Genomic DNA, 54076 nt, shown 5'->3' with positions numbered 1-54076 from the left:
GCTGGGAACGGGTCTTGCGGTATTGATTGGCTGCCTTTTTCGCAGCGGCGGCAGGGATATGCTCCGCACCGTCCCAGCCCCGGAAGGGATTGTCCAGGTTTTGCGCCAGCCACTCCGGTTTCCGGGCCTTAGTGATCCACAGATCCATTCCCGGCTTGCTTTTCCAGAGCTGCTTTGCCGCTTTTGCCGCCGTTTCCGGCAGGCTGGTCATCCAGAACCAGCGAAGTTCCGGCATCTGTTCCGGGGTGGGGATGTCGTCCGCCCCGAAACCGAACAGGTCGAAGGTGGAGAGGTTCGTCAGTTCCCGGAACCCTCGCACAGCGGAGAAGTTCCCCAGGTTTCCCGGCGCACCCCAGAGCCTCAGTTCCTTCAGGTGGGGATGGACAGCAGCCAGCCCGGTGAGATCAAAGTCCTTCAGCTCGATGCCATGCAGCCCCCGTAGGTTCGGCAGTTCCGTGTGCGGGCGGTATTCCCCGATAAATTGGAGGGTCAAACCGCCGCCATCTTCGGGGGCATGGATTGCACAGGCGTCCGGCCCCTTGTTCTGGAACAGGAGCTGCTCCGTTCCCTCACACAGCCACAGCTCCTTTAGCCCGGTCATGTCCAGCATCAGCTTTCTGATGCTGGTGCCCCGCAGATCAAGTGTCCTCTGACCGTGGTTCAGCAAAGTCACTTCATCAACAAAGGGGGTTTCCCGCAAAAACTCCAGCAGATCCGGGTGCCACCGCTCGCAGATGAGTTCGGAGAGGCAGGGCAGAGCCTTTAGTTCCAGCGCCGAATCGAATGGTGCGTACTGGTCCATCACCCGATGGCTGCTGACCTTCACCGGGATACCGCCGATCTCCGTTTGCTCGTCACTGTCCATGGCCACCTTGAAGGCCCGCCGCCGTTCCTCCGGAATGGCCTGCCACCGGATCTGGAGGTACACATCATAGCCGTCACTCCAGCCTCCATAGGAGCGGCAGGGCTGGTCGGTGAAGGGCGGAAGTGTACCCACCAGTTTATACTGGGGCGGGACCTCCAACGGCACCCGCAGCAGGTGGAGGTCGCGGGACCAGTACATGAAGTCCTTGTAGAGCGGGCGGAGATTGGGCAGTTCCTCCGCAGTCAGAGGGGCGTCGCCCACCCAATCCAGAGAGAGGACCACCGCCCAAGATTCTTCGCTCACCGTGTCCGGCGGCGCAATATAGGCCACCTGGCAGGCGGTGTAGCGTTTCAGATATTGGTTATAGACTGTATAGACCTCTCCGGCGTTGGCTTTCATGGCGCCACGCTCCTCTCATCCGTTCTTTTCCAGATAGAATCCCCATACACAGTTGGAGAACTCCCCGGCGGCAAAGCGGTGGATCTGCCCGTCAATCTCCACCTGCCAGACCTCGAAGGTATGGTCTTGGTGATAGATCGGGTCTTTGACTTTTACTCGCTTGCCGGTGGTTTGCCAGTCGTAGTCAAAGATGTTCACACCAAACAATTTGCATTGACCGTCTGGGCCAAAAGTTTCATATTCCCAAGCCATGTGATGCCTCACAAACCCGTGCGCTGCCAGCCGTCCAGCCGCTCCTGAACCCCGTCGATCATCCAGTCCTCGCCCACACGCCTCATGAGGAAGCGGCGGTCAAAGCCGGTGTTTTTCTCCCTGGTGTAGATGTAGAGTTTGTTCTTGGTGATCTGCTCCGCGTCAAGGAATTCTTCCCCGTTGTAGGTACCCTGGGCACTGTATGAGAGGCCCAGAGGCCGGTAGCCCGGACGGGGCTTTTCGCTCACATACTTTTCCCAGATCGCCAGCAGGCGGGGCACAGCCTCGGCATCTTCAAACCCGGCCTGCTCCATGTACTGCTCCCATTCTGTCATTTCCGCAAAGAAAGCGGACAGCACCCTGCGGCATTCCGCCGCTGCCTGCTCATCCAGCTGGACGGGCTTTTTGGCCTTTTCCCGCTGGAGCTGGGAGAAGTGTTCCATCTGCTCCTTGGTGAATTGCACATGGGCCACCGGCTCGATGCGGCTGTTGCCGGCGATGGCCAGCAGGCCCTCGTATGTAACAGCGGTATGGTCGATCTGAATGTGGGAGAGCTTGGGAATGGAGGCCGACTGGAGTAGACCGGCATCATCCAGCCCGGTGCGGTTGAGAGTGATAAGGTCCAGCTTGCAGCCTTGCAGGGCGGACAGGCCGCTGCCGTGGATGGCGGCGTTGCCATCCAACAACAGATAGCGCAGCTTGGGCATAGCGGAAAAGACGGGGAAGCAGGCATCGGTGAGCACACCGTCCTCCACGCCGAAGTTGGCCATGCTTTTATGCCCAGCAAAAGGGGAGAGTAGGTCGTCGGTCACCGGATAGCCTTTTACATGAAAGCCCACCAGAGTGTAACCGGCCAGCTGCTCCATGATCTCTGCGGTCAGCTCCGGGATCTCAAATTTCTTTTCTCCATCCAGAGTCAGGATACCGTTTTCCCAATCCGCTGTCCGCGCCCGTTTTGGCCATTCCATCGCTGTTTACCTCCTTACGCCTGTTCCTGGTAGCTGGCTTCAATGTCGATGAAGCGCACATACACGGCGCAGACTTCGCCCTTTGCGTCATACCCGAAGTAGACGGGATAGTAGCCGTCACCCCAGCCGGAGGCGAAAATGGGCAGATTGCAGTCCGTGTCCGGCACTGTCCAGTTGAGCCAGTCGCCGTGGCTCAGCTGATATTTGGGGTGGGCTTGGGCGTTTTCCTCCAGCAAGTCGCAGAACAGGTCGTTATAGGGGTCGATGTCCGGGTCTTCCTCCAGCCGCTTGGCCCAGTAGGTCTTGAAGGCCGCCTGGGTCTGGATGTCCGCAACGCAGCCCATTCCAGCATCTACGCCAAAGCCAAAATAATCGTCCTCGCCCAGTTCCTCGTCCAGATCCTCTTTGCCGGTCATGCCCAGCTCATAGCGGACAGGCTTTTCCCGGCTGACCTCAACCTTGACGCAGGCGTAGCGGTCGCCGTATTTTTCACTGGGTACCACGCAGATCTTCACGGGATAAGTCCCAGCGGGAATTGTTTGAAGAAAGGGCGGCGTATCCTCCAGCTCCACCAGCGGATCGCAGGCGAAAATTGTTCCGGTAGGGAAGTGGACGGCACCAATGTCCAGCACATCCACGCCCATATTCCCAATCACTCTCTCTGTGAAATGAGCGTCCAGGTCTGTTTTGCAGGCCAGTTTGTCTTTGATGGATTCGTATTTGTTCAGCCACTCGGCAGTCGGCATGGTGATTTCCTCCTGTTGATTCGATTTGAGCATCGGTCAGCTCTCTACAATGCGGACCTGTTTTCCTCCAATTTCAATTTCCAGCTTTACGCCATAGTCCGCCGCCCACGCAGGGCACTTGCTGAGCAGGGCCAGGATGCGCTCATCCGGCTCCCGGTCAAGGGTCACACGCAAAATCACGGACCAGTCCCCATATTCCTTTTGGAATTCCTCGCTCTGGGTGTGGTTCAGATAGCCCTCCATCTTGTCCAACAGAGCCGTCTGTGTTTCCGGGGAGCCGTCAATGAATCCGTTGCAGACGAGGGCCATCAAAACTTCCTTTGTCTCAGGTTTTTCCGCCAGAATGTCGATCTTATCCAGGTCGCCAAACATATTTTCAATGGACATCGTTTTCACCAGTCCCTTTCCCGGATGGCCTCCTCCATATCAATGGGAATGCCAAACCACTTCAAAATGTAGTCTACAGTGACGCCGATGCAGTCCCGGGCCACCGTTTCGATCTCACTGTCGTTCTCGTCAAACTCCTCCTGGAGATCATTGATGCCGCAGACCGCCTCATCCAGCTTTTCCTGCACCACTTCGGTGTCGGTTTCGCCGCTCTCCAGCAGGTCGATGACTTTTTGGAGTTCGTCCTTTACCTTGTCTACCAGAAAAGCAGGATAGTAATCGTCCTGATACATCTCGTCCAGCAGTTTGTAATTGGGGTCAAATGCTTTCATAGGGATTGCTCCTTTCTCATTCAAACATCAAGCCATCTGATTCGGTCAAACTTCCATCGTCCTCATGGAATATACACTGGTACAGAGGCTCACGCTGTGTTGCTTTGCGGAATCGCTCCAGAACCGGAGCCAGTGGCTCACCGGTAGGGATACCAAGAGCATCGGATAGCCGCCGCCAACTGTCCGCGTCAACATCTTCCAAGATGATGCCGCGCTGCCGTTGCCCATATTCCTCCAATGTTTTGAAATCCACATACTCCTTTGCGTTACAATAGTCATGCCAGCAAATACTGTTTACCAGCAGAGAAAAGAGAGCATCCATGTTCTCAGCCAGACGCCCCGCTTGACCTTCGCTGCCGTTATAGCCGATGGAGCCATCCTCCAGCAAATGGTATTCACCGCCTGAGCCATCTCTGGCAAAGGCCATACCGGGCAGTGAGAAGGTGTATCGGCCTTCCGCATCATCCCTTGGGGACAACTCATCCAGCAGGAAGAAGTCAAAAAGGGAATCAAACTTCTCTGCCAAATCGGGGTTTTCATGCAGTGCCTTCAAATAATCCATAGCCGTTTTCCTCCGTCTACTGTTCTGCTTCTAACTCATGTAGCCTTTCCAGCCACAGTGGTTCTTCAATCATCTCATCGTTTTGGTAAAAATGTTCCTTGTCACGGGCCAGATGATCGGCAAGCGGAGGTGCGTCTGGCGGGGTGCATACCATAAAACTGTCCCGATCCGCCCCCTTAATCTCCCGGTTGAGGTAGTACACCCGCTTGGCATCGCGGGAATACCAGTGACCGAGCAATTCCCATGAGGGCAGATCCGCCTTGGGAAGCTGCTTACCGTAAGCATAGATCCGTTTCTCATCCCTGGCAAAATAGGTGTCGCCCAACGAGCGGAAAGAGGAAACTCCCGCGCCTTTGATGATCTTAACCTTGGCGTCTCCGTTGTGGAAGTAGACCTGCCGGCTGTCCTTTGCATATCCCTGTGGCGCACCCGAATCGTTCTGACCGTTGTCTAATACCTGGAAGGCTGCCAGTTCTACATCTGGGATTCTCCCGCTGGTGGTGTAGACGGCTGTTTTGTCCATCGCGTAGGCATAGTTTAACACCCGAAACGATGCCGGGTCTGCTCCACGCAGGCGAATCCCACCGAGGAAGCAGGCCGTAGAGGATTTGCCCCAGTAATGCCAGCAGCAGAAGTCTTTGGGCGCAACACCCTTCAACAAGCCGTTTTCATATAGACCGGAGAAATATACGGCTCCATCCTGAAGGAAAAACTCATTGTCCACCGGCTCTATGTTTATGATCGGCTGCAGCAGTTCTTCGTGATGATCTGTTATGCTCAGCTCAATTTCGTCGTCGCTATAAACTAAGTAAAGCCCATGGGGGGCCTTTCTATCGAAATGCAGTTCAATGTCACGATATTTGAGGATCAAAGGTTTCCCGTCGCTTATCATGGTGGAAACGGTATCGGGATTCCCGAAGATTTCTATGACCTCATCCTGCGATATTCCGAATTTCAGCGGTGAAATGTCCCGCGGATTCTGCAATATTTGATTGCGCCAAATAGTAAAGTCCTGTTTCATAGTTTTCCATCCAGTGCCTCAACCGTTTTCATGGCAGCGGAATCAAATCTGCACTGCCGCAGGTCCCGCTCAATCAGGGCAAACACATCTGGAAAGCACTCAATCTCATCCTGGTACTCATATTTCGCATACAGTTTCCCGTACTCGGAGATCCAAACCTCCGCCGGGTAGTAGTAGCCGATATGACCGATGGGCTGGCATTTTTCACCGGCAGCCTGTTCTACCTCTGCCAGTTCACAGCCGGACATATCCCGAAAATAGGCTTCTTCCAAATGGTTTTTGATCCCGTTGACCAGGTAAGGGAACAAAGCAAATTGGAAGTCAGCCGCCCAGCTCATTTTTTTCTGCTCCAGATACCACTCACAGCACAGGCCGAAATACTTGCGGTAAAACCGCTGGGTGGACTTCATCATCGGGGCACCATGCTCGGCGTAATACTTTTCCGCAATGGAGATGTCCACTTTTCGCCCCTCGTACCATCCGGCGTACTCCATCAGCTGCTTGACCCTGCTTTTGAGATTGCCGGAGATGGGGATGCGCTCTTTCACCATGGTGAATGCCCTCCCTTATTGCTCCAGCGGATAATACCAGTCATCCGGGCAGTTGTAGCTGACCTCAAATGCATCTGCATCAACCTTCAGCTCTGACTTGGCCGTTTGATAAGCTGCAGCGGCAGCTTGCTTCAGAATCGGGGCAGCCTCCTCCCAGAAGGCAGATGCTTCCTCCTCTTCTTCCTCGGAATCTTCGTCCTCCGGCTCCTCCTCAAACTCCACAAGAAAAGACTTATTTTGAATCTCTGCGTAGAAGGGAAGTTCAAAGTCCGCAGGATTGGTGATCCGGCTCTCTCCAGTGGGGGCATACATCTCGGCCATGCTCAGATTGCCGGCCTGTAGATATTTCTGGTACTGTTCCGCCTCCTTCTGGAAGTACCGCTCCGAGGAGACCCGGCTGTCAAAGTGAACGGCGCTTACCCCGGAGGCAAAATCCGTCGTCAGGCTCATGGTGAATACCTCATAATCCGGATGCTCCGCTTTCAGCTTTTTGATGGCGGCGTTCACAAGGGACAGCATTTCTTCCCGGTAAAGGGCCGCGTTGAAATTTGTATCCATAGTTGCACTCTCCAATCATCCATTACCCCTCAATGTTGGCAGTTTTGAGGCCCTTTTTCAAGGAGCCGTAGACCGTCACCGCATGGTCGGTGAACATCTCGTCGCAGTCAAACCAGGCGGTGAAGCTGCCGCCGGAGGTGACGGACAGGCTCGTCATGCTGATCCGACGGGCCAGTTCTTCCTCTGTGATAGGGTCTGTTTCCGGGTCACGGGGGTTTTCCTCATCCTGGGAAAGCCAGTTGTTAGCCAGTTCGGTCAGGTTCTTTGCCGCAAGCTCCCGCATGGCTTTGTCCCAGGTTTCACAGTCGGCCAGCAGCTTCTTGGCGGCGCTGCGGGCACGGGTCCAGGAGGGCTTGCTCTCGGCATTGACCTCCAAAGAAAGGCTCACATCCTTTCCGCACCACTGGATCTCGCCCTCGAAGGTATCATAGTCCTTGTCCAGTGTCAGTTCTCCCAGCACCTGGTCCTGGATCACCACCGGCTTGTGGTACTCCTCCAGAATAGCCTGAAGTTCCGAGCAGTCTTCATGGGCATTGACTATCTCGGAGATACACCAGGGGCGCACCACCAGATCCTTTGCCAATTCTTCTTTCATCCGGCGGATCTTCAGGCGGCAGATCTGTTCCTTTCCAAAGCGGCACCAGCCCTTTTCGCTGTTGCGTTCCTCCTCGGTGACCGGCCATTCCAGCCGCTCCTCCTTGGTGGTGACCTCGCCGGTGTCACAGAACACCATGCCCAGGGTCACAACAGTCATTTCCCAAAAGCTGCCTTTCCAGTTATATCCGCCACCGATGCAGCGATTGATCAGAGCCACCACTTCCTGCTCCTCGGGCTCGTACATCTCATAGAATTCTTCAAACATCGGTGTAGCCTCCTTTACAGCAGTTCCAGCACCTCGGCAGCGGGCTTGGCAAACTCTGCCGGGACTTGCTCCAATACATCCTGGTAGGCTTTCACCGCTTGCCAGGAGTAGTAATAGAAACTGTAGAACAGGTCATCGGGGAAGACCTCGTCCTCCTCGTAGCGCATCTCATCTTCTTCCTCGTCGTATTCCTCCGACCACAGGTATTCTTCCTTCAGCAGATCGGAGAACAGCGGCAGCGCCTCGGCGTGTTCCATCTTATCTCCATCATGGAAGCACTGGAGGATGCAGGCAAAGAAGTCCAGCAGTTCCCCAGCCAGGAAATCGGCTGCGGGGTTCTGCCCGCTCTCTGCGAGGGCTTTCTCCAGAATTCGGTTCAGGAACACCATGCCGAAGGGGGTAGCGTGCCACAGGGTACTCTGGTGCTCCATGTTGGTGGTGAGCTCGTAGAGGGACTTTTTGACGGATGCCAAATCACGCATCTGCTCCAGCACTGTCAGGTGTGCGGGAAAATCCGTCCCCCGGCCATAGGCGGTGGTGAGCCGGTGCCACGGGACATCCGTGACCTTGAGATGGGTGATGTAGATTCTGTTTTCCTCTGTCATGTTGCCGCCTCCTTATCCCGTTATCTGGCTGCGGTACTCCTTCTCCAGAGCGGTGTACCACCGTTTCAGCATGGTTTCCAGACTGGTTTTTCCTTTGCGATCTGTAAAAACGAGGAACTTGTCCAGCAACTCAGGAAACAAATTCTTACCGATATTTGTCAGGTCCTGATTGAGATAGACCATCCGCAGGATACGGCCATGCCGGTCCAGAGGGTTCTTTTTCAGCAGTTCCTTTTCAAAGCAGAAGCGCAGGAAGACTACATTCTCATCGTAAAAGTCCTCCACCACAGCCGCGCCAATGCTGGTGTAGGTGATGTCGTACACCAAACGGCTCCAGTCAAATTTCTCGGCATAGAGCAGTTTCAGCGCTTTTGCCCAGTGTTCCTCCGGGATCACCAGCATCCTGTGCTGGGCGGTGCTGGAGTATCCGCGATAGACGGGGTCCGGCTGCCCCAGCAGCTCGCTCACACTGTCGGTATAAACGAAGCACAACTCCTCATCGAACAGGCCGCCGATAAAGTTGCCGTTGCAGTACAACATATAATTCTTGGACTTGGCCGGAGAATAAGAGAGGTTATATTCCTGCGAGTCCAGGCTTTTATGTACCTTGTTCAGAAAGTCTATTGATGTCATGGCTTTACTCCTCAAACTCGCCTTCAATCATCCCGTTCAGATACCGGCCGGGATCTGCGATGAAGTCATCCCATTTGGCCAGAGGGTGGAATTCCTCATGCTCGATGTCCAGATACCACAGCTTTTTGTCCCTGGGGCTCCACAGCAGCAGGTAGTCGCTGTAGTTGTCCATCTGCACCATGAGGGAGAGCAGCTTCTTCCGTTTCCAGGTCATCTCCTGCACATCCATGAAGGAGTAGAGCTCCGCCCACTTCACCCATTCCTGATCCGGAAACTCCAGCCGCAGGGGGCCGGTCTTCAAGTATTCCACCAGCTTGGCGGGTAGCTTGTAGGGCATGAGCTGCCGGATCTTTTCCTGCTCGTTGTGCCATTCCTCTGGCTCCAGGGCCTTCAGGTAGTCGGCCATCTCTTGATTCTTGTTTTGAACTGCCACACTGTAGGGACGGTCACCGTATTTGTCAACAAGGGTGATATCCGCTCCCTGTTCCACCAGCCAGCGCACCATGGAGAAATTGTTGGAGCGGGCGGCCTCGGTGACAGGGGTGGAGGCGTAAGGGAACACCATGTCCGGCTTGTGGTAATTGATATCCGCCCCTTTTTCCAGCAGCAGTTTGGCAAGCTCGGCCTGTCCATCGGACACCGCCGCCCGGAATGCCTCGCTGCCAAACTTGTCCACAGTGATCCCGGCTTGCTCCAGCACCTGGATATTCTCCGGGCGCTTGCCCCAGCGCACCTCCTGGAAGGCCCGCTCTTTCTGCTTCAGGCTGAGTTTTGCGGCCTGTCCAGCAAAGAGCGCCACCACCTCCGGCCCGCAGCAGCGGGCGGCGGTGAGCAGCAGGGGCTGTTCCTCTGCCAGACTGGGATCAGCTCCATGCTCCAGCAGGAAGTGGATCATGGGCACATCATTCCGAAAAACCACGATCTCCAATGGCATCAGCTTGATGTATTCGCTGAGCTGAATGGGGGCGTTGAGGTCCAGACCGCCCTGGAGCATTGCTTCCAGCCTGGGAGTATCATGTTCATAAATGGCGGCAGCCGTTTCCGGGAGGGTCTCCCAGCGGCCAATATATGCAATTTGGTACATCATGCACCTACTTTCTTTATCCCACAATAGTAGTTTCCTTGACGGCCAGATTGTCAAAGTCCATGGCAATCAGATTTTCAGCGGCCTCCGGGGTGCACATGAACCAGGTACTTGTGCCCCAGGCGTCCAGCCTTGTGACGGTGAAGAAGTCGGTCTCGGCGGGAGTGGGATTTCTGGCGTCAAGATAGTGGTCGGCGTAGAGGTACACCAGATCCACCTCCCGCTCCGGCAGCCACTTGGCCCGGCGCACACGGGGCTTGCCGTTTTTCAGCGTCTTTTCTCTGGGGTTCTCGAACCACGCCAGCTCCTTGACCTTCAAGCCGGTGAAGGTGTCTATGAGCCGCTGGGCAATCTCCCGGTGGGTGAATACCCCGCAGTTCCAGGGGCCCATGAGCCAAGTCTGGATAAAATCGCCCACCTTGCTTCCGGGAGCTGGCGGCCCGTAGACACTCTCGTCCGCCCACATGACCTCCAGCTTTTCGCACTGATCCGGCCGGGGGCAGGACTGCTTGCCGCAGTAGCGGTACATGATATTCACATAGCCGAAGTCCCGGCCGGTCCGGTCATGGCCAACAGCCTCCACTTTATAGGCGGTTATGGACATTGCAGTTCCACCTCCTGGGCCAGCGTAAAGTCATTAGGGGCACTCCTCGTCCTCAAGTCGCTCCTGTACCTCTTTGGGCAAATCGTTCCATAAAATGTCGTATGTAAAATCTCGAATCTCCGGATAGCACTCCCGCGCGGTCTGTTCCGCCGTCTCCCGGTCCAGGTAGTGCATCTCCTGGTGGAAAAACCAGTTGAGCTTTTCCATGAGCCGCCATAGGCGGATCTGTTCCTCTTGGGTCATAGGATATTTCCTCCTACTTGATTGCCAGCACAAGGCTCCAGACGCTCACTATAATCAGCACAATCCCCAGCAGAAAGAAGATCACCCGCCGGGAGCCACGGCCATAGCGGTGAGAGTCCGGCTTGCCGGTGGGGTCGCACATCCAGTTCCAATTCCGAATTGAGCCAACCACGGACACAATGCCCATGATTAAAGTCACCCACTCCCAGTGTTCCTGCAGAAAAGCTGTGATCTGCTCGCTGTTCATTTAGGTTTCCTCCTCACCTTATCCCTGTATATCAGCGTCAACGGGGCCTTTTTTCAGCGTTCCATCCACAGTGATCACATGGCCCCAGAACATATCATCGTCCTCATACCAGGCGGTAAAACGGCCGCCGGGAGATACTGTAAACTCGGTGAGCAGAATACGCCGGGCGAACTCATCCTCGGTGATGGGATCTTTCTCCGCTTCCCGGTCGGTCTGGTCATTGTCCGCCAGCCACTCGTTGGCCTGAGCAGTGAGCTTTTGGGCAGCCATCGCCCGCAGGGACTTATCCCAGACTTCCTGGTCTGCCACCAGTTTCTTCATCACATTGGTGACACGGTTCCAGGACGCTTTCTTTTCAATCTCCACATCCAACGAGATCCGGACTTCTTTTCCCATCCACTTACAGGTCCCCTCGAATATGCTCATCTCACGATCCAGCGTGAGGGTCCCCAGCACTTCGTCCTCCAGAAGAATCGGCTTTGTGTACTCCGTCCAGATATCCTCCAGTGCTGGACAGGGTACGCCTTCCTCCAGTACCTCCGTGACATACCACTGAGGTTCGTAGAGGGCATCACCTTTCCAGCCGCGGGCTTTGATCCGGTAGATCTGGCCCTTGGTAAACCGCTTGGAATAGTCGCCGGCATCCCGTTCCTTGTCCGTCAGCGGCCAGCTCAGATAGCATCGGCCGGAGATCACCTGTCCCGTCTGGACATCCGCCATGGCGAGGGCATGGGTATGCGCCGCCCAAAAGGTATCCAGAAAGGTTTTGTCCGCGCTGATACCGTCCTGAATCAGTACCAGCTTTTCCTCATCTTCCGGGGCGTACAGGGCAACAAAGTCCTTGACCGTTCTCTTTTTCATGGCGTTCTCCTTACGCGAATACCTGCTGGTATTTCTCTTTCAGTTCCTTCGGTGCGGCCTTGAGGACCTTGCCGCCGCCGTTTTCGGAGGCTTGCCCCCAGATGGCCCAGAGCACCTCCCGCCACAGGTAGTCCCGGGCCCGCAGGTCATGCGCTCCTTCTTCGGGCAGATAGTCCTCCAGATGCCCCTTGATCTCCAGCAGGGCGTCCAGGCTCTCCTCATTGGCAATCAGGGTGCGGAACTCCTTTGCGGGCTTCAGATTCTGCATGGACTGGACTCCGTGGACCAGCACCGGCAGGGACTGGGCGGTAAAGCCATATTTTTTGAAAAATGCGTGGATGAACTTTTCTTGGAGCGAAGAGTGCTCGTCGTCACAGCGGTCCAGGTAGTCGCACACCAGCCCCCACCACTGTGGCCCCTCCAGTCCCAGGGCAAACACCGCAAAGGTGCCGGGCAGGGCGCAATGCTCATCGCAGAGGTTTTGATACCACTCGTCCTCCTGCATGGCAAGCCGGGCATAATTCTCCATCCGGACATGGAGGCGGGGGTACCGCACCGCGCAGGCAAAGAGCTGGTTGACGCCCTTCTTGGGCAGGCCGGGGATGGGCAGGTAGAGCTTCTCCGGCCCGCGGAACTCGATGGAGTAGCTGCGGGGGAACTCCGGCTGCTCCAGCACCTCCACCAGATAACTCAGCGCCTCGTTGCAGCATCCCTCGGTGCAGTCCCTGGCGGTGATGCGGATGGTGGCAAAGGCGTCGTTGGCCGAGGCGGTCAGGTGCTTTGTTTTCCGCTTTTGGATGTTGGGCGGCAGTTTGCCGCTGCCATTGGTTTTCAGCTCCTTCACCATATTGGGGCGGAGCTGGGAAACCAGGCCGAGGATATGCTCAGTGGTGAGGTACTCAAAGCTCAGGCCGTACACGGTATAGCAGACCGCCACATAGCAGGCGAAGCGCAGCAGCCCTTCATCCACATCCTCCGGGTGCAGCTCCGGCCACACGGTGCAAGGTGGGAAAACCGTAAAACCATCCTCCCGCTCTCCGACCTCAAAGTACCGATCCTGCACCTGCTTTTCGATGTACTGCCGTAGTGTGTAATCGATCTCCTTCCAGCCCGCCAGCCGCCGCAGGGCGTCGCAGAAGGCAACCGCGTCCTCATAGGGAAAGCCCTTCAAAGGCAGCTTGGACAGGTACCGCTCCAGCAGCTGACTGGGAAGAAAGGGCGTTCCGCTTTGGTTCCGCACCACGGTCGGATAGGCGGCGTGGTTCTCCCGTGCGGTCCCGTCCAGAATGTCCTGAATACAGGCGTCCGCCTCCGCCAGCACCTCCGGGGCGGTGTCCGGCTTGTGGATCAAGTAGTAGCGGTCATGCACACCGTCACGCTTTGGTAAGCTCATATCGGTTCTCCTCTCAGGTCTGCTGGTGCTGCATGGATACGATCTGGCAGTCCGGGCAGAGTTCAATGTAAAGCGTGCCCTCCGCGCAGTCAAACACCGTATCCCACTGGATCTGCGCCAGGTATTTCATGGGCTTTCCGCAGTGGGGGCAGGTGGTGTACTCCGCGTCCTGCACCCAGTTGCCAAAGCCGCCGACGGTGTTCACATCTTCGCTGGCGCACCCGTAAAACAGGGGCACAGGCGCTTTCCCCAGCACAAAGGGGTTTTCGGTGAGGGTCTTGTAGTCCTCTGGCCGGACATAGCAATCCGCCCGCTCCGAGCCGTCAAAGAGCTCCGAGGGGAAGACCTCCACACCGCCGTCCAGGGTGAAACGGTTGAAGGCAGGGCCTTTCAGAAATCCCACACAGCTGGGGCAGCAGGCGGCGGTCAGGATGCCGTCCAGCCCCAGGAACCGGAGCCGCTCGTCCCGGCCGTCCAGCACCAGCATATCCACCATCCGCCCGCCGCAGTGGGGGCAGGTGTCCTCCCGAGGACGGCCAATACGGACGGGGGATACCTCGCCGGAGATTCCCTTGACCATAGGATAGCAGGTGTCGAAGTTGAGTTGGATTTTCTGGCCCTCCCTGTCGAAGGTCCAGCCGCCGATCTGCGCATAGCTGGATGGGTCCACATAGAGGCCCTTGCGCCAAGGACGGGGGTTCCGCTCCAGCTCCAGCAGGGTCTCCAGCGCCCTGTCATCCCCCTGGAAGGCAAGGCAAGACATCAGGTTCCCCGCCTCATGGGAGTCCTCCGTTTTCAGCAGAGCGGCGATCAGGCCATCCCGCACATCGGCGGGAGCGTGATAATAGATTTCACAGGGCCAGAACACCTCTGCCGCCAGTGCCGAGCGCTGAATCTCCGGGGTGATGGCGTCCCGGTAACTGAGGAGCTGCCAAAAGTCGGCGTGCTCGGGGTCCTTAAAATCAGATAACCGCCGGATATTCTGAACCAGGTTTTCCTGTTTCTCCGCGACTTGCTCCGGTGTCCAGGCCAGGGCAGCATTCCGCTCCTGTTCGCACTTGCATTTCCAGCACAATCCCTCATAGCCCAAGGGCGTCCCACATCTGGGGCAGGTATAATTCAGGCTCATATTCTCTGGCTCCTTTCAGAAGATCAAAAAGCGCCCCGCGCCCATTGTCCTACAGACGAATGGGCGTGGGGCACGAAAAAGCCGCAAGGAACTGCCGCACCCTTGGCGGATGCAGAACACACACTTAATTTTATTCTCAAAGAAATCTAAGATAAGCAGGTACCCAATATCATTTATTTGTCTCATATAGCCTCTCAGGAAACGAGCTACGACAAACCAATATAACTTGATCGCCTCTTATGTTTCCTGCAAAAATAGATATAATATGAGGATAGCATGTTTTGACCAATATGACAAGGTACTCTGCTATTGAAATAGCAGAAACCGTACCAATCTAAACCTCGCACCAAATTGTATCAAACTTTGTTGTTTCCTATCTTTTCTGAACGTAACTCTGTATGTCAAATTAAACGAAGGTTTATCTTAATACCGAGGAGGCAGTCTATGAAATATGGGTATTGCCGGATCTCCCGGCCGAAGCAGAGTATTGAGCGCCAAATCCGAAACATCAAGGCCCAGTACCAGGATTCCGTCATCGTACAAGAGGTCTTCACCAGGACGAGGATGGATCGGAGGCAATGGCAGTTGCTTATGAAACGCGTGAAGGCCGGCGACACGATCATCTTTGACAGTGTCTCCAGAATGAGCGGGAATGCTGAAGAAGGCTTTGCCGCTTATGAGGAACTCTTCAATAGAGGCGTCAATCTGGTCTTTCTGAAGGAGCCTCACATCAATACGGACACCTATAAGAAAGCCCTGGAGAATAATGTGCAACTCACTGGCAGCAATGTGGACTACATTCTTGAAGGGGTCAATCGCTATCTCATGGAGCTGGCCAAGGAACAGATCCGGCTTGCTTTCGAGCAGTCTGAAAAAGAGGTCGAGGATCTTCATCAACGTACCAGGGAAGGGATCGAGACGGCCAGACTCAATGGAAAGCAGATTGGGCGGAAAAAGGATGCCAAGATCACCACGAAGAAGAGCCTCGCAGCCAAAGAGATCATCAGGAAGCACTCCAGGGACTTCAACGGTACCCTAAGCGATGTTGAGGTGATGCAGCTAACTGGCCTATCACGCAACACCTATTATAAGTATAAGCGAGAATTGAAAGCATAGAGGTATCAATATACCTCACCCAAAAACTCTGAATTTTTTTGACGATGTTTCCGAAAATCTACATCGCAATCGACATTGTTCTCTTGAAATAAGCTTCTTCATTTGCTACAATAACAGCGGACTGAATATTTTTGCCGATTTCGGTAAAGATATAAAGAGGGGTGCGCTATGCAAATCGAACGAAATGTATATCTGAATAAATTGATTGCTCGCAAGCACAACGGATTTGTGAAGGTCATCACTGGTATTCGCCGCTGTGGTAAATCCTATCTTTTGAATACACTGTTTTATCAGCATTTACTTAATAGTGGTGTAGAGGACAGTCATATCATCCGCTTCGCATTTGACTCAGCACAAAACCTCATGCTGATCGGTGAGGATCTAATGGAGATAGAAGAGGGAAAACGGAAAGTTGACCCGGAAAAATTCATGACCTACATTAACGATAAAATTGTTGATGATGGTATGTACTATCTCCTTTTAGATGAGGTACAAAATCTGGGATATTTTGAAGCCGTTTTGAACGGGTACCTTCGTAAGGACAATGTGGATGTCTATGTGACGGGGAGTAATTCCAAATTCCTCTCCAGCGATATCATCACGGAATTTGCTGGTCGCGGCGACGAAGTCCATGTTTTGCCACTGTCCTTCTCCGAATTCTTCAGCGTATACGATGGCTCCAAAGAAGAGGCATTTGATGACTACATGGTATATGGAGGACTCCCCTCTGTCGCTCTTATGCAGACCGAGGAACAGAAAGTTGCTTATTTGAACACCCAGATCACGAATGTCTACCTAAGGGATATCGTGAAACGGTATAACTTGCAGTCGGATGAAGACATCGGGGAATTGCTGGATATCCTCGCTTCCGGTATCTCAACACTTGTGAACCCGAGGAAATTGGCGGGCACCTTCAAAAGTATAAAGGGTTCTACAATCAGCGAAGTGACGGTCGCCAAATACATTGGCCATATGGCGGAATCCTTCCTGATCAGCAAGGCGAAACGCTATGATGTGAAAGGTAAGCACTATATTGACACGCCTTTCAAAGTGTACTTTGAAGACATTGGACTCCGAAATGCACGATTGAACTTCCGGCAAATCGAGCCATCGCACATTATGGAAAATATCATCTACAACGAACTTCGGTATCGGGGTTACAATGTGGATGTGGGCGTTGTTGAAGTTAGAGAGAAAAACTCTGAGGGGAGAGAGCAACGCAAGCAGCTGGAAATCGACTTTATTGCGAACCAGGGTAGCAGACGCTATTATATCCAGTCTGCCTATGAGATCCCAAGCAAAGAAAAGTTGGATCAGGAGACAAAATCTTTTGATAGGGCAAATGACTCATTTAAGAAAATTATTGTTGTTGAGAGGACAATGAAACCTCGCCGGGATGACAAAGGATACGTTACAATGGGCGTCAAGGAATTTTTGTTGAATGAAAATAGCTTAGAGTTGTAATGCCAGTGATCGACGCTCAGAGTATTGCTTTTTATTAGTTCGAAGAGACTAATTATACCGCTGATTAAACTACCGGGAGGCCGCATTCTGCGGCCTCCCATCAAATTATTGTGCTAATGCAGCTCGAATAAGAGTATTTTCTCGTGTGAAACTCGAAGAAGTTTTTAGAGTACTGGACTTTTTCTTGTCAGACTAATTCCTATATATAGGAATCGTTCATGTTCCTCTATTTTGGCTCTGACTTCTGGTAGGAGTAGTCTTGCCATATGTTTGTATCGCCGCTATAATTCAAAGTGAGAGAATTGCTCAAAATCCGCTCCAATGTCTACTGTTCTCTGGAGGCAAGGCCATGATAAAAGACGGACAATTCTACATCGACTTCCCGGAGCCTTATAAACGACGGGAATTGAATTCCAAGTACCGGGAGATCCCACTGAAAGATACGACTTCCCGGCAGTTGCGGAAGTACTTCAATGCGATGGCTAACCTATATGGGATCATTCCACTTCGGAAAGCATACGAGATCATATCTTCTCAAAGCCCCAAGCTGGTGACGCGGGACGAGTTCCTTGCCTTTGCGGAAATCGCCCGGCACGAGTGCGAGGACTACTATATCCTGGGTCTTGACGAACTCTATGTGGATGGGAAACTCAAAGATGTCCTGGACCGAGAGATCATAGATGTCTCGCTCATTGGAGATGGGTTGGACAGATACCATGCGCTCCTGAAAAGCCAGCAGGGAAAGCCCTACTATGTTCCATCGAAGGCAGAACTGCTGGCCTACGATGATGCCTTCTATTGTGAGCCGACAGAGGAAACAAATCAGATGCGGGAGTTCATAGAGACTCGGCTACAGTTGCCAGAGTGGAAAAAGTCTGAGGTTTTCGATGAACTCGTCTTCGGTATCCGCTGCGCTGATGCCGATTTCCCGCAGGTCCAGGAACGGCTCACAGCAATGGGTGTCCACTTTCCTCGTCGGAAGGACTTCCAAACCTTCATCGAACGATATCAGGCTTTCCACAACACCACCAGGATGCAGAGCAACCGTGGCTATACCCCCAATGAGCTTTTCGACCTCTTGCCGCGTGAGGAACAGATGCCCCAGACGCTGTCCTTCGGCCCGAATATCAAGAAGGCGCTTGCGGAAGGAAGTATGAATGCGGAGGAGCTGCGGCGAGGGATCATGGAGGCTGACCTACCCAATGAACAGCTGCGTCTGAGCCTTTTGCAGGAGCTGGCCAAGGCAGCTCCTGCAAAGCCGGTGGGAGAGAAGAAGCCGAAAATCGGCAGGAATGATCCGTGCCCTTGCGGGAGCGGCAAAAAATACAAGAAGTGCTGCGGTAGATAGATAATAGGTTTTTTCAAGGCCGGAGCGGTTTTACGTTGGATCTGGAGACATGAGGAAAAGCCCAGTACCTTGGAGGTGCTGGGCTTTTGCCATACCATGATGAGGAGAGGATTTGAATTGAAGATTGTCTCATGGAACTTGAATGGTCTTAGCTCTTGCAGTCAGAACAACTCCTTTGCCCCAATCGCGGATATTGGGCCGGATATACTCTGCCTGCAGGAGATCCGGACCCAGCAAGAGCCGCAGATCCTGCCGGGGTACCAGCACTGCTGGAATCACGGACAGCGAAATGGCTACGCGGGTACCGCTGTGCTCTACAAGAAAGAGCCGCTTTCTGTATCTTTCGGATTGGGCGATGATGATGCAGATGAAGAAGGCCGCACCATCATTTTAGAGTAAGCGAATCGAAGTGAAACTACTTTGACCTATACTGGAGACTCAACGCGCAAAAGAGTATGAAAACAGCACGGATTTGACTTCGCAATGAAGCCATATCCGTGCTGTTTTGCGTCATAGAATCATTTTAACCTGTAATAGCAAATGTTCTTCCCGGCGCCTTCCCGTTTCAGCTCCCCGGCAGCCACCAATTTCCGCAGCGCCCCCTCGATGGAGCTGATGCTGAGCGAAGGGCAGAGTTCCCGGATGTCCTGCTTCGTAAACCGCCCGATCTTTTCCATGGTAGCCCGGCGCACGGTCTCCAGGGCCGGAAGCTTTGTCTCTACCAGAGCAAAACGGTCCTCAAAGTCCTTGTAGGCGGAGAGGATGGTCCCCAGCAGATACTTGATGAAGGGCACCGTATCTTCAGTACCTTCATGCCATCCGATCTGCGCCTGACCCAGGACTTCATAATAGAGATCCTTATTTTTCGCGATCTTGGCCTCCAGTGAGATATATTTGCCCACATAGAACCCGCTGCGATAGAGCAGCAGCGTAGTCAGCAGACGGCTCATTCTTCCGTTTCCATCGTTGAATGGGTGGATGCAGAGGAAGTCGTGGATGAATACGGGAATAACGATCAGCGGCTCTACTTCCATGTTCCCGATGACCCGATTGTACTCCTCGCAGATCCTGTCCAGAGCCTCCGGTGTTTCATAGGGGGCCAAGGGGGTGAACAAGGTCTCCACATGGCCGTCGGGATAGGTGGCACTGATGTAATTCTGAACGTTTTTCGTCCTACCCGCCATGGGATTGTTCATGTGACTATAGAGGATCTTGTGGAGCTGCAGGATGTAATTCTGGGTGATGGGGATGGCATCGAAGTTCTCGTGGATGAGGTTCAGCACATCCCGGTAGCCGGCGATCTCCTGCTCGTCCCGGTTTCTCGGCATCGTTTTCTCCTCCACAAGCTGCCGGATGCGGGTGTTTGTGGTCACGATGCCCTCAATGGCATTGGATGCCTCGGTGCTCTGTACCTTTGCGATCTCCACCAGTTTCTCTAATTCCTCCGGCCGCTGTTTCAGACACAGCTCCTGTTTCCCAGCCTCCTTATAGATTGCCGCGACCAGCCCCAGGATATCCGAATCCCACTTCTGCTCCCGGATCGCGGAGTAATTGAATGTGCGCATAACCTTACGCCCCCTTTGTTCCCTTAAATTATAGCATATAATAAGGGGAAATACAACTCCTAAAGAAGATATTCCCTTAATAGTATTCCAAATTAAAGGGATACTATACGCCGGCAAGGGTAATTGATCGTGCTTCACTATACAGCCTCTCCGAATTTTCTCGACTTTCTCAATAATTCGTCCGAGAGCGCAAATGAATTGGGAAGACGCCGCCATGACGCGGCATCCTCCCAATTTCGTTTGAGGTGTATGCTCGGACTCAAATGCGCACCAGCAGGCCGATCAGACTCTCTGTCTTGATCCCGACCAGATACCAGTCCTTGCCCTTCTCAATTCTGGTAGGGAGCCACCGGCCATTGACCAGCACCTCCAACTGCTCACCGCAATGCAAGCCGCCATGAAAGCGATTCAGTCCGTAGCGGATGTCCATGCGGTCGATCGCGGCATCGTACACCAGCGCGCCCATCTTCTTATTCAAGTTCAGATCCTCCTTCATTTGATTTGACCTTTTGGAAGTAGCCCTGATAGAACAGGTCATAGTCGGCCCATCTTGGATCTTCAAAGGTACGGCAGGCGTGCAGTTCCAGCGACTCCTGCAGGCGCTCCGCCCGTGTATGCCACCAGTAGATATGCTCCTTCACATAGGCCTGGAGTGCCTGCTGTAATTCATCCTCACCGCTGGCATGGATCAGCCGTTGCATCGCTTCCTGCCATACAGAAAGCTCAATGTCTCCGAGGTCAGTCTGGACGCCCACACGATAGGTGTATTCCTTATCGCGCCCCGTTCCCGACAGACGGACGGCCCGGCCTGTACGGTAGTGGACCCTGAGGTCCCGAAACGTCACATCCGCAGGGATACCACTGATATTGTCTATGCAATTCTTCACGCCCATATTTTCTTGCCCCTTGGCACATCATCTGGCCAGACTCACTGCCCGCTCCGGAAAGCCGCCATCATATCGCTTAAATCCGGATTGGCCGGCGGCTCTCCGGGGGCGGTAGGAGCAAAGGTGAGCGAAATGCTCCCCTCCGCTGACATCTCCAATATCACTTCGCGGATCAGCTTCTTGATGGACTCCTTATCATACTCCTGCTCTGCGTCAGGGCAGCTCACAAAGTGGAGGATCGCATTCACTACGAGGTCCGTCATGTTCCGGGGCCTGGCCCGCAGGATCTCCAGCACCTTGCGGTGTCGGAAGTCGAATTCATTGAATTGCAGGGAGATACGCGGCCTGTGATTACTTGCTGCCATGGGCCGCCTCCTCACTCTTATAAAGGAGCAGGTACCCCTGCGCATTGGCGTGGATGTCATCGATAAAAATGGGGAACCCTACCTTGTCGCTGCGCTCGATGATGCTCCGCAGCAGCATGGACCCACCGCCCGCAAACACGCACTTGCTGACCTTCAGGTCGATGCCGCGCTCACCCAAGAAGTTACACAGCTCCGTGAGGAATTGGTTGGCCATCTTCCGAATCAGGATCTGCACCTCACCCGGGAGGATCGTCGGCTCCCCGCGAATCACTTCATCAATGTCGCAGTCCTCCAGATGGAGGGCAAATTGGGAATTGCACTGGCTGGCAATGCTGTTATAGAGGGTGATTACGCCCTGCTCAAAACTCTCCACCACCGCCAAGTCCGGCTTCCCATATCGGAGCTTCAGAACATCGACGGTATAGCCACCGATGTCGATGATATAGGATGCGGCGTGCTTCTTGAGTTCCCCATATTTTGTGACCGCAGCGGCCAGGGCCTGGGTGTAGCTGACAACCTTGGTGATCCGGATCGAGTAGTAGCGGCCGTTGTACTCGAAATCGACCACTTCCCGCTTTCGGAGGAAGTACTGCTCGAACCGGCTATACAGCTGGCCATAGTGCGCGGGCGGCAGACCGACCAGGAGCGTGATGTCAAGTTCCTCATCCGGCTCCATGATCCCATCCAGCTCCAGCTCTTTGGCGATGGCAAAAAGCGTGAGCACATAGAATCGATCGTCCTCCGTCTTGTCCCGCAGGTACGAGATTCGCTTCTCTGTCAGCGTGTAATATTTACCGTTCCAGAAAATACAGTCCGTCTTAATGCCGGGCCTGGTATCCGACTCGATCAGTCCGGACGTGAAGAGCAGCCGTGGTGTCTTGATGGATTTATTGCCGTGATCCACAGAAATAATCATGGGATGACCCCTCCTATCTTTTTACTCTACTATTGTTTACGTATATCGTAGTTCTTTGACAACACAAAACTTGGAGAAGGCGGCCAGCCAATGCGCTGGCCGCCTCTCACATAACCTTTATTCCTTCAGAAGGCGCCGCAGGTGCAGGAAACTGCCTTGGATCGAACGATAAATCACGGAGGGATTTCTTCCCTCTACGCGAGCAATTTGGGTATAGTTCATATCTTCCATCAGCATTTGAATACGGCGCCGCTGAAGCGGGGTCAGCTGGGAGATCGCCTCATAAAGGCGGATGCATTCCTCCTTGCGAATCAGTTCCTCCTGAATTGGATCACTCTCTCCGGTGCGCATTCCCGTCTCATATTCATCAAGGGAAAATCTGCTTCGGTGATAAGCAGTCCTTTTCCTGAGTCGATCCTCCTCACGACGGATATCACGCAGCGCCTCGTACACCTCATCATTGACCGGAACATAATGGATCTTACCGAAGTAGTCTTTAATTTTGACTGTTTTCATGTTTTTCCTCCAAAACTGTTCGATTTTTGACCAACTCGAACAGCATGGAGGCGGGCCTCTCGCCCGATATGGACTGCAGGACATAGACTATGCTCCCAACTCTGGGCAGCAAAAAAGCCGGGCCGCTGCACGATCGCAGCAGTCCGGCTCTTTGCCCCGTATTGGCTGGGAAGGGCATAAAAAATGGCCCCTCGGATCACTCCGAGGAGCCTATATGCCTTCCAGCATAGTCAATTATACAAGGTCAGATTTTCGTTATCAATGCCAGTCAGCTCCCATTATCTTGCCGGAAAAGTTCTCATTTCAGTACCAGTTGACTGCCACTTTGTCTCCCACTTGACTCCCACCTCCATGTCCGGCGGCATCTCCGTTGTATTCCTTTCTCAAGTCCTCCTTGAGGATCAGATCGGGAATGACCACGCACCAGAGGTAGGCAGCGTACATTCGAACCGCACGCTTGATGTGCCGGTAGTAGGAAGAAGAGGACATCCCGAGTGCGAGGAAGGCATCCTCATTGGAGCGGCAGTAGGCATCAAAGTAGCGGGTGGAGAGGAGCTTGTAGTAAAGGTCTCCATGCCTGGGGTCTTCCTTCATCAAGAGAAGGGCAGACTCCAGGATGGAGAGCAGTTCCATGGAATGGCCCATGTCAGAGAGCCGCTCTGCGATCCTTTTCCGATCTGCATCCCGATCATAGTCGATTGCCAGATTGATGAAGTCGGAGATCGTCTGGCGCCGTCCCTCATAGCACTCCTCGCCCAATTCCTCTAGCCGATGTGCGGCGCTACGCAGTGTAGGTGCGTAGACATGCAGCAGCATTTCCGTCTTCTCCACCTCTTCTTCTGTCACATTCTGAGTGATGTCTAACTTTCTCAGATAGCTGGCGAATTTATCCAATGCGAATCCCTCCAATCAGTGGTAGAAGTTAAAGGCACTGACGATCACGTAATCAGCCTCATCCGCATTTCCCAACACGCGCATGGAGCCCTCGGCAGTCTCGGTGGAGCCGAGCCGGAAGATATAGACAGCCGGCTTGCCCTGATTCATCTTGATGACCAAGTCGCCGTCATGCGGCTCGATCCCATGGCACAGAGCAGCAAGCTTCCGTCTGTGATCCCATAGTCGAGATAGTGCCGGCCAAAGCTGTTAAAGAGCATAACATCACCGGCAAGCCGACCGGTGAAGCCCTTTATCATCACTGTCTGGTCAGACTCGTCCATCAAAATAGGATGGTCCACCCGACCTACATAATTCACATGATCTGTCATTGATTCTCACTCCTCACTGATACATAACAGCCGGCATTTTATATTCTACTTCTCTGTGGGATGGGATCTTCAAAGAGTCACCCAGGGAGGCAAAGTTGATCGCCCTTATGCCAAAGCGTCTGCGGATATCCTCTACTGTACGCTCCAAATCCAATTTCCTTTTGTGCCTGGCGAAGTCTGTCCAGAGATCCAGCTGGATAGGCGTATCTGACGGTACCAGGTCGATCGCGCTGATGGTGAGGGATCGGACAGGGTGGTCCCAACCATACCTGCGATGAAACAGCTTCGAGCCTGCCTCGGCCAATTCCAGAAAACTCTGCGTGGGGAAGGGCATCCGCGCTTGGTATTCGCGATGGTTCAGGGTACAGTCCCGCACATAGATACGGACGCCGGTCGCGGCCAAATGATGTTTGCGCAGTTTCTTGCCGACCTCTTGACTGAGTTCCAACAGGACTTGCCGCACCTCATATTCTGTGGCCAAATCCGCAGTGCAGGTGATCCCATGCCCGATGCTTTTGACGGGCGGCTCATAATCGCACGGCATCACACGCGAGGTGTCCTTGCCATTGGCGTAGATCCAGAGCTTTAGGCCGTTCCGCCCAAGTACCCGCTGCAGGAATTCCGGTTCTGCTTTCGCCAAGGCGCCGATCGTATGGATGCCATATCGGGCAAGCTTGTCCGTAGTGGCGCGGCCAACGTAGAGAAGATCCGATACAGGGAGGGGCCAGACCTGGTCGCGGAATGTGTCTTCCCAGATCTCTGTCACAGCGTCCGGCTTCTTCATATCGGAGCCCAATTTGGCGAATATCTTATTGAAGCTGACTCCGATGGAAACCGTGAGCCCTGTCTCCGCCTTCACCGTTTCACGGATCTCATTGGCTACATCGACCGGGGAGCGATGCTCCAGCAGCGGGGACCCGGTCATCTCGATCCAGCTCTCATCGATCCCAAATGCCTCCACTTCGGGAGAGTACCGCAGATAGATTGCCCGTACGATTTTAGAGAATTTCAAATATTGCTCCATGTGCGGCGGAACAGTGGTCAGCTGCGGACACTTCTGCTTTGCCTCCCAAATGACATCACCCGTCTTGACGCCGCATTTTTTGGCCAGCTGGTTCTTCGCCAATACGATCCCATGCCGCTCCTCTGTACTGCCGCAGACAGCAAGATATGTCCCTCTCAGTTCCGGGTGCAGCATACACTCAATACTGGCATAGCAGTTGTTGAGGTCGCTGTGGAATACAACCCGATTGCACATAGTCCTACCCTCGCTTTCGGCTCGATGGAAGTTCTATAAAATTCCTTCACATTCTACTTGACAATGCGCAAACTTCCATTTATAATGCAATCAAGTTCTACATCGTTCCATGTAAGTTCTATAAAGTTCTATCCATACAATAGCAGGTACGACGGCCCCTGTCAATAGAACTTTTGAGAAATTGACTCGTTATTGCCTGCAGAAAGAGGATGAAGCTATGAAGACAATTGGCGAGAAGATCCGGGAGAGCAGAGCCAGAAAGAATTTGACCCAAGCGGAGCTGGCGGAGAAGTCCGGGCTTACCATCCGCACAGTATCGAAATATGAGACAGAGACTGTGGTCCCCCGTGGCCGCAACCTGTATAAGCTTGCGGAAGTGCTGGGCGTTTCGGAAGCGTATCTCTCCCGCCCTGATGTGGAGGACCCCTCCTATGGACTGGATGAGGCACCTTATCTCAACGCCGTGCGCATGAGGCACGGCCAGAAAGGAGCCGGTGAGCTGGAGGATCTTCTTGACGGCGTTAAGACGATGTTCGCCGGCGGCGAGGTCCCCCAGGAGGACAAGGACCAGTTCTTCCAGGCAGTGATGCAGGCATACCTGGCATGTAAGGAAGATGCCCACAACAAATTCACGCCCAAAAAATACCGCGATTGATCATACTCGATTCAGCCCGGTAAATGTAGTACGGATTATGGGACTCCTGGATTGCTACTATGACGCATATAAAGGGAGCCCAGCTCTATTTTGAATCGAGGTGATGGAGATGCGGGCAGAAAGTATCAAGCGAGAAGTCGCTCGCTTAAAGAGCAAATATAAGACATCTGATGCGGAGGAATTGTGCGAGGCTATGGGAATCCGCGTTTCCAGACAACCGATGGGCTGTCATGCTGGGTCATGTAAGGGCTTCTTTCTGATCCACAGCAGATGTAAAATCGCCGTGGTCAACAGCGAGTTGGAAGACCTGGTGCAGCGGGTCATCCTCGCCCACGAGCTGGCGCATGGTGTCTTACATGTGGATAGTAAGATCCGCACGTTCCACGAGTTGTCCTATCTGGATGACAGAGACTTTATGGAGCGGGAAGCCAATATTTTCGCAGCGGAGTTCCTGGTCGATGACACAGATTTGTTTGACACGCTCCAGAGCCATACAGACTTCTTCTCTGTGGCCAGTTCGCTGAATGTCCCGCCGGAACTGCTGGACTTCAAACTGCGGCTTCTTGAAAAGCGTGATGGCCGGTTCCAGGCCCCATATCTTGCGCAGTCTGATTTCCTGCGGCGAGACATCAGCAAGCCGCTCTGCTGAAGGCCATGGACGCGGGGGCGGAGTATAAAGCGTATGTGGCGGTTTCCGTCCATTTCAATGAGGATGGCGTCATGCTGCCCCGTGCGCTTACCTGGGAGAATGGGATAACATATGAAATAGACCGAGTCCTCGACATCCGGCCGTCATATGCGGCGAAAGCCGGTGGGCAAGGGGATCGCTATACTGTCATGATGCGTGGACAGCGGCGCTTCCTTTACTTTGAGAGGACAGCCAATTTAACTGGCAATATCATCGGCCGCTGGTTTGTGGAACGGAAGATACCTTTGAGGTGCCAAGAATGAGGATAGATACAAATTGCGTTTGTTGGCAGGATTCGGTTGACCGGATCATCTCTTTTCATGAAGTTGAAGGCTTGGAGCCAAAGACATTCCCATCACATGAGAGTATGTTGGATTATGTACTTGCCACGGTGGAGCGTGGCTATCGGGTACAGTAACCAGGGGGCATATATGGAAATGACGGATGCGGAAAGGCTGCGGCTGATATACTCGGCGCTCCAAGAGCGCGGTTATGCCCCTATCAATCAGATCGTCGGTTTCCTGCTAACAGGTGATCCGACCTACATCACAAATCATAATGGAGCAAGGTCCCTGGCAGGCCGGATCAATCGGTCAGAACTTCTGTCTGAAATCGTAGCGGATTACATACAGGCTCTGGCTGGAAATAAAGACTAAAACAGGCACCTCACAATCCCAAAGGATTGTGGGGTGCCTGTTTCATCATCTGCTCCTTGAGAGCATATCCTTCAATCTCCTCAAGTGTATAAGAAAGCGGCCATCTGTCTTATTCCTGTTCGCTTTCTACCACCAGGTAGTCATACAAATCATTCCTTGGGGCATAAGGCCGATCAACCACGGCCTGGACAGAATAGTGATGATCTTGAAGTTGTTCATAGTCGTAGATGCCAATATCGCAGCCATCGTAGTCAGGATTCACAGAGAGGTCATCCCTGATCGACTGGGAGATCTGGTCGAAAACCGCGTTGATCCCGGTCCCAAATTCTACACCTATGATTTCGCCTGGATCGCCATCTTCGGTCTCACGATAGGTGACATACTTGAACTGCCGGCTGGGCGTTTCATTATGAGGTTCCTCTTCCGGTGCCGCATTAGAGTCCTCGGCCTCGGCCTCAGCCTCGGCTTTCGCTTTCAGCAGTCTCTGCTCGCGTACCCGCTGTCCTTCCTCTTTAGTACGAGCTTCGCAGTAGAATCTGGGATCAATTTGGAGCGCATGGCAGACATTCAGCCCGATTCGGAAGGATGTGCTGTCCAGGCTTCGCTCACCACTCTCCAGACGTTGGTATTGCCGGATGAGGATTCCTGCCTTATCAGCTACCTGCTGCTGCGTGAGCCCTAACGCTTCACGCTGCTTGAGAAACTCCTCACCTGGTGCGAGGAGGGTTATCATCTCTCCAATACCAGGTACGAAATCACTTTCTTCCTCGAACAGGAAGCCATATTCAGCGGGATAGAAATGATTCATTGTAAACCTCCTTACGTCCAGCTGGACGTGATACGCATATAATACGTCCAGTTGGACGTAATGTCAAGAGAGAAATTGGAAATAAATCACAATAAAGTAATTGTAGTACTTTTCGGTATGCTTGCCGCCTTACTCGCCTCATGCTAAGATTGCCGTGTACTTATTAGATAATCTTCTCCCGATGGGGATCTGAGTAAGCAGTGAGGCGTGAGCGGATATGCTCATGGACTGAATAGGTGGCCGGAAGATAGCAGCCACCAACTATTTGCGCTTTGATTTGTGACACCACAAATCGAAGTGCTCTTTTTTTGTCCAAATACCGCTCCGGCGGGTTTGAGAAATCATTTTGAAAGGCGGTAAAACCAATGACGGAAAGAAACATCTACGCGGACAACTACAGTTGCTCCTTCAGTGATCCAAGCGAGTTTTTGGATTTCTTGAAGGAACGCCAGGACAACAGCCGGTGGATGGTGACGCCCTCCAGAAGCATCGTGTTCGAGTCGCTTGAGAAGGATACTCCGATGGGGGATCTCTATCTCAAGCTGTACGAGCATGAGGGAAGGGCGGAGATCATCGCAGACACCATGGAAAACACCAATCTGCTCCTGAAAGTCAATGGGGAGACCTATCCCGTCCGATCCTGCGCGATCAAGACAATCCTGGAGCGTGCCCGGATCTCCGGCCATGCGCTGAACAAAGTCTCGAAGAAGGTGTTCACCAGGATCTTGAACTACTGCATGGATGTCGCGGCGGGAGAAAGCCTCATCAAGGTAGCGGATGAGAAGGTATCTGCTGTCCATGGCGGCGACCCGAAGGACTATGCTGTGCTGGAGATTTTGCCCCTGGTCCAGTGTGTTAGGACTGTCCTGGATAGGGACTTCCCCGGCAACCACTTCCTAGCGGCGAATTTTGACCACTCGATCGTCACGGCGATTTGGACGCTGGACGGGCAGACCAACGAACTGCTGGATACCTACCATGCTGCGGTTGCGGCAAAAGGCATCCGCAATGCCCATTCCATGCGCCCTGGCCTTCGATTCACAACCTCCGATGTGGGAGTCAGCGGAGCAAACCTCTATCCGATCCTTCTGACTGGAGGCAGCGACCGCATCATTCCCCTCGGCGATCCTCTGAAGCTGGAACACAAGTGTGGCGCCGACTTGGAGGCATTCAAGACTGGGATGGACTGCTTATACGCCAAGTTCAAGGAGTCCATCGAGAGCCAGCAGAAACTGCTGGAGATCGATATCCGGTACCCCTATACGACGCTGCTTGGCGTGCTGAAGCGGATCGGAGCTCCGAAACGGATCAGCTATGAGGTGGCAGACCTGTTCTCCGCCCAGAATGGTAACGATCCGTGTACGGCATACCACCTGTATCTGGCCATGTCTGATGTGATTTTCGAAGCACAGTGTGAAGGTGCCAGCGGCACCAGGATCGCACAGCTGGAGGAGATCATCGCTCGTGCCCTGCACATCAATTGGCACGAATTTGATCGGCCTGGCGACTTCAAGTGGTGATGGTCATGGAAATGGAGAGAAGCTTCGAGGTGAACACACCTCTTGGTAAGCTGAAAGTCTATGCAAAGCAGGAGGACGATGTTCCCGAGAATTTTCCTGGCGTCTACATCGATCTGATTCCTGCCGATAGCAATGACACGATACTCCTGACCTGCGTCGAGTATGAGTCCACAAAGCAGGTGATCCAAACCTGTGTCTACGGCGACGGCTTGACCGATGAGCCAACGAATGTCGTGGAACATCAGAATTTGACCGAAGAGGAGGACAATCTATGACCTGGTTTAGAATCCCTATGATTTGGCAAATGTACGGACGCCTCGATGTGGAGGCAGACTCACTGCAAGAGGCGATCGAGTATGCGCTTGGGCCTGAGTCTCCACTACCTGAAGGCAGTTATCTGGACGATTCCGTGGAAATCGATGAAACCGTGTATGAGCTCAACTCTGCATGTGAAAGTGCGCCTGAAAATGTGCAAAGAGATGCCAATGGATCGTCTGAGGCAAATGACGATCTTGGATTTTAATGGAGGCTGAATGAAATGAGTGAGTCGAAATTGATGAAGCCCCTGTTTCGCGGCTATCGCTTCAATGCGAAAGGTACCAAAATGCGGGCTGTATTCTGCCATGAGGTCTCCAACGGTAAGGAGGCCTACAGCTTATGGAGATCTGCCGGGAAGCCGGATGTCACCTATCCGCATGCAGAAAATGACACCTATTGGCTCCACATTGAACTCAATGGGTATCTTGTCCCCTTAGGACAGTCTGAGTATGATCTCATCCATAGCTCCGGGAAAAAGCCTGCATATCAAAAACTCTATGGGAGTTTGAAAGCACGTGAAGAGCAGATGAATCAGGCACGCACAGGCTCTGGTCCTACACTTCACGAGCTCTATTCTAAGGAAATGGATGAAATCGAGCGCATGGGAGCTAAGCCGGAATGCCAGGCAGATTACATCAGCACCTGGCTGGACGAAAAAGTCAAGCAATATCAAAAGGCTAAAGCGACTGGCGGCGAGTCAGCTCCGAATTACATCGGAGCACTTGTTCTCCAGGAACTTGACCAGTGTGCATCTCTCTTTGCCGTCTATCGAGACCACTATGAGCGGAGCAGGCAGGAGCGTATTGCCGCCGCCCAGAAGGAACGTGATGAACGGGGCATGGAAGTCAACCGGCTACTGGAAAATGCCGTTGCGGATGCAGAGCAAAAACTGATAGACGGAGGCATGATCGACAATGCCAAGATCGAAGTCTATCAGAGTGGCCAAGGAAGCAGGTGGACCCATTTGATCAGCTTCCTCCTGGATAAGTACAACATTGCAGTTCCGATTCGGACCTTGGGCTGGATCAATAACAACCTAACAAGGGTAACGATTATGGAGGCAAATAAAATCCGGGTTTCCTACCTGCAGGCATCTGGCAGCAGATCTAAGGGGTCCGAAAAGGTGTTCAACTGCTTATACCAGCTGATTGATGCGATCAAGCAGCAGCAAAGCAGTGACGCCGGTATTGCAACAGAAGTCTGAAAAGGTGGGATCTTCCGCTCAGAAATGAGCCGCAGAATTGATCGCGCCAAACAATGATTGAAATGAGGAGGGCTAAAAATGCCGAATTGGGCGTATGGACACACTGACATTACTGGAACAAAGACCGCGATCCTTTCCTTTGTGAAGCGCTACATCTTCCCGGATGAGTCCAAAACGATCGACGGGGTGAAGTATTTCGCCCGCAGTTTTCTCCATGTGGATCGGGAGGAGATCAAGGCGGAGATCGAGGAAGCATTCAGAGGGGTACCGCAAGACGAGGAGCGCGAGTTCCGAATCTACCCCGACTATGCGTGGTCTGCGAGCACCTGCGTTGAGAGCGGCTACCCTGAGCATTGGCCGGATACCTGCATTACGCTCCAGGATGCCTGCTTGGAAGACCAAGTCGATGTCTCTATCCACACCAAGGAAGAAGGAATGTGGTTTGAGGAGTATATTTGGTGTTTCCGGACCGGTGAGTTTGGCTCGGAATCCAGTGATCTGAAAACCGCAGTCTGTAAGGATTGCGGGAACACCCAGGCCATCGCTTCGTTTGAAGAACTGGATGACCTGGTCTGTTGCGAATGCAGCGGTTCAAACTTTGAAATGGCAAAGGAGGATCAATGATGTCCCTGGACTTGAACTACCAGCCGAAGGCTTTGGTCGATACCGCAACTCTGACCGAGGACGAGTGGCTTGCGTGGCGGAAGAAGGGGATTGGCGGCAGCGATGTAGCTGCCGCCCTCAATTTATCTCCTTATCGGACCGCACGCGAGTTGTACTACGACAAGATCGGTGTGGAGCCGGTCATTGCGCCTGCGGATAAGTCGATCACCTTTGCGATCGGGCATCTGCTGGAAGACATCGTAGCGCAGGTGTTTTCCAAGCAAACTGGGCTCACGGTATATCGGGATCAGACCATGTATCAGCATCCACTGTTCCCATTCATGCTCGCTGACGTGGATCGCTTCGTGACGCTCCCCAATGGCGAGAAGGCCATTCTTGAGTGTAAGACAGCGCACTTCAGCGCCCAATGTCTGTGGGCCAATGGGTGTGTGCCACGCCACTACGAACTTCAGGTGCGGCACTACATGAGTGTCATGAACATCAACACCGCCTATATCGCCTGCTTGTTCTCCAATAATGAGGATGACTTCGTCTGGCAGAAGATTGAGCGGGATCTGGATGAAGAGGAGAATACGATCTCCCTTCTGGAGGAGTTCTGGACACAGTATGTCTGCCGCCGCCAGGAGCCGCCTTTGGTCGGGAAGCCTGATGTGGTGCTTGACGTGATCCGCCGCTACCACGGACCCGCAGATAAATCCATCCCGGAAGTTGCTGTCGGGGAGGAATACGCCCAGCAGCTGGATCGGATCATAGAGCTGCGGGAGGAAAAGAGCAGCTTGGAGCGCAGGGCACGACAGCTGGATAAGCAGATCAAGGTCGCCTACGCTCCGATCCTTGACTTGATGGGCGCAGCCTGCAATGCGGTATGTGAGACGCCGATGGCTTCTTACCAAATTTCCTACAATCCGCAATACCAGGAGGAGATGACGAAAGCACAGCTGGAACTGCTGCGTGCCCAGCACCCGGACATCTACCACGACTTTGTGGATACCACGGAGAAACGGGTATTCAAAATCTCGAAGGAAGTCAAATGAATTGGAGGTGATTCAGATGTCTCTTACCTATGTCTGCTCGCCTCTGTCTGCTCCTACCAGGGCAGGCATCCTGGCGAATGCGGCGAAGGCAGTGACCTACATGACCTATGCGGAGAAGGAGTTTGGAGATCGAGCTGTTGCTCCCCACGCATATCTCCCGTACTTACTTGATGACGAGGTCCCTGAAGAACGCGCTCTGGCGCTGGACTTCGGCCAGAAATTGCTGGCGATGTGTTCCAGACTGGTCGTGTATGGATCTCGCATATCCAGTGGCATGCGCGGTGAGATCACTGCGGCGGAGCGGTTGGGTATCCCTATCTATTACCGCAATGGGGCCGGGAGGCTTGAAGATGCGATGTAAATTGGACCGAGTAAGATTCAAAGGGACGGATGGCTTCAGCGTTTTTTCTTATCATACGCAAGACCCGGATACCCCGGAGAGTGCCAGGCATTTCAGCCGGCTCGGTAAGTCTTGGTACACCTTTACGGCGGTCGGCTACGGGATGCCGGACACGGACGCTGTGGATGTGGAGCTGGATGGCAAATGGGAGAATTCGAAATACGGCCTCCAGCTTCATGTCAGCTCTTGCCGGGAAGTTGCGCCCAGAACGGTCAAAAGCATACTGGCCTACCTCTGTTCCGGCCTCATCAAGGGGATAGGGCCGGAGACAGCGAAGGCGATCGTGGCTAAATTCGGAACACAGACCATAGACGTCTTGGAGAATGAGCCGGAGCGGCTTTTGGAGGTAAAGGGCATTGCAAAAGCGAAGCTGGCAACGATCATGAGATCCTATGAGCAGACTCGAACGCTCCGTGAGATCACAGAGTATTTGAGCCCGTTTGGGGTTTCCCTCAAGAAGATCCACAAGATCCAAGAGACTTTTGGAGATGACAGTCTCCGCATCGTTAAGACCGACCCGTTCCAGCTCTGTAAAATCAAAGGCTTCGGATTCCTGACTGTCGATGAGATTGCCCGAAAGACCCGGGTGAGTTTACGGCATCCGCTACGGTATGTCGGCGCCATGCTTTATCTTTTAGACGAGGCGATGGGAGCCGGACACCTGTTCCTCCCAGTGGAGGAATTGGAAAGCAAGTGCTATGACCTGCTGAACAGAGACTGTCAGCGGGAAGTAGTAAGTGTGTCAGATATCCATGCAGCTGTCGTGAAGGCTCATATGGACAAGCTCATATACAACGAAAAAGGGCGCGTCTATAAGTTCTTCGAGCGCCAATGCGAAGTCCAGGTAGCCAAGAGGGTCGTTTCCCTCCTCTTACAGGAGCGGCCCATAGAGATCCCCAATATCATGGCTGAAATCAAAGCATCAGAGAAGGCGCTTCATCAGCAACTCGCCCCTTCACAGCGCACTGCCGTGGAGCTTTGCCTGACCCATTCAATTTCCATCATCACAGGCGGCCCCGGCGTTGGCAAGACCACTACGCTGCGGGTGATCCTGGACATCTACCATCGAGTGATGCCCGACAATGAGATCCTTCTGGCTGCACCGACCGGCAAAGCCAGCCGACGAATGCACGAGCAGACGGGATACCCGGCCTCGACGCTGCACTCGGCCATGGGGATCATGTATGATGCCGACCTTGCCGCGCAGGAGTACGAGCTCCTCACGGCAGATCTGGTCATCGTCGATGAATGTTCTATGGTGGATATGCGGCTCGCATACGCGCTGTTTCAGAGGCTCAAGCCGGGCGCTCAGCTGATCTTGGTCGGTGACCCGGACCAGTTGCCATCGGTGGGGCCTGGCAATGTGCTCAGAGAGATGATCCGCAGCCAGATGATCCCGACGGCGGTGCTGGACATCGTATTCCGGCAGGCATCCAATAGCCGGATCGCGCTGAATGCACATGCGGTCAATCACAACGACACGCACTTGCTTTATGGCGACGACTTCATTTTCTGTGATGTGAAGACCAGCGATGAAGCCCTTAGTCTGATCCTGAAGTACTATGTGCAGGAGGTTTCCCAAAACGGCATTGGAAATGTGCAGATCCTCTCCCCACAGAGGAAAAAGGGGACTGTATGTGCCAACCGCCTGAACAGCGAGATCCGAGACCTGGTCAATCCGCCCAGAGCCGGCAGAGCCGAAATCAAGTGCGGCGGGATGACCTATCGCGTTGGAGATCGAGTCATCCAGACCAGGAACCAGGAAGAAGTGGCAAATGGTGAAGTTGGTGTGATCACTGCGATAACGGGTGATGGGACGAATGATCCTGTCATCGAGATCACTTTGCTGGACGGTAGAGTGCTGAACTACTCGGCTGATATGCTGGAGGATGTTGACCTCTCTTACTGCATCAGCATCCATAAGAGCCAAGGCGCAGAATTTCCTGTTGTCCTGATCCCCATCCTGAAGGAACATTACATCATGCTTCGGAGGAACCTGCTTTATACAGCTATCTCCAGAGCCAAGTCGAAGGTGATCCTCATCGGGCAGCGGCAGGCCATCTACATGGCCATCCACAAGCACGATGTGGATAAACGAAATACCGCGCTTGCCGACCGCATCACAGTCTACTATGACCGTGAGCAGCAAAGGCCAGCGAGTTGAAATAATGACGGGGACAGGATACACGGAGCTGTGTCCTGTCCCCCCAAAAACAAAAAATAGGAGGTTATGATTATCATGACGGAAACTACAATGCAAGTCCTGCACACGATCAATGCGGTGGATGGGTTCAATCCGGCGGAATTTACGCGGAACCTCCCCAATGAGGATGGCGGTACCAGCCTCTATTTGGATGTGAAGTATCGGCTCCTTTGGTTCCGGCTTCATCGGCCGCAGGGAAAGATTTCTTCGGAGATCATCAGCGTCACCGAAAAGTCCGCCATCGTCACCTGCAGGCTGTATGCGGATCGTAGCGATCCTGCGGACCAGTACCTGGCCCAGTCCTCCGCGCAGAGATTTGCCACGGATGACAAGTATGGGGATCGCTACCTGGAGATCGCGGAGACGGCGGCAATCGGCCGCGTATTGGCGGCGGCAGGCTACGGCACGCAGTTCTGCGGCGCAACTGATATGCTCTCCGGAGTCATCGCCGACGCTCCCATCGACTCCATGAATTCGGAGGACGATGTTCCTCCCGACGATTCTGGCAGTCTGGTGGTACATCAGACCCGCACCCAGCCTAAACAGGCCGAGGTGCAGCAGCCGACGCCTATTCCGAAGGCCAGTAATCCCATGACGCTGGAGGACTACCTCAACAGCATGACCCTGGAGGAGGCTAAGAAGGTCAAAGTGGATTGCGGGTACAATACCGGCAAGACATTGGGTGAAGTGGCCATGCGGAAGCCCAGCGATTTGGACTGGTACGTCCAGAAGTATAATGGCCGGAATCTGGCTCTGAAGGCGGCCGCGATCCTGCTGGTCAGCGCCGCTTCCGAGAAGGCCGGATAATGCCGAATACCTATGGGATGGAGGTGATGAGCAGTGGACTACACGGGTAATCTGCCATGCGATATTGCGGATGAGGTGGAATTGCTCGGCATCCGGGTGGTCCGTAATACCGGCACCCAGCTCCATTGCAAATGCCCATTCTGTGATGATCGAAAAGCTCATCTCAATATCAATCTGGGTAAGAATGTGTTCCGCTGTAACCGCTGCGGGAAAGGCGGAGGTGTATTGCACCTCTATGCGGAAGCGAATGGCATCAGCTTGAACGCCGCATATGAGGAGTTGTGTAACATCTATCGCCATGGTGAGCACAGGCCTGAACGAAGTATCCAGAAGAAAGTGATCAAGCAGAAGGCCCAAAAGCCCCAGCTCGATCTCGCTCCAGCAAGCGTTCGGGACAATACTTACTCCAATCTTCTATCAATGCTCTCTCTCGGTACAGCGCATCGTGAAGCCATGCTGAATCGAGGGGTGTCTGGGGAAGACATCATAAAGCTCGGCTATAAGACGACGCCGGCAGTCCGGGCACCTAAAATCGTGACGGAGCTGCTGGAGCGCGGCTGTGAGTTGGGCGGAGTCCCAGGCTTCTATATTGATGAGGAGACCGGGAAGTGGAAGATGGACATCCGTGGGTCTGGTATTATGATCCCGGATCGAAACAGCAAGGGGCAGATCGAGGCCATTCAGATCCGCTTGGACAAGGTATTCAAGTCTAAATTCAATACCTTCACCAGTGTGGATCAATACTATGGAGCAACTGCTTCATGCTGCCCGCACTTCGTCGGTGTATCCGATGATGTGGATTCTGTCTATCTGACAGAAGGCGTTATGAAAGCGGATCTTGCCCACTACTTTTCCAGCCTGCTTGGGCACCCAAGCGCATTTGTCGGACTCACGGGAGTAAGCAACTTTAATCAGTTCCGCCGCTCATTGGAAGAACTTCGGGCCTTCGGCATTGAGACGATCCAGGTCGCATTCGATATGGATATGGCAGTCAATGACAATGTCCGCAAGGCTCGCGAAAAGGTCCTGCAGGTAGGCTGTGAAGAGGGCTTCGAAATGATCCCGAGGCGTTGGAGCCCAAACTACAAGGGGGTGGATGATCTCCTGCTCTCTTTTGTGGAGCGCAAGAAGATCACAGATTCAATTTTCGGAAAGTTATAAGCAGACAGCGGGCCGTATGTGTATTTCACATGCGGCCTGCTGCAATTATTAAGCGAAATGGAGGATGTATTATGACTGAATTCAGCATTTACTTTTCGGACCTCAATGCGGACGCCCAGAAGCGGCTTCTTGAATTCTATGGATATTCAGATCCTGAAGACGGAAACTTCGACTTTGATTTCGCGCCTCTTTGCGTACTGAACAACTACGAGGAGGATTGAAATGGGATATTGTAGCTGTTTTAGCCTGTCCGCAAAACCGATGACGCAGGAGCTGTATCAAAAGATCGATGCGGAACTCCAACTTTATACCTGCTATTTCGAGCAGGATGGCATAGAAAATGGAGTAGGACATTGGTGCAACCAGGATGATACTTGGTACAGCTGCCGTGCGGATATGATCCAGCTTTCGCGGACGTTCCCAGATGTGTATTTCCAGCTCTATGTCGAGGGCGAAGACCATAACGATGACTGGCGTGCCTTCTTTAAGGATGGGAAATATCAGGTGAACTATGCTGAGCGTGTCTATGAGCCCCTCATCCCTGATGATTTCATGGATGGGGCTGCCAGCGAGGAAGTGCAGGAAGATGAGGACATCATTCGGGCCGAGAGGCAAAGCGCTTGCCGGACAGCTCTCTACCACTGCCTTCGCGTCATTCTGGGCAGAGAAGAAAATGAGTTCCCCTGGGATTCAAAACTCATGGATGCAGCGAAAACTGCGTGCGAGGATTTCTTGACGGAGAAGGGGTTCAGCGTACCTTCACTGGAACAACTGTGCAGCGGTGGACAAGTACCTGCCCGGACAGCGGGCAACGAGGACGTGGTATCCACTCATATTGATGGAGGCAGATGACTATGAACGAGAAGAAGCATGAACGGTTCCTCAAAGTTGCCGGACATCGAATGGATCTGCTGATTTGCGATTTCCGGAAGCTTGGGAACTGCGCTTCAAAAAACAACTATGAGTACACAGAACGAGAAGTTGCATTAATTTTTGAAGAATTGGACCGTCAGATCCATTTGCTCCGGGAGCAGTTTGAAGGGAAAAAGAAGTTTTCTCTGAGATCTGCCCCGGAGGATTCGTGCCAATGATGTAAAAAATGATAAGTGCCGGGTTGCTTCAAGCAATCCGGCATTTTTGTTTTATGGGGGTAAGAATTACCTTCTTCAAAATGGCGTTAAGGCTCATGTGACAATGGATTCCTGTAAGAGGGTAAGGAGGTAAGAATGTTCCAGGACCCTTATCGCGTCTTATCGTCGAAATAAATAAAGCAATTTTGGAAGTCTTTGCAAACTGAAGATACAAAGTCCTTTACAATTACCCCATCTCGTCTCCATGCTCATTCAGCCAGTCTTCTATGAGTTGCTCTTTCAAAAGGTATTTCCTGACTAAAAGATGGAATGTATCATCAAGCTGGCTCAAAATATAGGCTCTAACTTCAGTATCGATTTCCTCTTGATTCATGTTGTGAGATCCGAAATAGAGTCCGACAATAGGTTCACGTGTGCCGTAGTCATCAACGCTTAGAAATAGATCTAAGAAATAGCAATCATTATTCCCTGTCGCTTTTTCATTCTTTGAACATTCAGCAATGATCTCAACAGAACTCTCAGCAAAGTAAGGGCCCTGGATAACATACCGTTTGGCGTAAATCGGTGTGTCTATTCCTTCAATTCGGTAAGGTACCATAGTTATCCTCCTCAATGCAATTTCTCACAAAAGCGATCAATCAACTCTCTTCCCACTCATTGTAATTTATAGGGCCCGTTAAAACAAGTGTATTATCATTAAACGGAGTAAAAAAAGCGGACTATATGTTGGTTGGCAAATAACAAGCCTGCGTCACAAAAGTAACGCAGGCCTGCCTTGTCTGACTACTCACTTGCCCCGATTCCGGTAATCTTGCTCGATTTCCGCCTTCCAATCTGTTCCCAGCGGGGCGCTGGCGCGCACGGAGGAGGCGGCACGGCTCACCGCCTCGTAGTTGAGGCGAGTGCCTTGGCTGTCGCTATGGTAGTTCACGGCTCGTTCAGGAGCAATCCCCAGACGGCCGGCTGTCTCCACAGCATCGATGTTGGCCCCCAGGAAGAGGAACTCCCATCCATATTTCTTCTGCTGATGGCAGATCATCTCCTGTACTTGGTGCACGGAATAGCGGCGGCTGGCATTCTCCATGCCGTCAGTGGTGATGACGAACAGCGTGTGCTCCGGAATGTCCTCGCTCCGGGCGTACTTGTGGATGTTTCCGATGTGCTGGATGGCCCCGCCAAGGGCATCCAGCAGTGCCGTGCAACCCCGGACCCAGTAATCCCGTCCAGTTATGGGCGCAACTTCCCGAATCGGAATACGGTCATGGAGCACTTCCGCCCGGTCATCAAAGAGGATCGTGGAGACAAATGCCTCGCCCGGCTCCCGCTTCTGCTTTTCCAGCATGGAATTGAAACCGCCGATGGTGTCTTCCTCCAGCCCCTGCATCGACCCGCTGCGGTCCAGGATAAACACCAGTTCTGTCAGATCTTTTTTCATGATAAAACCCCCTAAACTGTACTCGGTTGGCTTGTGAGTACAGTATAGAGGGCTTCTCTTACCTTTTGGTCGCCCTACAGGCGACAATTACGTCCGTAGGATCTGCTCCATGGTCTTGCCTTTGGCAAGCTCGTCCACCAGCTTGTCCAGATAGCGGATCTCCCGCATCAACGGGTCCTGTATCTCCTCCATCCGGACACCGCACACCTTGCCGGTGATCCGGGCGCGGGCCGGATTCATGGCGGGAGCATTCCGAAAGAAATCCCCGTAGGTGACGCTGGACTGCTCCAACTGTGCAATGTCTTCGCTGGTATAGCCGGTGAGCCAGCCAGTGACCTGATCCACTTCTTCCCGTGTGCGGCCCTTTTTCACAGCCTTGGCCACCAGGAGAGGATAGAGCTTGGCAAAGGACATTTCCGTCACATCCATACGGGGCATTCAGGTCAACCTCCCAGCAGGCTCTGGTCGAAGGCGAACAGGGCCTCATTGATCTCAAAAATGTTGTAATTCCGATGGGCGATGAAGTACTCAACAATGATGTCGAATTTACTGGCGTGGGAGAAAGCAAAGCCCGCCTTCTGGAGCATCTCCCGGGCCTCCTCCAGGGGCAGTTCTAAAGCGACAGCAAAGGCCATGGCGGTGGGCTTGGATGGCTTGTAGTGAATGTCCGAACGAATCTTGGAGAACAGACGCCGGTCAACATTCGCCCGCTTGTAGCACTCGGCGTCGGTGAGTCCCGCCTCGTCGATTTTCCGCAGGAGCATCTGGGAGAAGCTCTCATCCAACAGTTCCAATGCCTCGTCCAGACTGCCGGAGACGGCCGCCGGCTCCGCTTCGGCCTCCAGCATGGGAGCAGACGCCAGAACCCGAAACTGCCGGCGCCGCCGTTCCTCATCGCTGTTCGTGTGTTCTTCTACATAGCGGTCGTCAATATAAGCGGCAATATCGGAAAAGAGTTTACCGCTGATGGTGTACGCGGCCTTGTCAAAGATCACCAGGTATACCGTCATGTCGTGTTGGAGCAGGAAATCCCCAATCGTGTCCACCGCTACTTTCAGGGCCTGATCCTTGGGGTAGCCAAACACCCCAGAGGAGATCAGGGGGAATGCCACAGTCTCACATCTGTGTTCCAGGGCCAGTTCCAGAGATGAACGATAGGCGGAAACAAGCAGCTCCCGTTCTCCGTAGCTGCCACCCTCCCAGACAGGACCCACGGTATGGATCACGAATTTGGCTGGCAGGTGGTATCCTTTCGTGATCTTGGCTTGCCCCGTCTTACAGCCGTGAAGCGTTCGGCACTCTGCCAGCAGCTCCGGCCCTGCGGCCTGGTGGATGGCGCCGTCTACGCCGCTACCGCCCAACAGAGTCTCGTTGGCGGCGTTTACAATGGCATCCACCTGCATTTTCGTGATGTCGTTTCGGACGATCTGAAGCGGCATAGGGCACCTCCAGTAGTTTGATAAGGACATCATAACATAGTGTGAAGCATTATGACAACAGCGCAGATGCCCTATACTCGAATTTCTCTTTTTCAAACGCAGAAGATTACATGGCAGTTTCCTTTCATACTTCGCTGTAGCCCTGATTAAAAAACTTATTTGAATCCATCGATGTGGCTACCAGAAGTTTTGAGGAGCTATCGCTGATCCTGGGGGTGTCATCATATGGCAAGAAAAATCGTTGACTCTAATTAAACCAGCAGTTCAATGACAACAAGGTGAGTAAGCGGTATGATGGACACATCAAAGGACCGTTTCCAGCAAAACTTCAGACTGGATTTATTTTGACGAAATCAGAGGAGGTATGGACTATGAATATGAAAGACGCATTTCGATTCCAGAATAAACTCAAAGACCTGATGATCGAAGCCACTGAGATCCTTCAAGACCGGCGGAACATCGTCAAGGTCAAGACCACGCACCTGAGGAGCAAGGTCATGGGCGACGCCCAGGACGCGGTGGTGGAGGAAGTCGCTCCCAGTGAGTATGCTGGCCATGCTAACGAAGTGGCTGCCTTCCTCATGTCCATCCTGGAAGAGCGGGAGAAACTGTGCCGAGCCATCCATACCGCCAAGGGCGGACTGGATCTGGATATGGACAGCGAGGTGGGGCTGAATCGGCAGCGCCAGGAGTTGGCTGAAGTCTTCCGGCATATGACCACGCTCCGTAACAGCGAAAAGACGATCGCCGGCGGGGGCTCTGGCTTCCGATTCAACGGTGAGGGCAATCAGGTCTCCTACCGCTGCGATGCCACGCAGGTCACCACCATTGACTTTGATCGGAATAAGATCCGGGGAATGGCTACGGCACTGAGCAAGAAGGCAGATGAGATCTCCATGTCCTTGGACAAGTGCCTGGTCAATACCGAGGTTACATACGAACCGCCCTTTGACATGAATGACAGCTTTGAGGTGATCCTCAGCGACTTCATCGAAAAGTCCACGGTTGCCTGACTCTTACGCCACACCTTCCGGTGTGGTGGGCGTGGCAGAATGGATAGGCAGTGATGATCGGTTCAGGCGCAGATGAATTATGAGGCTGCGCAATCCCCGCGATACAAAGGACTGCATCTGATGAATGCAAAATGAGCTCATAACTCATGATGATTGGCTCGTCAGTCGCTTCCTTCTACGTTCGCCGCAAAGCCGCCATTCAACAACACATTCGTTGTCAAACGCAGAATTCAACCTTACGCCCACCTGTTGCCAGACAAAATGGCATGATAATCTATATTTCAAGTCGCTGGCTCATCCCTAGGCAGGCAACGGTCCAGTTGGGCCGGGGTAAGCCCGTGGAGAGCAAGCGGATAAGGGTCTAAGCGGTTTTGAAATTCTGCCACGCCCACTGTACCGGAAAAAATCCCAGTATAAAATGACCTGAGCAGCAGGCGGAAGCCTGCTGCTCAAACGGAACAATATGAGAAGTGGAGATGATGATCTCATTCATCGGGACCTGGAGCAAGGCACTCAGCGCATAGAGGTTATCTACACTGGGAAGGCTCTGCCCCCGCTGCCATTTGTAGATGGCTTGCGGCTCCTCGAATCCGAAATACTGCTGGAGATCTCGAACCGTCAGACCACGGTCTTTCCGAAGCCGGCAGATATTTGCTCCGGTAGCCACTGGATCGATCACGGGAAACCGAATCACGGACATATGGATCGCCTCCATTCATCAGGATGATTTCCGCCGCAGCGGAATATTAAAATATAACCGATATGCTCTGGAATAGCAAGCGATCCTCTGCATTTGTAATGAGATTGTCATAAGGGAGGGCACTATTGGAAGATACGCATTTCTATCAGCACATTGACCGGCTATCGCTGTTCTATAGCTATTTCGTGTTCCTGGATACGGACGCTTATCTGGCAGATCAGCTTTTCATCAAGCATCAGGTGCGGGTACACTTCCACGAGGAATATGTACGGGGTGACTCTCCGTACCGTGCGATTTTCTGCCATGTGCGGAAACGTGATCGGGAGCGGTTCCAGGCAGCCCTGGAAGAGTTGCCGAAGAAGATGATGTTGCTGGGCTATATAGACTATTTGGATGTATGCCGTGCGCTTTGGGACAAATGTCAACAGCAGAGAAAAGGAGGCGAATTCCCGTGAAACAGTTGATACCATTGGACAAGCGCAGTAAGAAGGCCAAACGGGAATATCACGCAAAACAGCGAGGGTCTTGGAACGGAGTCAATCCTGTCACCCGGATCGTTCAGAGTAGAAAGGTTTATGACAGAGCAAGAGTTAAACAGTCGGATCGCCGAGATCCTGGAATCGACTAAAGCGGAGAATGGCTGTGGGCGTCGTACCGGTCGCCAATACCGCCGTTCACAGAGCGTCAGACATACAGATCGGCTCCTGTTTCTCATTCAGCACAGCGGATATGCGCCGAATATGGGCTATATCGTGGGGGATTATGAGAGAATAGCGACCTTGCTCCACTCTGGACTTCACATTCAATATATGAAGTCCAGCAGACGGCAGCAGTATCTGAAGCGGAATGGGAATCGGAAAGTCCGAAAGTATCGCTGTCTACCAAAGAAGGGAAACCAGTACCGCAAGGTGTTCGATTACTGGTGGGAACTCTATTGAACTGCAAAGTGGCGCCTGCTCAATACTTTCGTATCGAGTAGGCGCCGTTTTGCTTTGTGGTATTCCGAACCTGATCTCCGTGACTATCCAGCTGTCCCAGAACAGGATACAAAATCCGACTGAATGAAACTTAGAAATCTGACTGAATGAAATTTGGAAATCTGACTGAATAACGGTTTACTCGTACTCATACAGATGAACGAGTGTGAGTGCAAGGACGTGGCGCCACAAGCCACTAAAGGGGAATAAGTCGCCAAAAAGCCTATTTTGATTCTTCCATGATGTAATTTATAAAGGGTGGATTACACCACCGAAAATTACATCATGACTGCGGCTCATTTGTGGCGAATGAAAAGACAGTTGTGATGAAGGAGGGATGCCCTGCACCTGACCGTAACTGTCACCCCCACACATTCCCACAAAGGAGGCCATTATGGAACTGACCTACACGCAATGCGGGGACTACCTGATCCCCGACCTCGTATTGTCAGACACAAGGGAGTACCACATCGGCAAATATGGACGGATGCGACGCATCTATCTGAAGGAGCATCGTCCGGCCCTTTACAGTACCCTGCTGCTCAGGCAATTGTTCATAAACACCAAGACAAAAAGAAAGAAAAAAGCAGGCAGTTACCGTAAAACCAAACTCTTGTGACAAAATTGAACATTCAGAAAAAAGCACGATTTGACAATCGTGCTTATTTCTTTGCCTAAAAGGAGGAGCCGACCATGCCAGAGGCCGCAATATCGGAATATTTTTACGGCGATGAAGCGGAACAATTTATCTATTTCCGCATCCCCCGCCAGCTTATCACAGACCCCCGTTTCAAGCACCTGTCCACAGACGCCAAACTGCTGTATGGTATGCTGCTGGACCGGATGAGCCTGTCCGTGAAGAACGGCTGGTACGACGAGGACGGGCGCGTGTATATCTACTATACCGTGGAGGAGATCTGCGGGGATATGAACTGCGGCCGGGACAAGGCCATGAAGATGCTGGCAGACCTGGACACCCGGAAAGGCGTTGGGCTTATTAACCGCGTCAAACAGGGCCAGGGTAAACCCACCAAACTCTATGTGCGGCGCTTTACCACCGGCTCTGTCCCCCCACAACCTCCTCAAACGTCTCAACCGGAACCGCCTCCTTTTATACCCTCTCCAGACGTCGAGTTTTCCGGTGTGCAGAAGTCGGCTTTTCCGACCTCTGCAAGTCGAGAGAGCCGACTTCCAGGCGTCGAGAAAACCGACCCTAATTATACTAAGTTAAATCAAACTGATTTTAACCATCCTGATCCATCCACCTATCCCCCCAGCCCCCCGCAGCCTGTCACTATGGAGGCGGACAGATTGGAGATAGAACGATACGAGCAAAGAGAGCAAATCAAAGAAAATATTGATTACACCTATCTCCTCCGGGAGCATCCATACGACGATGTGGAAAGCCTGCTGGAGTTGATCGTGGACGTGGTGTCCAGTACTGCTGTCACCATCCGCATCGGCAAGGAGGTCCTGCCCGCGGAAACAGTCAAGCGACGATTTTTAGAACTAGACAGTTCCCACATCAAGTATAAAGATATGGTCTGTCCTCCTGTCCTTTTCTTCACACCTTTGATTTTATTCTATCGCGGGTTTTTCTCCCCTAATATCCCTTTTCTCTCTTTTCGGGGCTTTCGTCAAGACAAAGTTCCCATATACCTTAGCAGCTTCCTGCCCCATTTTTTACCATTTTCTCCACTCCTTCCTTTCTGTCAATTTCAGTGTCAGACCAGCGGATCTATAATCGGATTTTTGTAGGTAAACCGGTGCCCGTTCAACTCCATATCCAGCGCGACAGTCGCCTTGGCATCGGCGGAAATGGGCTGCGGCAGTGTGGCGGTGATCACTCGGATATAATCTGTGACAGTCTCCACCTCATCCGGAGTATCCATATGGGACACCTGGCTTTCCTCTGTTTCATCCGCAACCGTGTAGTTTTCCTGTGGGATGGGCTGGCCGTCCACGAACACCGTCACGCTGACCGTCTCGCCCGCAGCGTCTTCCGGCGCGCCGCAAACCACGGGGATGAAATCCTCGCCCAGCAAGTTATACAGCCGGACCTTCACCGCGCCGGCATCCTTTTCGTACCGCACGGATATGGAGCTCGGGCCGTCTCCCATATCCATATTTATCCTCCTGCGGCATTATTATAGCAGCGCGATTATTCATCAAAAGCTCGTTTTCCAGATATTGTACGATTCGATCCATCACAGCGGTCATGGCCCGCTCTTTTCCCTGCTCAGACAATCCCACGCAGGACTGCAGCATGGTGACCTTCAGCTCGGTCCCCATCTCTTGCTCCTCGGCAGAGATAGAAAAGGTGCTGAGATTGCCGTATACCTCCGCTTTGGCCACGACCGTGTCCTCTTTCTTTTGATAAGGCACTCTTTCGCCGTCCAGCACGTCATAAATTCCAAGGAGCACATACCGACGGACATATGGGATGATCTTCGAGATGCTATAATTCATTCACGCTCCTCCTGTTCGTTAAAAAAATGCAGCTACCTGTCGTTGTAAGCAGGGCAGTTTTCACTCAATATAGCCGCTGATGGGCTGTACGTACATCTCGTCTTCCGTCACCGGCTGATAGCGCTCCCCAGAATAGCTGTCGCTCCAGCCGTTCTCCGCCCGGTAGATATCACCTGTTTCCGTGTCGTAAACGCGCTCATATCCCAATGTGGCGTCGCTCTGCTTCTGGCTCTGGATGTCCACGCTGGTGTCTCGCGCCTTCCAGGAAGACATGATCCCGTTCAGCACCTCGTTTGCATTTCGGCTGAAGTCCATGGCCTGCTGTACCACTTCCTGCCCCGCCTGGATGGTGGCGTTTACAAAGTTTTCCGAGTACTCCAGTGTGCCGAGGCTCTCGGTCAAAATGCCCTCCCACTCAACGAAGGTGTCCTTGGCCGCTGTGACCGCCATGATGTTATACGCCATATAATACCCGCCGTCCGCCTGGGGGAGCTGGTAGCCTACCGGCGGGCCGGCCGCGATGGGAACACTGCCAAAATCCACGACCGACGCGGCAAACATCCCCTCTCCCTCTCTGCCGTCTTCGGTGAAGGTGGCCCGCAGCAGCTCATCGCCCAGCGCGTGGGCGCTCAGGCTGCCGGTGGACGGGAAACGCTCGGTCACAGTGAAGGCCTCAAACTGGGGGAAGGTATAGCCGGCATAGCCGGGGCCATATTGGGCGGCAAAGTCGGCGTACTGCGGGAAGATCTGATAAAAATTCTCTGTAGATGGGCTGGACAGCACGGGAGCCTGGGCAAATATCTGCATATCAGGCATACCGGTCACGCCGGAATAATAGGTCCAGGCGTCCTTTCCCTCCTGACTGTGGAGCAGGATATCCGCCTTCAAGAGAACGAACATCTGATTGAGGGGCTCAGCGGGGTCCTGAATCCGGATGGAGTGATACATCCCTGTACCGCCGCTGGTGACCGTCCAGCCCTTGGGAATCTGGATGCTGAAATCTGGGGTTTCATACAGTTCCAAATCCACAGTCCTGGCCGCCGTTTCCGTGATCGACACCGCGGGTTCCCGGGAAGATGGGGCAGGCTCCGATGTTATCTGACCATCTCCCTTCGGCACGCTTTCGCTCTCCGGTTCGTTTCCCGGACCGCCGCAGGCAGTCAGGCCAAACAGGAGCAGCAGGGCCACTAAAATAGATCCTGTTTTTCTCAAATTTCATTTCCTCCTTATACAGCGACTGCCTGGCCTGAGCGTCCCACACCGCTGCGGACGGGGTGGACGCAAAAAACCGCGCCAGGAGATCCTGACGCGGTTTGTCGTAGGCCGGGATGCTGCGCCAGTATCTGTGGAAAGCGTAGCATAGATGGCCTTAAAATATAAGGTTACATTTGTCTCTTTTTTTATTTTACATCGTTTTTTTCGAATGACAGGGGGGGTACATTTGTCTCACGCCTTGAAATCCGGGCTTTTTTCAGGGGTAACGCCCTTGTTCTCCGGCATCCACTCATAATAGAACTGCAGCAGGCCGATCCGGCTCTGGGTTCCGGTCTTTTCATTCAGGCTTCTGATATGGCGATACAGCACAGGACGGGAAAGGGCCATCTGCTGCGCGATATCCTGCACGCTGCCGTCCGAGACCAGTAAATACTGCAGCACATCCCGCTCCCGGTCAGTCAATGAATAGAGGCTGGCAAAGGAAGAGAACTTTTCCTTCGGCGTGTAGCCCGCCGCCGGAGCCGGGGGCGGCGCCAATACGGCATGAGCCTTGACCGTGTAGGCAAACATCAGGATGCTGGCCGCGACAAACAGCACCAGCATGAGGACGATCAGCGTAATACTCCTGCCGGCAAGGAGCAGCGTCACCGAGCCGTTGGTAACCAGCGCCGCCACGAGATTATTCACCGCCCGTCCCATGCCGGCCCAGAGGTCCGGCAGGCGCATACAGGCAGCGAGCTCCAAAAAACTGGTGGTAAAAAACACGACAAAAAATCCGGAGGCCACATAGGCGACCGCTACTCCGGTCAGGAATGGCCCGCCCCACCGGAGAACAATCACACACAGCACCGAGAGCACCATCACGCAGTACATCATCAGCGTCATATATTTTCTTTTCCGGATATCAAAGAGGAAACCGGCAGCCAGGCCGCTCAGGGCCAGCAGCATACGGGGCCATTGCCCGATGTCCATCGTGCCCGCCGCATGGCCCAGGGTGATCGCGTTATCCAATGTGCTGAATACGCAGGCCATCAGGGCCACCAGAAGTACCAGGAGCAGTCCCGCCGGTATTTTCTTTCTGGACATTTCATCGGGGCGGAGCGCGGTTCGGAGCGGCGCCGTTTCATCCGATGCGAGTGCTTCTTTGTGGATGCGGCGTGTGCGCATGATCAAAACACTCAGTACCGCAAGGGAAACAGAGAGTACCGCGGCCTCCGCGATCTCTATATTTACCAAATTGTTGTTTGCGTACTGTAGCAGGATGCCGGCCGCGTAGGAGATTCCCACCAGGCCGGCTATGCGTTCGGTCCGGATCGTGCAGGCAGCCAGATAATGAACGGAGCCGCCAAAAACGCCCAGCAACAGAAACAGAACCACGCCTGCCGCAAGCGTGACGGAAAACGAGATGTGCTGTTGGATCAAAAATATGCAGATAATGGAGAGGAACGATAGGGAAAATATAAGGATCGTCTTGTTCCTCTCGCGGACAGAGCGGTTTATCAGCGGGTATATAAGAAATCCAAGGGCATTGACGCCCAGCGCATAATTTTGTGCAATGACCGTCTGGCTTTCCTCGACAATGCGGGAGACCATATTGACATATAGATATTCCGAACCAAGAAACACAAATGTAAAAATACTCAGCAATAAAAATATGGCGCTATGCGACGCCATAGCCTGCGTTTTCCTTCTCTCCATTGCTCCTCCATATGGCATGAGTATACTGCACTCATATCATTGCTCTGGCACCTGTAACCATCTTAGGGGCCGTTCTCGTTTTACTTCTTGTTTGTTGTCCAAGTGGCTATACTTTATTGTAATTTCTGACGGCCCATTATACCACAACAAGAAACGTCAGGGAACTACAACTGATTCCAAACACATAATACGGGAGGAAATATTATATGAAGAGGTTGGCAATTTGAAAAAAGTTTAAATTTCGTTTTCTGGAATGAGACAAATTGACCGAAGTATGCTATGATATAGCCATAGTTCGGAACTTTTTGCTGGATTTTCCGTCTATATATACAAGTAAACAATTTTACAAGGAGGTAATCCGTATGAAGAAATATATAGCATTAGTTTTAGCATTGGTCTGTGTGTTGGGTCTGGTTGGTTGCAGTCAGCAAGGACAACAGGACATAATAACTCCAACTCAAAATAACGAGGAAATATCCCAAACAGACATTCAATCCGAAGCTGAGCAGAAATATACTTATGAAGAATTATCCGAAATGCCCGCAGAAGAACTGCTTGATTTATTTATTCAACATGGTTTGGTTATCAATGACGATTTGAAAGCATCGTTTACAGATGAAGAACTCCAGACCCTTTTTAAGGAAAACTTCCATTTGTGGCATACAGGAGTATCTGCACGTAGCCACACAATGTATTGTGATTTAGCAGAGCAGACAAAGGCAATTTTTGATAAAATTGCGATCCCTAATTTTTCTTATGCCGAAGATATGGCAATATATGTAGAAGGCGAACCTGGTGTAAAAACTTCTGGATTTGTAAATACAACTGAAACTGAAATAACTTTTGAGAATGTGGCCGAATGTGCTAAGAACGAATGCACCGTCGAGTATGACAGGATTACGACATATTTTGATACAGATGAATGTGTATGGAAAGTACATTTCGGCACAGACGGAATGGTTGGCGGCGACCAGAGCGTTTATTTGGATTGCGATGGAAAAACCGTCTTGATCGTATATGGCGAATAACTGGCCAATTTTAACTTGTTGAATTAAATACTATCTGATAGGAGCAAGGTCAAAATTATACCTTGCTCCTTTTCTTGGTATTCAAAAAAATGAATATAAAGGTCGATTATACATACCAATACTTATCTCGGACAGAGATTTGTAAAAAACACCCTTGACAAATCTCTTTCCAAAATCTGATTGAATGGCAACCACTTCGGCTTACGCTGGATGATAGATTTTAGTGAAGTTAATATGTAGTAAACACCAACCCTAAACAAACACACTGCACAGCAAAAAATTGCTGTGCAGTGTGTTTTAGCGGGCTATTCGTCGAAATTAAGTATTATTTGTTGCAGATTTCGCGTTTTTCTTCAATATGATGTAGATACATCAAAGTCGGCGGCAGCCTCCATCTTGAACTTATCCATGGCCGCACGGGCCTCGGGAACGTTGATCTTATTGCTATTCTTGCTAGACATAGTGATATCTCCTTTTCATCATACAAAGTTGCGTGGGTCACTGGGTATCGCGAGCATAGTTTGACTCCGGGCCTGGAGAATATGCGGATTATTTGGCGGAAAAATTTGCTGTATGAGCATTCCGGCAGAAATTTGTCATGGATTTGTTACCCACAGAGACATCTGGTCATGGTACAATCTAAACGACAGAAGAGAGGGGGGACGGACCATGGAAGGCCTCTGCGGACGAGCTTGCGACACCTGTACCTGGAGGGACCCGCTGGACTGTCCCGGCTGTCAGACGGGACCCGGCCGCCCGTACTCCGGAGACTGCGGCATTGCGGACTGCTGCCGAAAAAAGGGGCATGCCGACTGTTCCTCCTGCACGTACATCTCCTGCTGCCATCTCCGCTGCCAGCGGGAAGATATGCCCAGGAGACGGCTGCGGGAGCTGGAGGAAAGACAGCAGCGGCAGGATTGGCTGGACCGGAACGCACCGGTGCTGGCGAAGTGGCTGTGGCTCCTGTTCTGGCTGGTGATTCCCAGGACCCTGGCGGAGACCCTGACCCTGGATGAGGTTGCCTCCTCATTTCCCGCCGCCGGAACAGTGGGGGAGGTGCTGGGGGCCCTGGCGTCTTTGGCTTACGGCGCATTTCTGTGGCAGCTGCGGACAGTGGGCGGGCGATACCGCACGGCGGCGCTGTGCAGTCTGGCGGGCAGTGCAGGCAGCGCCGTGATCCTGTTTGCCGTTCCGGAGGAGAGCGGGCTGTGGTGGGCGCTGAGCCTGCCGGCAGCGGTTCTGGAACTGGTATCTGTCTATCAGGAGTGTAATGCCCACGCCGATGTGCTGGAGGGACTGGATGACAGACTTGCCGGCAAGTGGCGGCTCCTGTGGCGGTGGAAGATCGGCCTGCTGCTGGGGATCTTTGGCTCTGTGCTTCTGATGCTGCTCTCTGTACTCCTGTCGCTGCTGGTGATGCTGGCGATTGCGGTCGGCGCAATCGTGGTGGCAGTGCTGCGGCTGGTCTATCTCTACCGGACAGCAAAGCTGTTCCGGCAGCACTGTCCGGCGGCACTGCCGGAGCATCTGGAATAAGACCTGCGGAAGGGCCGCTGGGAAAGAGAGGAATATGCAAATGCGGGAGTTTGATACGGAGCTGAAGGACCTGCGGGAGCGAATCGCCCGTCTGCGCCGTAACACGGTCCGGCTGGAGACCCTGCGGGGACAGGAGGCGGAAGCGCTGGCCGATGCGGAGCGGCTCCGCCGGGTGTGGAGTGCGGAACAGAAAGACGTAGAGGATCTGGGACGTCTGTCCTTTGCCTCCATTGCGGCAAAACTCTCCGGCCGCGGGGAAGAGCGGCTGGAAAGAGAAGAGGCAGAGGCCTGCGCCGCCCGGATGAAATACGACGCGGCGGAGCGGCAGCTGGCGGAGATCCAGCAGGAGATCGCCGGCTGTGAGGCGGAGCTGCGGGCGGATCAGGGGTGCGAGGCACGCTTCCGGCAGGTGCTGGAGGAAAAGCGGGAAGCGCTGAAGCTGGAGAACAGCGCCGCAGCGGAGCGGATCATCGCCCTGGAAGAGCGGCTGGCGGAGCTCCAGAGCCGCCTGCGGGAACTGGAAGAGGCCCGCTCTGCCGGTGAGGACGTCCGCCGCAGGCTGGATCAGGTGCTGGCTTCCCTGGGCAGTGCGGAAAACTGGGGGACCTGGGATGTGATCGGCGGCGGACTGCTGACAGACATGATGAAGTATTCCCGGCTGGACGAGGCGCAGCATTCCATGGAGCAGATGCAGAGCGCCCTGCGCCGGTACCGGCGGGAGCTGGCGGACGTGGCGGCCCTGCATATCGGCGATTTCCGGCCGGACGGTTTCACTTGGACGCTGGATGTCCTTTTTGACAACATTTTTTTCGACTGGTCGGTGCTGGAGCAAATCAGCAACTCCCGGGATCGGGTGGAGGATCTGCGGCGGCAGGTGGGCAGGACCCAGGGCCAATTGAATTTGGAGTTCAATCAGGTCTGCCGGGAACGGGACGCAGTCTGCCGGGAGCTGGACCATCTGGTGGAGACGGCCTGAGAGGCACTCGGCTGAAAAATGAGGTGAAACATGAGACTTCTATTCAAGCAGCGGCTGTTCTCCTGGTTTGACAGCTACGACATCTACGATGAGGCGGGGGACACCGTCTATACCGTGGAGGGCAAGCTGTCCTGGGGACACTGTCTCCACATCCTGAATGCGGCGGGAGAGCACATCGGCACGGTGCAGGAGCGGGTGCTGACCTTCCTGCCCAGGTTCGAGCTGTACATCCGGGACCAGTATGTGGGTTCCATCCAGAAGCGATTCACGTTTTTTGCCCCCAAATTCGACATCGACTGCAACGGCTGGCAGGCGGAGGGCGATCTTCTGGAGTGGGACTACCGGGTGACGGAGGCCTGCGGCGCCCTGGTGGCCACGGTCCACAAGGAGCTCTTTCACTGGACGGACACCTATGTGATCGACGTGGCAGATCCGGGCAACGCCCTGTGCGCGCTGATGCTGGTGCTGGCCATCGACGCGGAGAAGTGCTCCCGGAATTGAGCCATGCAGACGGAAACGCCCTGGGCGCCCGAGCGGGCGTCCAGGGCGCTTGCTTTTTTTCAGGCTTCGCATGGGGGGCCGTCGATCAGGCGCCGCAGGTCTGCGGCGAACTCCGTCTCCCGGCGCTCCAGGTTGAAGAAGTGAGTCCCCAGGATCCGACAGGACGGATCGCCGGCAAAGACCTTCACCGGAACGGCCTGCTCCTCCAGCTGGAGGAGGAACTGCTCCTTCCAGGCGTCCTCCTGCAGGAGGTGCGTGCCCTTCGGCTCCAGAAAGACCTGGGTCTGGACCCAGCCGCCGTCCTGCCGCTTCAGCAGGAACAGCAGAAAGTCCGGCTCGAACCGCGCTCCGTCCGCAAAGGCGTAGAGGGAGAGCTGCCGCTCGTTTCGGACCAGATAGACAGCATCATAGGCGGCCTGGAGTTCACGGATGTGGGCGTGGATGGCGGCCACAAGCGCCTTTTCCTCCGAGGTGCCGAAGTTGTCCTCGTAGGCGTACCACAGCTCTCGGGACAGGTCCAGCCGCCATGCGGCGGGGACGGTGTGGTCGTTCTGGGAGATGCCGGCGCCTCCCGCGTGGGGATCGGTCACGTTGACGGTCTTGTCCTGAAACACCTCCGCCATGCGGCGGGGATGGAACTCCCGGCTCCCGGTCCACTGCTCCTGCACAGAGGCCAGCGCCCCGGCCAGCGTTCCCAGGACCTGCTCCGCGGCGCTGCGGAGGACCTGGGCGGGCGGCATGTCGTACCGGCTCCGGATCACCAGGCGGACCGCCCCCAGATACCGGGGGTCCGTGAGGAACATGCGGGTGGAGGACAGGCCGGGAAAGCGCCGCTTCAGCGCGTCGAACTGAAAGGCCGGCCAGCGGATCAGCGCCTTGTAGACGATGGCGTAATTGAGATCCGCCAGCTGACGGAAG

Annotated in this window: 68 protein-coding genes and 2 pseudogenes (2 of these 70 only partly in view); 28 read left to right on the top strand and 42 right to left on the bottom strand. The window is 53.4% G+C overall.

Features of this window, described 5'->3' with window-relative positions:
- The 20 genes in view from H9X91_RS01660 to H9X91_RS01565 are tightly spaced (at most 36 nt apart) and all read right to left on the bottom strand, a layout consistent with a single transcriptional unit that may run on beyond the window.
- Positions 1 to 1264, bottom strand: partial view of a hypothetical protein gene (locus tag H9X91_RS01660; RefSeq protein ID WP_204801851.1) — the 5' portion only. It extends 218 nt beyond the left edge of the window; only the first 1264 of its 1482 coding nucleotides appear in the window; its start codon is at positions 1262 to 1264; its stop codon lies off the left edge, out of view.
- A 15-nt stretch (positions 1265 to 1279) separates the two neighbouring features.
- Complete coding sequence (locus H9X91_RS01655; RefSeq protein WP_006874676.1) at positions 1280 to 1516, bottom strand: hypothetical protein; 237 nt, start codon at positions 1514 to 1516, stop codon at positions 1280 to 1282.
- Between the two features lie 8 nt (positions 1517 to 1524).
- Positions 1525 to 2484 (bottom strand): NTF2 fold immunity protein, encoded by a 960-nt coding sequence (locus tag H9X91_RS01650; RefSeq protein ID WP_204801849.1) that lies wholly within the window; start codon positions 2482 to 2484, stop codon positions 1525 to 1527.
- A 14-nt stretch (positions 2485 to 2498) separates the two neighbouring features.
- Positions 2499 to 3230 carry a DUF4241 domain-containing protein gene (locus H9X91_RS01645; RefSeq protein WP_476739234.1) on the bottom strand — a complete coding sequence of 244 codons (732 nt, stop codon included), beginning with the start codon at positions 3228 to 3230 and terminating at the stop codon, positions 2499 to 2501.
- Positions 3231 to 3266: 36 nt separating this feature from the next.
- Positions 3267 to 3617 (bottom strand): DUF6572 domain-containing protein, encoded by a 351-nt coding sequence (locus H9X91_RS01640; protein WP_338111916.1) that lies wholly within the window; start codon positions 3615 to 3617, stop codon positions 3267 to 3269.
- A gap of 5 nt (positions 3618 to 3622) precedes the next feature.
- On the bottom strand, positions 3623 to 3949 hold the full coding sequence (locus H9X91_RS01635) for a DUF5713 family protein (protein WP_193536958.1): 327 nt from the start codon (positions 3947 to 3949) through the stop codon (positions 3623 to 3625).
- A 16-nt stretch (positions 3950 to 3965) separates the two neighbouring features.
- Complete coding sequence (locus tag H9X91_RS01630; RefSeq protein WP_204801843.1) at positions 3966 to 4511, bottom strand: hypothetical protein; 546 nt, start codon at positions 4509 to 4511, stop codon at positions 3966 to 3968.
- Positions 4512 to 4527: 16 nt separating this feature from the next.
- On the bottom strand, positions 4528 to 5532 hold the full coding sequence (locus H9X91_RS01625) for a DKNYY domain-containing protein (RefSeq protein ID WP_204801841.1): 1005 nt from the start codon (positions 5530 to 5532) through the stop codon (positions 4528 to 4530).
- Positions 5529 to 6083 carry an SUKH-3 domain-containing protein gene (locus tag H9X91_RS01620; protein ID WP_204801839.1) on the bottom strand — a complete coding sequence of 185 codons (555 nt, stop codon included), beginning with the start codon at positions 6081 to 6083 and terminating at the stop codon, positions 5529 to 5531. Before H9X91_RS01620 ends, H9X91_RS01625 begins: the two co-directional genes overlap by 4 nt.
- A gap of 15 nt (positions 6084 to 6098) precedes the next feature.
- Positions 6099 to 6641 carry a hypothetical protein gene (locus tag H9X91_RS01615; protein ID WP_204801837.1) on the bottom strand — a complete coding sequence of 181 codons (543 nt, stop codon included), beginning with the start codon at positions 6639 to 6641 and terminating at the stop codon, positions 6099 to 6101.
- Between the two features lie 22 nt (positions 6642 to 6663).
- Entirely contained in the window at positions 6664 to 7503 is an 840-nt protein-coding gene (locus H9X91_RS01610; RefSeq protein ID WP_204801835.1) for a DUF2262 domain-containing protein, read from the bottom strand.
- 14 nt (positions 7504 to 7517) lie between these two features.
- Positions 7518 to 8108: a hypothetical protein gene (locus H9X91_RS01605; RefSeq protein WP_204801833.1), complete on the bottom strand. Its 591-nt coding sequence runs from the start codon at positions 8106 to 8108 to the stop codon at positions 7518 to 7520.
- Between the two features lie 12 nt (positions 8109 to 8120).
- On the bottom strand, positions 8121 to 8741 hold the full coding sequence (locus H9X91_RS01600; protein WP_204801830.1) for a hypothetical protein: 621 nt from the start codon (positions 8739 to 8741) through the stop codon (positions 8121 to 8123).
- A gap of 4 nt (positions 8742 to 8745) precedes the next feature.
- Positions 8746 to 9825: an ankyrin repeat domain-containing protein gene (locus tag H9X91_RS01595; RefSeq protein WP_204802099.1), complete on the bottom strand. Its 1080-nt coding sequence runs from the start codon at positions 9823 to 9825 to the stop codon at positions 8746 to 8748.
- Positions 9826 to 9841: 16 nt separating this feature from the next.
- Positions 9842 to 10429 carry a hypothetical protein gene (locus tag H9X91_RS01590; protein WP_204801828.1) on the bottom strand — a complete coding sequence of 196 codons (588 nt, stop codon included), beginning with the start codon at positions 10427 to 10429 and terminating at the stop codon, positions 9842 to 9844.
- A gap of 33 nt (positions 10430 to 10462) precedes the next feature.
- Entirely contained in the window at positions 10463 to 10672 is a 210-nt protein-coding gene (locus H9X91_RS01585; RefSeq protein WP_204801826.1) for a hypothetical protein, read from the bottom strand.
- A 13-nt stretch (positions 10673 to 10685) separates the two neighbouring features.
- The gene (locus H9X91_RS01580; protein WP_204801824.1) at positions 10686 to 10919 is read right to left on the bottom strand and encodes an Imm17 family immunity protein; all 234 of its coding nucleotides are present in this window, start codon (positions 10917 to 10919) and stop codon (positions 10686 to 10688) included.
- Positions 10920 to 10937: 18 nt separating this feature from the next.
- Positions 10938 to 11780: a DUF2262 domain-containing protein gene (locus H9X91_RS01575; RefSeq protein WP_204801822.1), complete on the bottom strand. Its 843-nt coding sequence runs from the start codon at positions 11778 to 11780 to the stop codon at positions 10938 to 10940.
- Positions 11781 to 11790: 10 nt separating this feature from the next.
- Positions 11791 to 13173 carry a DUF6138 family protein gene (locus H9X91_RS01570; protein WP_204801820.1) on the bottom strand — a complete coding sequence of 461 codons (1383 nt, stop codon included), beginning with the start codon at positions 13171 to 13173 and terminating at the stop codon, positions 11791 to 11793.
- A 13-nt stretch (positions 13174 to 13186) separates the two neighbouring features.
- Positions 13187 to 14302 (bottom strand): hypothetical protein, encoded by a 1116-nt coding sequence (locus H9X91_RS01565; protein ID WP_204801818.1) that lies wholly within the window; start codon positions 14300 to 14302, stop codon positions 13187 to 13189.
- Positions 14303 to 14746: 444 nt separating this feature from the next.
- Between H9X91_RS01565 and H9X91_RS01560 the strand changes: the two genes are divergently transcribed.
- The 4 genes and pseudogenes from H9X91_RS01560 (at position 14747) to H9X91_RS01545 (ending at position 18629) form a co-directional block, all read left to right on the top strand.
- Positions 14747 to 15418 carry a recombinase family protein gene (locus tag H9X91_RS01560; RefSeq protein WP_204801816.1) on the top strand — a complete coding sequence of 224 codons (672 nt, stop codon included), beginning with the start codon at positions 14747 to 14749 and terminating at the stop codon, positions 15416 to 15418.
- A 168-nt stretch (positions 15419 to 15586) separates the two neighbouring features.
- Positions 15587 to 16882 carry an ATP-binding protein gene (locus H9X91_RS01555; RefSeq protein ID WP_204801814.1) on the top strand — a complete coding sequence of 432 codons (1296 nt, stop codon included), beginning with the start codon at positions 15587 to 15589 and terminating at the stop codon, positions 16880 to 16882.
- A gap of 1276 nt (positions 16883 to 18158) precedes the next feature.
- Positions 18159 to 18230 (top strand): annotated as a pseudogene (locus H9X91_RS14775) (SEC-C metal-binding domain-containing protein); the annotation flags it as partial.
- A 75-nt stretch (positions 18231 to 18305) separates the two neighbouring features.
- Positions 18306 to 18629: an endonuclease/exonuclease/phosphatase family protein gene (locus H9X91_RS01545; protein ID WP_338111915.1), complete on the top strand. Its 324-nt coding sequence runs from the start codon at positions 18306 to 18308 to the stop codon at positions 18627 to 18629.
- A 119-nt stretch (positions 18630 to 18748) separates the two neighbouring features.
- On the opposite strand, the gene H9X91_RS01540 is transcribed toward H9X91_RS01545, so the two are convergent.
- The 10 genes from H9X91_RS01540 to H9X91_RS01495 form a co-directional block, all read right to left on the bottom strand.
- Complete coding sequence (locus H9X91_RS01540) at positions 18749 to 19795, bottom strand: Fic family protein (protein WP_195607942.1); 1047 nt, start codon at positions 19793 to 19795, stop codon at positions 18749 to 18751.
- 259 nt (positions 19796 to 20054) lie between these two features.
- The gene (locus H9X91_RS01535) at positions 20055 to 20273 is read right to left on the bottom strand and encodes a DUF5348 domain-containing protein (RefSeq protein ID WP_420850728.1); all 219 of its coding nucleotides are present in this window, start codon (positions 20271 to 20273) and stop codon (positions 20055 to 20057) included.
- Positions 20266 to 20688 carry a hypothetical protein gene (locus H9X91_RS01530; RefSeq protein ID WP_204801808.1) on the bottom strand — a complete coding sequence of 141 codons (423 nt, stop codon included), beginning with the start codon at positions 20686 to 20688 and terminating at the stop codon, positions 20266 to 20268. The genes H9X91_RS01535 and H9X91_RS01530 overlap by 8 nt, the downstream gene beginning before the upstream one ends.
- Before the next feature lie 35 nt (positions 20689 to 20723).
- Positions 20724 to 21047, bottom strand: coding sequence for a hypothetical protein (locus H9X91_RS01525; RefSeq protein ID WP_204801806.1), 324 nt, complete (start codon positions 21045 to 21047; stop codon positions 20724 to 20726).
- Positions 21034 to 21963 (bottom strand): ParM/StbA family protein, encoded by a 930-nt coding sequence (locus H9X91_RS01520; RefSeq protein ID WP_204801804.1) that lies wholly within the window; start codon positions 21961 to 21963, stop codon positions 21034 to 21036. Before H9X91_RS01520 ends, H9X91_RS01525 begins: the two co-directional genes overlap by 14 nt.
- Positions 21964 to 22080: 117 nt before the next feature.
- Positions 22081 to 22479, bottom strand: coding sequence for an RNA polymerase sigma factor (locus tag H9X91_RS01515; protein WP_195607937.1), 399 nt, complete (start codon positions 22477 to 22479; stop codon positions 22081 to 22083).
- Between the two features lie 303 nt (positions 22480 to 22782).
- On the bottom strand, positions 22783 to 23373 hold the full coding sequence (locus tag H9X91_RS01510; protein WP_195607936.1) for a hypothetical protein: 591 nt from the start codon (positions 23371 to 23373) through the stop codon (positions 22783 to 22785).
- Positions 23374 to 23388: 15 nt separating this feature from the next.
- The gene (locus H9X91_RS01505; RefSeq protein WP_204801802.1) at positions 23389 to 23535 is read right to left on the bottom strand and encodes a hypothetical protein; all 147 of its coding nucleotides are present in this window, start codon (positions 23533 to 23535) and stop codon (positions 23389 to 23391) included.
- Positions 23520 to 23744, bottom strand: coding sequence for a hypothetical protein (locus H9X91_RS01500; RefSeq protein WP_204801800.1), 225 nt, complete (start codon positions 23742 to 23744; stop codon positions 23520 to 23522). The genes H9X91_RS01505 and H9X91_RS01500 overlap by 16 nt, the downstream gene beginning before the upstream one ends.
- Positions 23745 to 23757: 13 nt before the next feature.
- A complete protein-coding gene (locus H9X91_RS01495; protein WP_204801798.1) occupies positions 23758 to 25002 on the bottom strand; it encodes a DNA polymerase Y family protein in 1245 nt (414 codons plus the stop codon).
- A gap of 217 nt (positions 25003 to 25219) precedes the next feature.
- On the opposite strand from H9X91_RS01495, the gene H9X91_RS01490 reads away from it, so the two are divergent.
- The 3 genes from H9X91_RS01490 to H9X91_RS01480 all read left to right on the top strand — a co-directional run bounded on the left by H9X91_RS01490 (position 25220) and on the right by H9X91_RS01480 (position 27001).
- A complete protein-coding gene (locus H9X91_RS01490) occupies positions 25220 to 25657 on the top strand; it encodes a helix-turn-helix domain-containing protein (RefSeq protein ID WP_195607934.1) in 438 nt (145 codons plus the stop codon).
- Between the two features lie 103 nt (positions 25658 to 25760).
- Positions 25761 to 26306: an ImmA/IrrE family metallo-endopeptidase gene (locus H9X91_RS01485; protein WP_195607933.1), complete on the top strand. Its 546-nt coding sequence runs from the start codon at positions 25761 to 25763 to the stop codon at positions 26304 to 26306.
- Positions 26307 to 26782: 476 nt separating this feature from the next.
- A complete protein-coding gene (locus tag H9X91_RS01480) occupies positions 26783 to 27001 on the top strand; it encodes an IreB family regulatory phosphoprotein (protein WP_195608038.1) in 219 nt (72 codons plus the stop codon).
- Positions 27002 to 27110: 109 nt separating this feature from the next.
- Here the strand turns inward: H9X91_RS01480 and H9X91_RS01475 are convergent, their stop codons facing one another.
- A complete protein-coding gene (locus H9X91_RS01475) occupies positions 27111 to 27809 on the bottom strand; it encodes a helix-turn-helix domain-containing protein (protein ID WP_204801796.1) in 699 nt (232 codons plus the stop codon).
- A gap of 365 nt (positions 27810 to 28174) precedes the next feature.
- Here H9X91_RS01475 and H9X91_RS01470 point away from each other — a divergent pair, with 365 nt between their 5' ends.
- The 13 genes from H9X91_RS01470 to H9X91_RS01410 all read left to right on the top strand — a co-directional run bounded on the left by H9X91_RS01470 (position 28175) and on the right by H9X91_RS01410 (position 38171).
- Complete coding sequence (locus tag H9X91_RS01470) at positions 28175 to 29329, top strand: transposase (RefSeq protein WP_204801794.1); 1155 nt, start codon at positions 28175 to 28177, stop codon at positions 29327 to 29329.
- 5 nt (positions 29330 to 29334) lie between these two features.
- Positions 29335 to 29604, top strand: a complete 270-nt coding sequence (locus H9X91_RS01465; RefSeq protein ID WP_204801792.1) for a hypothetical protein — start codon at positions 29335 to 29337, stop codon at positions 29602 to 29604.
- A complete protein-coding gene (locus H9X91_RS01460) occupies positions 29601 to 29852 on the top strand; it encodes a hypothetical protein (protein ID WP_195607929.1) in 252 nt (83 codons plus the stop codon). Before H9X91_RS01465 ends, H9X91_RS01460 begins: the two co-directional genes overlap by 4 nt.
- 15 nt (positions 29853 to 29867) lie before the next feature.
- Positions 29868 to 30851, top strand: coding sequence for a hypothetical protein (locus H9X91_RS01455; RefSeq protein WP_204801790.1), 984 nt, complete (start codon positions 29868 to 29870; stop codon positions 30849 to 30851).
- A gap of 78 nt (positions 30852 to 30929) precedes the next feature.
- Positions 30930 to 31475, top strand: coding sequence for a hypothetical protein (locus H9X91_RS01450; RefSeq protein WP_204801787.1), 546 nt, complete (start codon positions 30930 to 30932; stop codon positions 31473 to 31475).
- Positions 31475 to 32509 carry a YqaJ viral recombinase family nuclease gene (locus H9X91_RS01445; RefSeq protein ID WP_204801785.1) on the top strand — a complete coding sequence of 345 codons (1035 nt, stop codon included), beginning with the start codon at positions 31475 to 31477 and terminating at the stop codon, positions 32507 to 32509. The genes H9X91_RS01450 and H9X91_RS01445 overlap by 1 nt, the downstream gene beginning before the upstream one ends.
- Before the next feature lie 16 nt (positions 32510 to 32525).
- Positions 32526 to 32870: a DUF7768 domain-containing protein gene (locus H9X91_RS01440; protein ID WP_204801783.1), complete on the top strand. Its 345-nt coding sequence runs from the start codon at positions 32526 to 32528 to the stop codon at positions 32868 to 32870.
- Positions 32860 to 35073, top strand: a complete 2214-nt coding sequence (recD2, locus tag H9X91_RS01435; RefSeq protein WP_204801781.1) for an SF1B family DNA helicase RecD2 — start codon at positions 32860 to 32862, stop codon at positions 35071 to 35073. The genes H9X91_RS01440 and recD2 overlap by 11 nt, the downstream gene beginning before the upstream one ends.
- 75 nt (positions 35074 to 35148) lie before the next feature.
- On the top strand, positions 35149 to 35919 hold the full coding sequence (locus tag H9X91_RS01430) for a hypothetical protein (RefSeq protein WP_204801779.1): 771 nt from the start codon (positions 35149 to 35151) through the stop codon (positions 35917 to 35919).
- Between the two features lie 33 nt (positions 35920 to 35952).
- Positions 35953 to 37080, top strand: a complete 1128-nt coding sequence (locus H9X91_RS01425; RefSeq protein WP_204801777.1) for a CHC2 zinc finger domain-containing protein — start codon at positions 35953 to 35955, stop codon at positions 37078 to 37080.
- Between the two features lie 71 nt (positions 37081 to 37151).
- Positions 37152 to 37301 carry a hypothetical protein gene (locus tag H9X91_RS01420; RefSeq protein ID WP_204801774.1) on the top strand — a complete coding sequence of 50 codons (150 nt, stop codon included), beginning with the start codon at positions 37152 to 37154 and terminating at the stop codon, positions 37299 to 37301.
- A gap of 1 nt (position 37302) precedes the next feature.
- Positions 37303 to 37932, top strand: coding sequence for a hypothetical protein (locus H9X91_RS01415; RefSeq protein ID WP_204801772.1), 630 nt, complete (start codon positions 37303 to 37305; stop codon positions 37930 to 37932).
- A 2-nt stretch (positions 37933 to 37934) separates the two neighbouring features.
- Positions 37935 to 38171 (top strand): hypothetical protein, encoded by a 237-nt coding sequence (locus tag H9X91_RS01410; RefSeq protein ID WP_204801770.1) that lies wholly within the window; start codon positions 37935 to 37937, stop codon positions 38169 to 38171.
- 226 nt (positions 38172 to 38397) lie between these two features.
- Here the strand turns inward: H9X91_RS01410 and H9X91_RS01405 are convergent, their stop codons facing one another.
- From H9X91_RS01405 to H9X91_RS01390, 4 genes are all read right to left on the bottom strand, one after another.
- The gene (locus tag H9X91_RS01405) at positions 38398 to 38769 is read right to left on the bottom strand and encodes a hypothetical protein (RefSeq protein ID WP_204801768.1); all 372 of its coding nucleotides are present in this window, start codon (positions 38767 to 38769) and stop codon (positions 38398 to 38400) included.
- Positions 38770 to 38958: 189 nt separating this feature from the next.
- The gene (locus tag H9X91_RS01400) at positions 38959 to 39606 is read right to left on the bottom strand and encodes a vWA domain-containing protein (protein ID WP_204801766.1); all 648 of its coding nucleotides are present in this window, start codon (positions 39604 to 39606) and stop codon (positions 38959 to 38961) included.
- An 87-nt stretch (positions 39607 to 39693) separates the two neighbouring features.
- On the bottom strand, positions 39694 to 40044 hold the full coding sequence (locus H9X91_RS01395; protein ID WP_204801764.1) for a DUF2200 domain-containing protein: 351 nt from the start codon (positions 40042 to 40044) through the stop codon (positions 39694 to 39696).
- 5 nt (positions 40045 to 40049) lie between these two features.
- Positions 40050 to 41045 carry an O-acetyl-ADP-ribose deacetylase gene (locus H9X91_RS01390; RefSeq protein WP_204801762.1) on the bottom strand — a complete coding sequence of 332 codons (996 nt, stop codon included), beginning with the start codon at positions 41043 to 41045 and terminating at the stop codon, positions 40050 to 40052.
- A 371-nt stretch (positions 41046 to 41416) separates the two neighbouring features.
- Between H9X91_RS01390 and H9X91_RS01385 the strand changes: the two genes are divergently transcribed.
- A complete protein-coding gene (locus H9X91_RS01385; protein ID WP_204801760.1) occupies positions 41417 to 42058 on the top strand; it encodes a hypothetical protein in 642 nt (213 codons plus the stop codon).
- Between the two features lie 361 nt (positions 42059 to 42419).
- Here the strand turns inward: H9X91_RS01385 and H9X91_RS01380 are convergent, their stop codons facing one another.
- A complete protein-coding gene (locus H9X91_RS01380) occupies positions 42420 to 42758 on the bottom strand; it encodes a helix-turn-helix domain-containing protein (RefSeq protein ID WP_338111903.1) in 339 nt (112 codons plus the stop codon).
- Between the two features lie 125 nt (positions 42759 to 42883).
- Between H9X91_RS01380 and H9X91_RS01375 the strand changes: the two genes are divergently transcribed.
- From H9X91_RS01375 to H9X91_RS01365, 3 genes and pseudogenes are all read left to right on the top strand, one after another.
- The gene (locus H9X91_RS01375) at positions 42884 to 43213 is read left to right on the top strand and encodes a hypothetical protein (protein ID WP_204801758.1); all 330 of its coding nucleotides are present in this window, start codon (positions 42884 to 42886) and stop codon (positions 43211 to 43213) included.
- A 916-nt stretch (positions 43214 to 44129) separates the two neighbouring features.
- Positions 44130 to 44285, top strand: a pseudogene (locus H9X91_RS01370) (TnpV protein); the annotation flags it as partial.
- 143 nt (positions 44286 to 44428) lie between these two features.
- Positions 44429 to 45493 carry a replication initiator protein A gene (locus tag H9X91_RS01365; RefSeq protein WP_204801754.1) on the top strand — a complete coding sequence of 355 codons (1065 nt, stop codon included), beginning with the start codon at positions 44429 to 44431 and terminating at the stop codon, positions 45491 to 45493.
- On the opposite strand, the gene H9X91_RS01360 is transcribed toward H9X91_RS01365, so the two are convergent.
- The 4 genes from H9X91_RS01360 to H9X91_RS01345 form a co-directional block, all read right to left on the bottom strand.
- Positions 45460 to 45801, bottom strand: coding sequence for a hypothetical protein (locus tag H9X91_RS01360; RefSeq protein ID WP_204801753.1), 342 nt, complete (start codon positions 45799 to 45801; stop codon positions 45460 to 45462). The two genes, H9X91_RS01365 and H9X91_RS01360, sit on opposite strands and share 34 nt — an antisense overlap.
- Positions 45782 to 46204 (bottom strand): hypothetical protein, encoded by a 423-nt coding sequence (locus H9X91_RS01355; RefSeq protein WP_204801751.1) that lies wholly within the window; start codon positions 46202 to 46204, stop codon positions 45782 to 45784. The genes H9X91_RS01360 and H9X91_RS01355 overlap by 20 nt, the downstream gene beginning before the upstream one ends.
- Before the next feature lie 60 nt (positions 46205 to 46264).
- Positions 46265 to 47227 carry a hypothetical protein gene (locus tag H9X91_RS01350; RefSeq protein WP_204801749.1) on the bottom strand — a complete coding sequence of 321 codons (963 nt, stop codon included), beginning with the start codon at positions 47225 to 47227 and terminating at the stop codon, positions 46265 to 46267.
- A gap of 423 nt (positions 47228 to 47650) precedes the next feature.
- On the bottom strand, positions 47651 to 49117 hold the full coding sequence (locus tag H9X91_RS01345; protein WP_087389012.1) for a helix-turn-helix transcriptional regulator: 1467 nt from the start codon (positions 49115 to 49117) through the stop codon (positions 47651 to 47653).
- A 362-nt stretch (positions 49118 to 49479) separates the two neighbouring features.
- On the opposite strand from H9X91_RS01345, the gene H9X91_RS01340 reads away from it, so the two are divergent.
- Positions 49480 to 50145 (top strand): hypothetical protein, encoded by a 666-nt coding sequence (locus tag H9X91_RS01340; RefSeq protein ID WP_204801747.1) that lies wholly within the window; start codon positions 49480 to 49482, stop codon positions 50143 to 50145.
- Positions 50146 to 50498: 353 nt separating this feature from the next.
- On the opposite strand, the gene H9X91_RS01335 is transcribed toward H9X91_RS01340, so the two are convergent.
- Positions 50499 to 50606, bottom strand: a complete 108-nt coding sequence (locus H9X91_RS01335) for a small, acid-soluble spore protein, alpha/beta type (RefSeq protein ID WP_204801745.1) — start codon at positions 50604 to 50606, stop codon at positions 50499 to 50501.
- Positions 50607 to 51012: 406 nt separating this feature from the next.
- On the opposite strand from H9X91_RS01335, the gene H9X91_RS01330 reads away from it, so the two are divergent.
- The 3 genes from H9X91_RS01330 to H9X91_RS01320 are packed head-to-tail and all read left to right on the top strand — an operon-like array spanning position 51013 to position 53158.
- Positions 51013 to 51681 carry a hypothetical protein gene (locus H9X91_RS01330; protein ID WP_204801743.1) on the top strand — a complete coding sequence of 223 codons (669 nt, stop codon included), beginning with the start codon at positions 51013 to 51015 and terminating at the stop codon, positions 51679 to 51681.
- A 40-nt stretch (positions 51682 to 51721) separates the two neighbouring features.
- Positions 51722 to 52657: a hypothetical protein gene (locus H9X91_RS01325; protein WP_204801741.1), complete on the top strand. Its 936-nt coding sequence runs from the start codon at positions 51722 to 51724 to the stop codon at positions 52655 to 52657.
- A 30-nt stretch (positions 52658 to 52687) separates the two neighbouring features.
- Positions 52688 to 53158, top strand: a complete 471-nt coding sequence (locus H9X91_RS01320; RefSeq protein ID WP_204801739.1) for an LURP-one-related/scramblase family protein — start codon at positions 52688 to 52690, stop codon at positions 53156 to 53158.
- Between the two features lie 59 nt (positions 53159 to 53217).
- Here H9X91_RS01320 and H9X91_RS01315 read toward each other — a convergent pair whose 3' ends face one another.
- Positions 53218 to 54076, bottom strand: the final stretch of a protein-coding gene (locus H9X91_RS01315; protein ID WP_204801736.1) for a DEAD/DEAH box helicase family protein. Its footprint extends 1754 nt past the window's final position; only the last 859 of its 2613 coding nucleotides appear in the window; the start codon falls outside the window, past its right edge — the gene reads right to left on this strand; the stop codon is at positions 53218 to 53220.

Origin of the sequence: Oscillibacter valericigenes (genome assembly GCF_016902445.1) — a bacterium.
GTDB classification, from domain to species: domain Bacteria; phylum Bacillota; class Clostridia; order Oscillospirales; family Oscillospiraceae; genus Oscillibacter; species Oscillibacter avistercoris.
This window is presented reverse-complemented; position numbering and strand designations above follow the sequence as displayed.

Excerpts from the sequence above, each read along its gene's own strand:
- H9X91_RS01465 (WP_204801792.1), top strand. The coding sequence starts at position 29,335 with ATGGAAATGGAGAGAAGCTTCGAGGTGAACACACCTCTTGGTAAGCTG.
- H9X91_RS01565 (WP_204801818.1), bottom strand. The coding sequence starts at position 14,302 with ATGAGCCTGAATTATACCTGCCCCAGATGTGGGACGCCCTTGGGCTAT.
- H9X91_RS01460 (WP_195607929.1), top strand. The coding sequence starts at position 29,601 with ATGACCTGGTTTAGAATCCCTATGATTTGGCAAATGTACGGACGCCTC.
- H9X91_RS01405 (WP_204801768.1), bottom strand. The coding sequence starts at position 38,769 with ATGGTACCTTACCGAATTGAAGGAATAGACACACCGATTTACGCCAAA.
- H9X91_RS01330 (WP_204801743.1), top strand. The coding sequence starts at position 51,013 with ATGCCCAGGAGACGGCTGCGGGAGCTGGAGGAAAGACAGCAGCGGCAG.
- H9X91_RS01325 (WP_204801741.1), top strand. The coding sequence starts at position 51,722 with ATGCGGGAGTTTGATACGGAGCTGAAGGACCTGCGGGAGCGAATCGCC.
- H9X91_RS01625 (WP_204801841.1), bottom strand. The coding sequence starts at position 5,532 with ATGAAACAGGACTTTACTATTTGGCGCAATCAAATATTGCAGAATCCG.
- H9X91_RS01380 (WP_338111903.1), bottom strand. The coding sequence starts at position 42,758 with ATGTCCGTGATTCGGTTTCCCGTGATCGATCCAGTGGCTACCGGAGCA.
- H9X91_RS01525 (WP_204801806.1), bottom strand. The coding sequence starts at position 21,047 with ATGGCAGCAAGTAATCACAGGCCGCGTATCTCCCTGCAATTCAATGAA.
- H9X91_RS01490 (WP_195607934.1), top strand. The coding sequence starts at position 25,220 with ATGAAGACAATTGGCGAGAAGATCCGGGAGAGCAGAGCCAGAAAGAAT.
- H9X91_RS01455 (WP_204801790.1), top strand. The coding sequence starts at position 29,868 with ATGAGTGAGTCGAAATTGATGAAGCCCCTGTTTCGCGGCTATCGCTTC.
- H9X91_RS01410 (WP_204801770.1), top strand. The coding sequence starts at position 37,935 with ATGAACGAGAAGAAGCATGAACGGTTCCTCAAAGTTGCCGGACATCGA.
- H9X91_RS01640 (WP_338111916.1), bottom strand. The coding sequence starts at position 3,617 with ATGTCCATTGAAAATATGTTTGGCGACCTGGATAAGATCGACATTCTG.
- H9X91_RS01530 (WP_204801808.1), bottom strand. The coding sequence starts at position 20,688 with ATGGGCGTGAAGAATTGCATAGACAATATCAGTGGTATCCCTGCGGAT.
- H9X91_RS01620 (WP_204801839.1), bottom strand. The coding sequence starts at position 6,083 with ATGGTGAAAGAGCGCATCCCCATCTCCGGCAATCTCAAAAGCAGGGTC.
- H9X91_RS01340 (WP_204801747.1), top strand. The coding sequence starts at position 49,480 with ATGAAGAAATATATAGCATTAGTTTTAGCATTGGTCTGTGTGTTGGGT.
- H9X91_RS01615 (WP_204801837.1), bottom strand. The coding sequence starts at position 6,641 with ATGGATACAAATTTCAACGCGGCCCTTTACCGGGAAGAAATGCTGTCC.
- H9X91_RS01605 (WP_204801833.1), bottom strand. The coding sequence starts at position 8,108 with ATGACAGAGGAAAACAGAATCTACATCACCCATCTCAAGGTCACGGAT.
- H9X91_RS01575 (WP_204801822.1), bottom strand. The coding sequence starts at position 11,780 with ATGAAAAAGAGAACGGTCAAGGACTTTGTTGCCCTGTACGCCCCGGAA.
- recD2 (WP_204801781.1), top strand. The coding sequence starts at position 32,860 with ATGCGATGTAAATTGGACCGAGTAAGATTCAAAGGGACGGATGGCTTC.
- H9X91_RS01475 (WP_204801796.1), bottom strand. The coding sequence starts at position 27,809 with ATGAATCATTTCTATCCCGCTGAATATGGCTTCCTGTTCGAGGAAGAA.
- H9X91_RS01450 (WP_204801787.1), top strand. The coding sequence starts at position 30,930 with ATGCCGAATTGGGCGTATGGACACACTGACATTACTGGAACAAAGACC.
- H9X91_RS01495 (WP_204801798.1), bottom strand. The coding sequence starts at position 25,002 with ATGTGCAATCGGGTTGTATTCCACAGCGACCTCAACAACTGCTATGCC.
- H9X91_RS01430 (WP_204801779.1), top strand. The coding sequence starts at position 35,149 with ATGACGGAAACTACAATGCAAGTCCTGCACACGATCAATGCGGTGGAT.
- H9X91_RS01440 (WP_204801783.1), top strand. The coding sequence starts at position 32,526 with ATGTCTCTTACCTATGTCTGCTCGCCTCTGTCTGCTCCTACCAGGGCA.
- H9X91_RS01635 (WP_193536958.1), bottom strand. The coding sequence starts at position 3,949 with ATGAAAGCATTTGACCCCAATTACAAACTGCTGGACGAGATGTATCAG.
- H9X91_RS01645 (WP_476739234.1), bottom strand. The coding sequence starts at position 3,230 with ATGCCGACTGCCGAGTGGCTGAACAAATACGAATCCATCAAAGACAAA.
- H9X91_RS01385 (WP_204801760.1), top strand. The coding sequence starts at position 41,417 with ATGAATATGAAAGACGCATTTCGATTCCAGAATAAACTCAAAGACCTG.
- H9X91_RS01355 (WP_204801751.1), bottom strand. The coding sequence starts at position 46,204 with ATGAATTATAGCATCTCGAAGATCATCCCATATGTCCGTCGGTATGTG.
- H9X91_RS01595 (WP_204802099.1), bottom strand. The coding sequence starts at position 9,825 with ATGTACCAAATTGCATATATTGGCCGCTGGGAGACCCTCCCGGAAACG.
- H9X91_RS01655 (WP_006874676.1), bottom strand. The coding sequence starts at position 1,516 with ATGGCTTGGGAATATGAAACTTTTGGCCCAGACGGTCAATGCAAATTG.
- H9X91_RS01470 (WP_204801794.1), top strand. The coding sequence starts at position 28,175 with ATGACGGAAAGAAACATCTACGCGGACAACTACAGTTGCTCCTTCAGT.
- H9X91_RS01600 (WP_204801830.1), bottom strand. The coding sequence starts at position 8,741 with ATGACATCAATAGACTTTCTGAACAAGGTACATAAAAGCCTGGACTCG.
- H9X91_RS01590 (WP_204801828.1), bottom strand. The coding sequence starts at position 10,429 with ATGTCCATAACCGCCTATAAAGTGGAGGCTGTTGGCCATGACCGGACC.
- H9X91_RS01555 (WP_204801814.1), top strand. The coding sequence starts at position 15,587 with ATGCAAATCGAACGAAATGTATATCTGAATAAATTGATTGCTCGCAAG.
- H9X91_RS01515 (WP_195607937.1), bottom strand. The coding sequence starts at position 22,479 with ATGAAAACAGTCAAAATTAAAGACTACTTCGGTAAGATCCATTATGTT.
- H9X91_RS01390 (WP_204801762.1), bottom strand. The coding sequence starts at position 41,045 with ATGCCGCTTCAGATCGTCCGAAACGACATCACGAAAATGCAGGTGGAT.
- H9X91_RS01320 (WP_204801739.1), top strand. The coding sequence starts at position 52,688 with ATGAGACTTCTATTCAAGCAGCGGCTGTTCTCCTGGTTTGACAGCTAC.
- H9X91_RS01520 (WP_204801804.1), bottom strand. The coding sequence starts at position 21,963 with ATGATTATTTCTGTGGATCACGGCAATAAATCCATCAAGACACCACGG.
- H9X91_RS01480 (WP_195608038.1), top strand. The coding sequence starts at position 26,783 with ATGACGGATGCGGAAAGGCTGCGGCTGATATACTCGGCGCTCCAAGAG.
- H9X91_RS01415 (WP_204801772.1), top strand. The coding sequence starts at position 37,303 with ATGGGATATTGTAGCTGTTTTAGCCTGTCCGCAAAACCGATGACGCAG.
- H9X91_RS01485 (WP_195607933.1), top strand. The coding sequence starts at position 25,761 with ATGGAGATGCGGGCAGAAAGTATCAAGCGAGAAGTCGCTCGCTTAAAG.
- H9X91_RS01570 (WP_204801820.1), bottom strand. The coding sequence starts at position 13,173 with ATGAGCTTACCAAAGCGTGACGGTGTGCATGACCGCTACTACTTGATC.
- H9X91_RS01345 (WP_087389012.1), bottom strand. The coding sequence starts at position 49,117 with ATGGAGAGAAGGAAAACGCAGGCTATGGCGTCGCATAGCGCCATATTT.
- H9X91_RS01400 (WP_204801766.1), bottom strand. The coding sequence starts at position 39,606 with ATGAAAAAAGATCTGACAGAACTGGTGTTTATCCTGGACCGCAGCGGG.
- H9X91_RS01610 (WP_204801835.1), bottom strand. The coding sequence starts at position 7,503 with ATGTTTGAAGAATTCTATGAGATGTACGAGCCCGAGGAGCAGGAAGTG.
- H9X91_RS01445 (WP_204801785.1), top strand. The coding sequence starts at position 31,475 with ATGTCCCTGGACTTGAACTACCAGCCGAAGGCTTTGGTCGATACCGCA.
- H9X91_RS01395 (WP_204801764.1), bottom strand. The coding sequence starts at position 40,044 with ATGCCCCGTATGGATGTGACGGAAATGTCCTTTGCCAAGCTCTATCCT.
- H9X91_RS01335 (WP_204801745.1), bottom strand. The coding sequence starts at position 50,606 with ATGTCTAGCAAGAATAGCAATAAGATCAACGTTCCCGAGGCCCGTGCG.
- H9X91_RS01580 (WP_204801824.1), bottom strand. The coding sequence starts at position 10,919 with ATGAACAGCGAGCAGATCACAGCTTTTCTGCAGGAACACTGGGAGTGG.
- H9X91_RS01540 (WP_195607942.1), bottom strand. The coding sequence starts at position 19,795 with ATGCGCACATTCAATTACTCCGCGATCCGGGAGCAGAAGTGGGATTCG.
- H9X91_RS01630 (WP_204801843.1), bottom strand. The coding sequence starts at position 4,511 with ATGGATTATTTGAAGGCACTGCATGAAAACCCCGATTTGGCAGAGAAG.
- H9X91_RS01500 (WP_204801800.1), bottom strand. The coding sequence starts at position 23,744 with ATGACAGATCATGTGAATTATGTAGGTCGGGTGGACCATCCTATTTTG.
- H9X91_RS01365 (WP_204801754.1), top strand. The coding sequence starts at position 44,429 with ATGCCAGAGGCCGCAATATCGGAATATTTTTACGGCGATGAAGCGGAA.
- H9X91_RS01650 (WP_204801849.1), bottom strand. The coding sequence starts at position 2,484 with ATGGAATGGCCAAAACGGGCGCGGACAGCGGATTGGGAAAACGGTATC.
- H9X91_RS01585 (WP_204801826.1), bottom strand. The coding sequence starts at position 10,672 with ATGACCCAAGAGGAACAGATCCGCCTATGGCGGCTCATGGAAAAGCTC.
- H9X91_RS01560 (WP_204801816.1), top strand. The coding sequence starts at position 14,747 with ATGAAATATGGGTATTGCCGGATCTCCCGGCCGAAGCAGAGTATTGAG.
- H9X91_RS01420 (WP_204801774.1), top strand. The coding sequence starts at position 37,152 with ATGACTGAATTCAGCATTTACTTTTCGGACCTCAATGCGGACGCCCAG.